Source organism: Kitasatospora sp. NPDC048407, assembly GCF_043200475.1.
Lineage (GTDB): Bacteria > Actinomycetota > Actinomycetes > Streptomycetales > Streptomycetaceae > Kitasatospora.
This window is the reverse complement of the sequence record NZ_JBICXW010000030.1, coordinates 1-57,671: the sequence shown is the minus strand read 5'-3', so window position 1 is coordinate 57,671 and position 57,671 is coordinate 1. Positions and strand designations below refer to the sequence as shown.

44 protein-coding genes (1 of these 44 running past the window's edge) are annotated in these 57,671 nt (G+C 72.1%); 32 read left to right on the top strand and 12 right to left on the bottom strand.

Annotation, left to right across the window (positions count from 1 at the left end; genetic code table 11):
* On the top strand, positions 1-261 hold the 3' portion of the coding sequence (locus ACGFWJ_RS33345; RefSeq protein WP_387649746.1) for a DUF2218 domain-containing protein. 72 nt of this gene lie to the left of the window's left edge; 261 of the gene's 333 nt are visible here — the last part of the coding sequence; its start codon lies beyond the left edge, outside the window; the stop codon is at positions 259-261.
* 14 nt (positions 262-275) lie between these two features.
* On the opposite strand, the gene ACGFWJ_RS33340 is transcribed toward ACGFWJ_RS33345, so the two are convergent.
* The 3 genes from ACGFWJ_RS33340 to gabT form a co-directional block, all read right to left on the bottom strand.
* Positions 276-1,355, bottom strand: coding sequence for a glycoside hydrolase family 18 protein (locus tag ACGFWJ_RS33340; protein ID WP_392956157.1), 1,080 nt, complete (start codon positions 1,353-1,355; stop codon positions 276-278).
* Positions 1,356-1,476: 121 nt separating this feature from the next.
* Positions 1,477-2,106, bottom strand: a complete 630-nt coding sequence (locus tag ACGFWJ_RS33335) for a phosphatase PAP2 family protein (RefSeq protein ID WP_392956154.1) — start codon at positions 2,104-2,106, stop codon at positions 1,477-1,479.
* A 527-nt stretch (positions 2,107-2,633) separates the two neighbouring features.
* Positions 2,634-3,974 (bottom strand): 4-aminobutyrate--2-oxoglutarate transaminase, encoded by a 1,341-nt coding sequence (gabT, locus tag ACGFWJ_RS33330; protein ID WP_387649738.1) that lies wholly within the window; start codon positions 3,972-3,974, stop codon positions 2,634-2,636.
* Positions 3,975-4,196: 222 nt separating this feature from the next.
* On the opposite strand from gabT, the gene ACGFWJ_RS33325 reads away from it, so the two are divergent.
* The 8 genes from ACGFWJ_RS33325 to ACGFWJ_RS33290 all read left to right on the top strand — a co-directional run bounded on the left by ACGFWJ_RS33325 (position 4,197) and on the right by ACGFWJ_RS33290 (position 14,943).
* A complete protein-coding gene (locus tag ACGFWJ_RS33325; RefSeq protein ID WP_392956151.1) occupies positions 4,197-6,212 on the top strand; it encodes an ATP-binding protein in 2,016 nt (671 codons plus the stop codon).
* A gap of 161 nt (positions 6,213-6,373) precedes the next feature.
* Positions 6,374-7,939, top strand: a complete 1,566-nt coding sequence (locus ACGFWJ_RS33320; protein WP_387649732.1) for a PucR family transcriptional regulator — start codon at positions 6,374-6,376, stop codon at positions 7,937-7,939.
* Positions 7,940-8,078: 139 nt separating this feature from the next.
* Positions 8,079-9,521, top strand: a complete 1,443-nt coding sequence (locus ACGFWJ_RS33315) for an aldehyde dehydrogenase family protein (RefSeq protein WP_392956148.1) — start codon at positions 8,079-8,081, stop codon at positions 9,519-9,521.
* Between the two features lie 123 nt (positions 9,522-9,644).
* A complete protein-coding gene (locus ACGFWJ_RS33310) occupies positions 9,645-10,055 on the top strand; it encodes a hypothetical protein (RefSeq protein ID WP_387649726.1) in 411 nt (136 codons plus the stop codon).
* A gap of 30 nt (positions 10,056-10,085) precedes the next feature.
* Complete coding sequence (dxr, locus tag ACGFWJ_RS33305) at positions 10,086-11,315, top strand: 1-deoxy-D-xylulose-5-phosphate reductoisomerase (RefSeq protein ID WP_387649723.1); 1,230 nt, start codon at positions 10,086-10,088, stop codon at positions 11,313-11,315.
* Positions 11,316-11,340: 25 nt separating this feature from the next.
* A complete protein-coding gene (locus tag ACGFWJ_RS33300; RefSeq protein WP_392956145.1) occupies positions 11,341-12,648 on the top strand; it encodes a M50 family metallopeptidase in 1,308 nt (435 codons plus the stop codon).
* Positions 12,649-12,824: 176 nt separating this feature from the next.
* The gene (ispG, locus tag ACGFWJ_RS33295) at positions 12,825-13,985 is read left to right on the top strand and encodes a flavodoxin-dependent (E)-4-hydroxy-3-methylbut-2-enyl-diphosphate synthase (protein WP_387868431.1); all 1,161 of its coding nucleotides are present in this window, start codon (positions 12,825-12,827) and stop codon (positions 13,983-13,985) included.
* A gap of 82 nt (positions 13,986-14,067) precedes the next feature.
* Complete coding sequence (locus tag ACGFWJ_RS33290) at positions 14,068-14,943, top strand: GNAT family N-acetyltransferase (RefSeq protein ID WP_387649778.1); 876 nt, start codon at positions 14,068-14,070, stop codon at positions 14,941-14,943.
* 7 nt (positions 14,944-14,950) lie between these two features.
* Here the strand turns inward: ACGFWJ_RS33290 and ACGFWJ_RS33285 are convergent, their stop codons facing one another.
* From ACGFWJ_RS33285 to ACGFWJ_RS33275, 3 genes are read right to left on the bottom strand one after another with little or no spacing between them, the layout of a single operon-like run.
* On the bottom strand, positions 14,951-15,502 hold the full coding sequence (locus ACGFWJ_RS33285) for a GNAT family N-acetyltransferase (RefSeq protein ID WP_387649715.1): 552 nt from the start codon (positions 15,500-15,502) through the stop codon (positions 14,951-14,953).
* A gap of 49 nt (positions 15,503-15,551) precedes the next feature.
* Positions 15,552-16,466: an aminoglycoside phosphotransferase family protein gene (locus ACGFWJ_RS33280; protein ID WP_392956141.1), complete on the bottom strand. Its 915-nt coding sequence runs from the start codon at positions 16,464-16,466 to the stop codon at positions 15,552-15,554.
* A 32-nt stretch (positions 16,467-16,498) separates the two neighbouring features.
* Entirely contained in the window at positions 16,499-17,437 is a 939-nt protein-coding gene (locus tag ACGFWJ_RS33275; protein WP_392956139.1) for a ferritin-like domain-containing protein, read from the bottom strand.
* Between the two features lie 226 nt (positions 17,438-17,663).
* Between ACGFWJ_RS33275 and rimP the strand changes: the two genes are divergently transcribed.
* The 8 genes from rimP (at position 17,664) to truB (ending at position 26,014) form a co-directional block, all read left to right on the top strand.
* A complete protein-coding gene (gene rimP, locus ACGFWJ_RS33270; RefSeq protein ID WP_387649708.1) occupies positions 17,664-18,206 on the top strand; it encodes a ribosome maturation factor RimP in 543 nt (180 codons plus the stop codon).
* Positions 18,207-18,208: 2 nt separating this feature from the next.
* Complete coding sequence (gene nusA, locus ACGFWJ_RS33265) at positions 18,209-19,210, top strand: transcription termination factor NusA (protein WP_387649705.1); 1,002 nt, start codon at positions 18,209-18,211, stop codon at positions 19,208-19,210.
* A gap of 69 nt (positions 19,211-19,279) precedes the next feature.
* Positions 19,280-19,582 (top strand): YlxR family protein, encoded by a 303-nt coding sequence (locus ACGFWJ_RS33260; RefSeq protein WP_387649775.1) that lies wholly within the window; start codon positions 19,280-19,282, stop codon positions 19,580-19,582.
* A 189-nt stretch (positions 19,583-19,771) separates the two neighbouring features.
* Complete coding sequence (infB, locus tag ACGFWJ_RS33255) at positions 19,772-22,876, top strand: translation initiation factor IF-2 (RefSeq protein ID WP_387649702.1); 3,105 nt, start codon at positions 19,772-19,774, stop codon at positions 22,874-22,876.
* 124 nt (positions 22,877-23,000) lie between these two features.
* The gene (locus ACGFWJ_RS33250; RefSeq protein ID WP_073818821.1) at positions 23,001-23,297 is read left to right on the top strand and encodes a DUF503 domain-containing protein; all 297 of its coding nucleotides are present in this window, start codon (positions 23,001-23,003) and stop codon (positions 23,295-23,297) included.
* A 145-nt stretch (positions 23,298-23,442) separates the two neighbouring features.
* A complete protein-coding gene (rbfA, locus tag ACGFWJ_RS33245) occupies positions 23,443-23,880 on the top strand; it encodes a 30S ribosome-binding factor RbfA (RefSeq protein ID WP_387649698.1) in 438 nt (145 codons plus the stop codon).
* Positions 23,877-25,007 (top strand): bifunctional oligoribonuclease/PAP phosphatase NrnA, encoded by a 1,131-nt coding sequence (locus ACGFWJ_RS33240; protein WP_392956136.1) that lies wholly within the window; start codon positions 23,877-23,879, stop codon positions 25,005-25,007. Before rbfA ends, ACGFWJ_RS33240 begins: the two co-directional genes overlap by 4 nt.
* Positions 25,008-25,108: 101 nt before the next feature.
* Positions 25,109-26,014 carry a tRNA pseudouridine(55) synthase TruB gene (truB, locus tag ACGFWJ_RS33235; protein ID WP_387868441.1) on the top strand — a complete coding sequence of 302 codons (906 nt, stop codon included), beginning with the start codon at positions 25,109-25,111 and terminating at the stop codon, positions 26,012-26,014.
* Between the two features lie 57 nt (positions 26,015-26,071).
* Here the strand turns inward: truB and ACGFWJ_RS33230 are convergent, their stop codons facing one another.
* Positions 26,072-26,581, bottom strand: a complete 510-nt coding sequence (locus ACGFWJ_RS33230) for a GNAT family N-acetyltransferase (protein ID WP_387649690.1) — start codon at positions 26,579-26,581, stop codon at positions 26,072-26,074.
* A gap of 242 nt (positions 26,582-26,823) precedes the next feature.
* Here ACGFWJ_RS33230 and ACGFWJ_RS33225 point away from each other — a divergent pair, with 242 nt between their 5' ends.
* Together ACGFWJ_RS33225 and ACGFWJ_RS33220 are read left to right on the top strand one after the other, a co-directional pair.
* Positions 26,824-30,246 carry a serine protease gene (locus ACGFWJ_RS33225; protein ID WP_392956132.1) on the top strand — a complete coding sequence of 1,141 codons (3,423 nt, stop codon included), beginning with the start codon at positions 26,824-26,826 and terminating at the stop codon, positions 30,244-30,246.
* Between the two features lie 63 nt (positions 30,247-30,309).
* Positions 30,310-31,254, top strand: coding sequence for a bifunctional riboflavin kinase/FAD synthetase (locus ACGFWJ_RS33220; protein WP_387649684.1), 945 nt, complete (start codon positions 30,310-30,312; stop codon positions 31,252-31,254).
* 55 nt (positions 31,255-31,309) lie between these two features.
* On the opposite strand, the gene ACGFWJ_RS33215 is transcribed toward ACGFWJ_RS33220, so the two are convergent.
* The 3 genes from ACGFWJ_RS33215 to eccE all read right to left on the bottom strand — a co-directional run bounded on the left by ACGFWJ_RS33215 (position 31,310) and on the right by eccE (position 35,688).
* On the bottom strand, positions 31,310-33,334 hold the full coding sequence (locus ACGFWJ_RS33215) for an AAA family ATPase (RefSeq protein WP_392956129.1): 2,025 nt from the start codon (positions 33,332-33,334) through the stop codon (positions 31,310-31,312).
* A 210-nt stretch (positions 33,335-33,544) separates the two neighbouring features.
* On the bottom strand, positions 33,545-34,303 hold the full coding sequence (locus ACGFWJ_RS33210; protein ID WP_387649679.1) for a hypothetical protein: 759 nt from the start codon (positions 34,301-34,303) through the stop codon (positions 33,545-33,547).
* The gene (gene eccE, locus ACGFWJ_RS33205; RefSeq protein WP_387649676.1) at positions 34,303-35,688 is read right to left on the bottom strand and encodes a type VII secretion protein EccE; all 1,386 of its coding nucleotides are present in this window, start codon (positions 35,686-35,688) and stop codon (positions 34,303-34,305) included. Before eccE ends, ACGFWJ_RS33210 begins: the two co-directional genes overlap by 1 nt.
* 253 nt (positions 35,689-35,941) lie before the next feature.
* Between eccE and ACGFWJ_RS33200 the strand changes: the two genes are divergently transcribed.
* The 4 genes from ACGFWJ_RS33200 (at position 35,942) to mycP (ending at position 39,798) form a co-directional block, all read left to right on the top strand.
* Positions 35,942-37,519 carry a type VII secretion protein EccB gene (locus ACGFWJ_RS33200; RefSeq protein WP_392956126.1) on the top strand — a complete coding sequence of 526 codons (1,578 nt, stop codon included), beginning with the start codon at positions 35,942-35,944 and terminating at the stop codon, positions 37,517-37,519.
* A gap of 181 nt (positions 37,520-37,700) precedes the next feature.
* Positions 37,701-38,000, top strand: coding sequence for a WXG100 family type VII secretion target (locus ACGFWJ_RS33195; RefSeq protein ID WP_387649670.1), 300 nt, complete (start codon positions 37,701-37,703; stop codon positions 37,998-38,000).
* A gap of 71 nt (positions 38,001-38,071) precedes the next feature.
* Positions 38,072-38,356: a WXG100 family type VII secretion target gene (locus ACGFWJ_RS33190; protein ID WP_392956123.1), complete on the top strand. Its 285-nt coding sequence runs from the start codon at positions 38,072-38,074 to the stop codon at positions 38,354-38,356.
* Positions 38,357-38,487: 131 nt separating this feature from the next.
* Positions 38,488-39,798 (top strand): type VII secretion-associated serine protease mycosin, encoded by a 1,311-nt coding sequence (mycP, locus tag ACGFWJ_RS33185; protein WP_392956120.1) that lies wholly within the window; start codon positions 38,488-38,490, stop codon positions 39,796-39,798.
* 96 nt (positions 39,799-39,894) lie between these two features.
* Here mycP and ACGFWJ_RS33180 read toward each other — a convergent pair whose 3' ends face one another.
* Together ACGFWJ_RS33180 and eccCa are read right to left on the bottom strand one after the other, a co-directional pair.
* On the bottom strand, positions 39,895-41,304 hold the full coding sequence (locus ACGFWJ_RS33180; RefSeq protein WP_392956118.1) for an APC family permease: 1,410 nt from the start codon (positions 41,302-41,304) through the stop codon (positions 39,895-39,897).
* Positions 41,305-41,774: 470 nt separating this feature from the next.
* Positions 41,775-45,734 (bottom strand): type VII secretion protein EccCa, encoded by a 3,960-nt coding sequence (eccCa, locus tag ACGFWJ_RS33175; protein ID WP_392956116.1) that lies wholly within the window; start codon positions 45,732-45,734, stop codon positions 41,775-41,777.
* A gap of 512 nt (positions 45,735-46,246) precedes the next feature.
* On the opposite strand from eccCa, the gene eccD reads away from it, so the two are divergent.
* The 9 genes from eccD (at position 46,247) to ACGFWJ_RS33130 (ending at position 57,321) form a co-directional block, all read left to right on the top strand.
* Positions 46,247-47,713, top strand: a complete 1,467-nt coding sequence (eccD, locus tag ACGFWJ_RS33170; RefSeq protein WP_387649657.1) for a type VII secretion integral membrane protein EccD — start codon at positions 46,247-46,249, stop codon at positions 47,711-47,713.
* An 88-nt stretch (positions 47,714-47,801) separates the two neighbouring features.
* The gene (rpsO, locus tag ACGFWJ_RS33165) at positions 47,802-48,092 is read left to right on the top strand and encodes a 30S ribosomal protein S15 (RefSeq protein ID WP_387649654.1); all 291 of its coding nucleotides are present in this window, start codon (positions 47,802-47,804) and stop codon (positions 48,090-48,092) included.
* A 374-nt stretch (positions 48,093-48,466) separates the two neighbouring features.
* On the top strand, positions 48,467-50,674 hold the full coding sequence (locus tag ACGFWJ_RS33160; RefSeq protein ID WP_387649651.1) for a polyribonucleotide nucleotidyltransferase: 2,208 nt from the start codon (positions 48,467-48,469) through the stop codon (positions 50,672-50,674).
* A gap of 139 nt (positions 50,675-50,813) precedes the next feature.
* Positions 50,814-52,169, top strand: a complete 1,356-nt coding sequence (locus ACGFWJ_RS33155) for a M16 family metallopeptidase (RefSeq protein ID WP_392956112.1) — start codon at positions 50,814-50,816, stop codon at positions 52,167-52,169.
* 46 nt (positions 52,170-52,215) lie between these two features.
* Positions 52,216-52,962, top strand: coding sequence for a 4-hydroxy-tetrahydrodipicolinate reductase (dapB, locus tag ACGFWJ_RS33150; protein WP_387649646.1), 747 nt, complete (start codon positions 52,216-52,218; stop codon positions 52,960-52,962).
* Between the two features lies 1 nt (position 52,963).
* Positions 52,964-53,425 (top strand): hypothetical protein, encoded by a 462-nt coding sequence (locus ACGFWJ_RS33145; RefSeq protein WP_392956109.1) that lies wholly within the window; start codon positions 52,964-52,966, stop codon positions 53,423-53,425.
* A 34-nt stretch (positions 53,426-53,459) separates the two neighbouring features.
* Positions 53,460-54,245, top strand: coding sequence for an FAD-dependent thymidylate synthase (gene thyX / locus ACGFWJ_RS33140; RefSeq protein WP_035866708.1), 786 nt, complete (start codon positions 53,460-53,462; stop codon positions 54,243-54,245).
* Positions 54,246-54,563: 318 nt separating this feature from the next.
* On the top strand, positions 54,564-55,463 hold the full coding sequence (gene dapA, locus ACGFWJ_RS33135; protein ID WP_392956106.1) for a 4-hydroxy-tetrahydrodipicolinate synthase: 900 nt from the start codon (positions 54,564-54,566) through the stop codon (positions 55,461-55,463).
* Positions 55,464-55,635: 172 nt separating this feature from the next.
* Positions 55,636-57,321 (top strand): ribonuclease J, encoded by a 1,686-nt coding sequence (locus ACGFWJ_RS33130; RefSeq protein WP_392956103.1) that lies wholly within the window; start codon positions 55,636-55,638, stop codon positions 57,319-57,321.
* Positions 57,322-57,671: the final 350 nt, after the last annotated feature.

Genomic DNA, 57,671 nt, shown 5'->3' with positions numbered 1-57,671 from the left:
GGCCGCAAGGTCCCCGCCGAGTGGTCCGAGGAGACCGGCCGCGGCTCGCTGGTCTTCGGCGCCGGGCAGGCCGAACTCACCGCCGAGGACGGCGCGCTGCTGCTCGCCGTCGAGGGCGCCGAGGAGAACCTGCCCCAGCTGGAGGACGTGGTCGGCCGCCACCTGGTCCGCTTCGGCACCCGTGACGAGCTGGTGGTCGCCTGGCAGCGGGAGGGCGGCGAGGCCGGCACCGTCCAGCGCCTGACCGGCGAGGAGGGCTGACCGGCTGCCCGCTCTCAGCTCTGCCGCAGCGGCGGCATCGGCACCGGCACGGCGAACGCCGTCGCGCCCGCCCCGACGCCGCCCTCGCAACTGTTCGGCGGCGCCGTGGTCACGCCCCGGGTGGACGGCTTCTCGGCCGCCCAGAACATGAAGCCCAGCAGGCCCGTGCTGGTGCCCGCCCCGTTCGGGGTGGCGTTCTGCACCCAGCTGCCGGTGGCCTTCTGCGCCGAGTTGGCGAAGTCGGTGCACTCCGGACGGATCTGCGAGCCCTCCGCGATGTACAGGCTGCCGGTGAACTTGGCCGGCGCCAGCGGCGGGATCGGCGGGCTGTACGTCGGCTTGCCGTCCAGGTGCTCCTGCCAGTTGGCGGTCGCGGTGGACGCCGAGGGCTGCTTGTTCGGCACCATCGCGTTGGCGTAGTCCAGCACCGGACTGCCCGTGGTCAGCCAGTGAGCGGTGGCGTACTGGTCGATGCCGCTCAGCCAGCGGTCGCCGGCCGCGACGTCGATGGTCAGCCGGGCGGTCGGATCGGCGCCCGAGGCGTCGTACGGGTGGGCGGACCGGTAGGCGTCCACGAAGGCCTGCAGGCCCGTCAGGTTCGGGTTGCTGCTGTTCTCGTAGTCGATCTCGATGCCCACGCCGAGCCTGCCCGCCAGCGCCGCCGCCTTCTGGCCGAGCAGTGTGCCGTTCTGGGCCAGCGCGGAGTCCCAGTCGCCGGTGTAGGTGATGCCGCCGATGGAGAGCATCACCCGGATCCCGCGGGCCGTGAAGTAGTCCACCACCTGCTGGTTCATGCCCACCGGCACGCCCGCGGCGTCCCCCGCGTCGGTGGTGCCGTTCAGCAGCCGCAGCGGATTGACGAAGCTCAGCACCACCACGTTCACCGAGGGCCGGCCGTCGCCGCGGTCGATCAGCCAGTGGTTGGCGGTGTCGAACTCCGCCATGTCCCGGACTTTCGCCCAGGTGCAGGCGTCGTTGCTGCAGTGCCAGGCGCCGTAGACCTGCATCGGGGCGGCCGCCGCCGTCGCGCTCTGCGCCGGCAGCGCCGTCACCGCGAGGGCCAGCAGCGAGGCCGCCACCGAGAAACGCGTCATGGGCATGACTGGGGAACGCACATTCGCCTCCCGGCGATCGCGTGCTGATGGGTGGGGAACAGGGTGCGCGCGAGCCGGAAGGGCGTCAATGGTCCGGACCGAACTGCGAACCGGCGTGGTGTCAGGCGTCGGTCTCCGGCAGCAGGCGCGGCAGCATCCGGTGCAGGGCGAGCAGCAGCAGGCCCGAGAGGCACCAGCTGGCGACCACGTCCAGCAGCCAGTGGAAGTCGCTCCACACCAGCCCCGCACCCACCCCCAGGCAGACCGCGGCGGTGACCCACCCGACCTGCCGGGCCCGCCACTCCGGCAGCACCCGGGCCAGCAGCAGCGCCGCCGTCCCGTACGCGATCGCCGAGGTCGCGGTATGCCCCGACGGATACCAGCCCCACTGGCCCGGAGCGAGCGCCACACCGAACGGGCCGGGCCGGGCGAACCAGGCCTTGGCCGGCACCACCAGCAGCGGGATCAGCACCGCCGCCACGGCGGCCACCGGCACCGGCGTCCACCAGCGCGGCCGACCGCCGCGCCGGGCCAGCCAGGCCGCCAGGCCCGCACAGCCCAGCAGCACCGGGACGGCCGGCACCCCGCCGCCCAGGTCGGCCAGTGCCACGCCCAGGTGGTTCAGCAGCGCGGAGTGCAGCGAACGGCGAAGGTGCCGCACCGCGTCGCGCACCGCCGGATCGATCCCCAGCAGCGGGCCGTCCACCGCCACCTGCCAGGAGACCACCGCCAGCAGCACGGCGAGTGTCATGGGCAGGACAGCAAAAATAGGCCGCCCCGGAGCAGGGGGGAGAGCTCCGGGGCGGCCAAGGCGATCGCCGCGCCGTGCGGCCCGGGGGGTGTGGGCGGGACGGCCGGTCGATCGGTCCATTTCGCCCGCCTCGACGGCGGACGGGGGTGTGGGCAGTGGTTGAGGTTCGCTGTCCATCTGTGATGACAGTACGTCAAAGCCGGGGCGCACCAACGGCCGAAGGGGTTTCGTGCACAGCATCTTCACCACCGGCGGGGCAACCTCCACCCGAGGGTCGAACAGTCGAACGCGCGCCGCGGAACGGCAGCAAGCGCGGCGTCGAACAAGGGGATGCGCGGAGCGGAACGGCGGGGACGCGCGGGGCCGGGCGGCCCGGACGTACGGGGCTGGGCGGCCCGGACGCACGGGGCTGGGCGGCCCGGGTGTGCGGGGCCGGCCGTGTGGGGCCGGACAGCAGAACGCGCGAGGGCCGGACGGGATCCGCTTCCGTCCGGCCCTCGCGCCGCTCAGGGGGTACTACCTGGGGTTCAGACGCCCGCGAAGGCCGACTCCAGGATGTCCAGACCCTCGTTCAGCAGGTGCTCCGGCATCACCAGCGGCGGCAGGAAGCGCAGCACGTTGCCGTAGGTGCCGGCGGTCAGCACGACCAGGCCCTCGGCGTGGCAGGCCTTCGCGATGGCCGCGGTGGCCTCCGCGTTCGGCTCCTTGCCGCCCGGCTTCACCAGCTCGACAGCGATCATCGCGCCGCGGCCGCGGACCTCACCGATGATGTCGAACTTCTCCTGCATCGCCCGCAGGCGGCCCAGCATGATCTCGCCGATCCGCTGCGCCTTGCCGTTGAGGTCCTGCTCCTTCATGGTCTCGATGGCGCCCAGCGCGGCCGCACAGGCCACCGGGTTGCCACCGTAGGTGCCACCCAGACCACCGGTCTGCGCGGCGTCCATCATCTCGGCGCGGCCGGTCAGCGCCGACAGCGGCAGACCACCGGCGATGCCCTTGGCGGTGGTGATCAGGTCCGGGACGATGCCCTCGTCCTCACACGCGAACCACTGGCCGGTGCGGCAGAAGCCGGTCTGGATCTCGTCCGCGACGAACACGATGCCGTTCGCCTTCGCGAACTCCACGATCGCCGGCAGGAAGCCCTTGGCCGGCTCGATGAAGCCGCCCTCGCCCTGGATCGGCTCGATGATGATCGCGGCGACGTTCTCGGCGCCGATCTGCTTGTTGATCTGGTCGATGACCTGCTTGGCAGCCTCGGTCGCGGCGTTCTCCGCACCCGTCAGCCAGCGGTACGGGTAGGCCACCGGCACGCGGTAGACCTCGGGGGCGAACGGACCGAAGCCCTGCTTGTACGGCATGTTCTTCGCCGTCAGCGCCAGGGTCAGGTTGGTGCGGCCGTGGTAACCGTGGTCGAACACCACGACAGCCTGGCGCTTGGTGTAGGCGCGGGCGATCTTCACGGCGTTCTCGACGGCCTCGGAGCCCGAGTTGAACAGCGCGGTCTTCTTCGCGTGGTCGCCCGGGGTCAGCTCGTTCAGCTGCTCCGCCACGGCCACGTAACCCTCGTACGGGGTCACCATGAAGCAGGTGTGGGTGAACGCGGCCAGCTGCTCGGTGGTCTTCGCCACCACAGCCTCGGCGCTGTTGCCCACGTTGGTGACGGCGATGCCCGAACCGAAGTCGATCAGGCTGTTGCCGTCCACGTCCTCCAGCACGCCACCACCGGCACGCGACACGTAAACCGGCAGCGTGGTGCCCACACCAGCGGCCACCGCGCCGAGCTTGCGCGACTGCAGCTCCTGCGACTTCGGGCCGGGGATCGCGGTGACCAGGCGGCGCTCCTGCGGGAGCGGCGTTGCAGCGCTCATCTGTGTTCTCCAAGTTCTCAAGGCGCGGTAATCGCAGGCTACGGCGGGCCTTGTTTGTCGGGCATGCGCCACTCGGTACTGCTGCGCTTTACGAATTGTCCTAGGCGGCCAGTGGCCGAAGATCGGCTCTCGCCCTCACTCCTCCACTACATTGGCCCCGGGTGTGTCGGTGGGACGGCGGAGCGGGTATGGCACCGCCGGCAACGTAGGAGGGGCCCCGAAGTGGAACAGAACGACGCGCGAACCCAGCACACCCACCCCCACCTCCCACCACCCCGCGCCCCCTTCCACCTCCCCACCTGGGCCACCGCCCCCCGCCCCCAGGCCCCGCCCGGCATCTACCGGCAGCATCACACGCCGTACGACCCCAGGACCGCCGCCGAGAACGAGACCCCGGTGGGGCCGCTGCTGCTGCGGGCAGTGCTGAACCTCGCCGTCGGGGTGTTCGTCTACCTCGAGGGCGTCTCCCTGATCCAGGGACTGCTGACCACCATCGGCCTCACCAACACCAGCTCCTTCGTCATCTCCCTGTTGGTCGCCGCCGCCGTGAACGTGGCGGTGATCATTCTGGTGCTGATGGTCTTCGGCCGGATGGGGCGCTGGGCCGAGGTGTGGCGGCGCTGGGTCGCCCCGGTCCTCTCCCGCACCGTCACCGAAGTCCCGCCCGAGCCCGAGGCGGCGCCCGTGGTGGACGTGTGGGCCGAGTTGCGGCCGGCCGGGGAAGTGGTGCGGCGGCTGGAGCACGAGCCGGTGGGGGACGTGGACTACGTGCGGTTGCACCAGGCGTGGCGGAGTGTCGGGACCGACCCGGCCGGCCGGCAGGAGTTCGCGGCGCAGGTGGGCAGCCGGGGTGCGGCCGCCTGCGCGCACCCGTCCGAGCAGCGGGATCTGCCCGGCGGGCGGGCCGCGCGGCACGATCTGTTGGTGCGGCAGGTGCGGCTGGGTACCGCGCAGGACGTGCCGAAGAACCCGGCGACGCACCGCAACGCGGGCTTCGCGCTGGATCCGGCGCTGCTCGGTACCTCGTTGCTCGCGGTCGGTCCGGCGGGTACGGGCAAGACGGCGGCCCTGGCCCGGCCGGTCGCGGAGGCGTTGTGCCTGCAGGCGTTGGCGGGGGCGGCCTGTGCGGTGGTGGTCGGGGCGGCGGATGCGGACCTCGGCCCGGACGACTGGTACGACGTGGTGATCGCCCCGGGCGACCCGTCCGCCCCGTACGGCCTGGACCTGTACGGTGCCGCGCCGAATCCGGACGAGGCGGCGGCGCGGCTGGCCGACGCGCTGCTGCCGGACGAGCTGGCTTCCCGTGCGGAGAGTGCCCGCACGTCGATGCAGCAGGTCGTCGGGCCGTTCCGGGCGGCGTACGGCCGGTACCCCGGGGTGCGGGAGCTGCGTGGGCTGCTGGCCGGTGACCGGGACGGCTGGGCGGAGCTGGCGGAGCAGTTGCAGAAGTCGGGCCGGCGGGCGGAGTTCGAGGCGGACCTGCAGCAGCGGGAGCGGATGCACGGCCGGGTGGACGACCCGGGCGCGCTGCTCGCCGACCGGTTGGCGCTGCTGGACCGCCCCGCGCTGGCTGCCGGTTTCTCCGGCGGTCCGGGCGCCAAGCCGGCGTTCGCGATGCGTGCTCTGGAGCACCCGTTGCGGGTGCGGGTGAAGCTGCCGGAGCGCAGTCACCCCGAGGCCGCCCGGATGCTGTCGCGGCTGCTGCTCGGCCAGTTCACCCAGGCCGCCGCCGACCGGGGCGACCGCGAGCTGTTCGCGGGGCTGGTGCTGGACGACGCCACCGCCGCCGTGGACGCGCAGACGATCCGCGGCATTCAGCGGCTGCGCGGCGCGAACGCCGGTGTGGTGCTGCTGCTGCGCACGCTGTCGGACCTGCCGGAGGCGCTGCGGGCGCCGCTGTTCGGCGCGGTCGGCAACCGGATGGCCTTCCCGGGCATCGCGCCCTGGGACGGCCGGCTGTTCTCCGAGGCCTGGGGTACCCACCTGGTCCGGGAGACGGCCGTCACCCATACGCCGGACACGTCCGGCGGCACGATGCGCCGGGCCGGCCGGCTGGTGCGCAAGGCGCTGTCGGGGACGACTGCGCAGACCGAGTCGGTCACCACCCGGGACGTCGAGCGGCACCGCTGGTCGCCGTCCGACCTGGCGCACGCGCTGCCGTCCGGGCATGCGGTGATCTCGCTGACCTCGGTGACGGGGGAGCAGGTGCCGCCGCTGCTGGTCGACCTCCGGCACTGACGATCTCCAGGGGGCGGTCGCGGGGTGGTCAGCATTGGGTTACGGAAGGTACGGACCGGCGGATTTCGGCACTCCGGCTTGTCCGGAGCGTCCATAATGGGGGGAGAACCCTCACTCGCCCGGTCGCAACGGCGCGACCAGGTCGAACCACCGAAGGTGCCATGCCCCCCACACTCGCCTCCGTCGTCCGTACGAGCACGCTCCACCTGACGGTCCTGGCCGGCGCGGACCACCTGGAACGCCCGGTCCGCTGGGTGCACACCAGCGAGCTGGACGACCCCACCCCGTTCCTCGAGGGCGGCGAGCTGCTCCTCACCACCGGCATCAAGCTCGGCAAGAGCTCCGCCGGGCTGCAGGCCTACGTGCACCGGCTGGCGGATGCCGGCGTGGTGGGGCTCGGGCTGGGGGTCGGCCTGTCGCACACCGAGGTGCCGCAGGCGCTGGTGGACGCGGCCGCGCAGCGCGGGCTGCCGCTGCTGCGGGTGCCCGAGGCGACGCCGTTCATCGCGATCTCCAAGGCGGTGTCCGCGGCGCTGGCCGCCGAGCAGTACGAGGCCGTCACCACCAGTTTCGAGGCGCAGGAGGAGCTGACCCGGGCCGCGCTCGGCAAGGACGGCACCACCGCGATCGTCCGCCGGCTGGCGGCCCGGCTGGGTGGCTGGGCCGCACTGTACGACGGCTCCGGCGCGCTGTCCGCGGTCGCCCCGGACTGGGCGGCCCGCCGGGCCGGCCGGCTGGCCGCCGAGGTGGACCGGTTGCGCCGCCGCCCCGCGCCGTCCAGCGCCGCGCTGCAGGGCCGGGCCGGGACCATCGACACCGCCGACGAGGACTACGTGGTGGTCCAGTCGCTGGGTGCGGACCGCCGCCCGCGCGGCTTCCTCGCGGTCGGTACCGAGGACCGCATCACCCCGACCGAGCGGTACGTGCTGAACGCCGCCGTCGCGCTGCTCACCCTGACCCTGGAGCGCTCCCGGGAGCTGCGGCAGGCCGAGGAGAAGATGGGCGCGGCGCTGCTGCGGATGGTGCTGGCCGGTGAGGTCGGCACCGCCCGGCAGGTCGCTTCGGGGCTGTTCGGCGGCCTGCCCGAGGGCACCGTCCGGGTGCTGGTGGCAGCCGCCGGGCCCGGCCCGGAGGCCGCGGAGGCGCTCGGCGAGCTCGCCGACCGCGCCGAGCAGGCCGGCGGCAAGGTCGGCGAGAAGCTGCTGGTGGCCCGCGAGGACGGCGCCCACGGGCCGCGGCTGATGGTGCTCGCGCTGGACAACGGCTCGGTCCACCGGGCCTGCCTGGGTGCCGTCGAGGAGCACGAGGGCCTGGCGCTCGGCGTCTCCGCCCCGGCCGCGCTGGAGGACGCCGGCACCGCGCACGCCCAGGCCGAGCGCGCCCTGGCGGTCGCCCAGCGCGGCGGCCGCCGCACCGTCGACCACGAGGAGGTCGGCGCCGGCTCGCTGCTCCCGCTGCTCGGCGAGGAGGCCGTCACCGCGTTCGCCGAGGGCCTGCTGCGCCCGCTGCGCGAGCACGACCGCACCGCCCGGGGCGACCTGGTCGCCTCGCTGCGGGCCTGGCTGTCCCGGCACGGCCAGTGGGACGCTGCGGCCGCCGACCTCGGCGTGCACCGGCACACGCTGCGTTACCGGATGCGCCGGGTCGAGGAGCTGCTGGGCCGCTCGCTGGACGACACGGACGTCCGGATGGAGCTGTGGCTGGCGCTGCGGGCGGGCGAGGACTGAGTCCCGCCCCGGACGGGCCTGTCCTGTCCGTCGAAATCGAACGGGTGCTTTCCACCCGTCCGTCCAATCGGAAAGCCGTCTCCCCCCGCCTACCGTGAATGGGAAAGCGAAGTATTCGAGGGAAGGGGCCGGTGCGACCGTGACCACCACGTACGAGTTCTGGTTGGCCGGGCAGCGCGCGAGCGGCGAGACGGACCTGGAGGTCCGTCACCCGCACGACAACAGCCTGGTGGCTAAGGTCAGTGTGCCGACCGACGCGCAGGTGGAGGAGGCCGTCGCGGCCGCCGCCGCCGCCGTTCCGGTGTTCGCCGCGACCCCCGCGCACGTCCGCGCGGCCGCGCTGGACCACGTCGCCAAGCGGCTGACGGAGCGCACCGAGGAGATCGCCCAGCTGATCACCGCCGAGAACGGCAAGCCGATCAAGTGGGCGCGCGGCGAGATGGGCCGTGCCGTGTCGGTGTTCCGCTGGGCCGCCGAGGAGGCCCGCCGCACCAACGGCGAGACCATGCGTCTGGACACCGACCCGGGCGGCACCGGCCGCTACGCGCTGGTGCGCCGCTTCCCGCGCGGTGTGGTGCTGGGCATCGCGCCGTTCAACTTCCCGCTGAACCTGGTGGCCCACAAGCTGGCCCCGGCGATCGCGGTCGGCGCGCCGATCATCCTGAAGCCGGCCCCGGCGACCCCGCTGTCCGCCATGGTGCTGGGCGAGATCCTGGCCGAGACGGACCTGCCGGTGGGCTCCTGGAGCATCCTGCCGGTCGAGAACGCCAAGATGCCCGAGCTGGTGCAGGACAAGCGCCTGCCGGTGATCTCGTTCACCGGTTCGGAAAAGGTCGGCTACCAGATCATGGACTCGGTGCCGCGCAAGCACGTCACCCTGGAGCTCGGCGGCAACGCCGCGGCCGTGGTGCTGTCGGACTGGAACTCCGAGGCGGACCTGGACTGGGCCGCGAGCCGGATCGCGCTGTTCGCGAACTACCAGGGCGGCCAGTCCTGCATCTCGGTGCAGCGGGTGATCGCCGACGCGACCGTCTACGACCGCCTGGTCGAGAAGATCGTCGCCAAGGTGCAGGCCCAGGTCACCGGTGACCCGCACGACGATGCCACCGACGTCGGCCCGCTGGTCGACGAGAACGCCGCCAAGCGCGTCGAGTCCTGGGTCGAGGACGCCGTCACCAAGGGCGCCAAGCTGCTCACCGGCGGCAAGCGGGACGGCGCGGCCGTCGAGCCGACCGTGCTCGCCGAGATGCCGGCGGACGCCATCCTGGCGAAGGCCGAGGTGTTCGGCCCGGTGCTGTCGGTGCAGAAGGCTTCCTCCACCGAGGAGGCCTTCGCGATGGTCAACGACTCCAACTACGGCCTGCAGGCCGGCATCTTCACGCACGACGTGCAGACCGCCTTCCGCGCCCACCGCGAGCTGGAGGTCGGCGGCGTGGTCATCGGCGACGCGCCGTCCTACCGTGCCGACCAGATGCCGTACGGCGGCGTGAAGGACTCCGGCGTGGGCCGCGAGGGCGTCCGCTACGCGATGGACGACTACACCTTCGAGAAGGTCATGGTGCTGACCGGCCTCGACCTCTGATCGAGCCCGACCCGACCTGGCGCCCCGTCACCGCAGCTGCGGCGGCGGGGCGTCGGCCTGCCTTGACACCCCCACGGGCCGGGCGTAGTCCGAGAGGGAGGCAGGAAGGAAGGAGGTCCCGCCATGCTGGGCGACCTCATTGGTGAGGAACAGGGCCGGATCACCGTTCGACGGGTGCTGCCGGGGGAGCACGGGCTGCCGCCGACGGTGGAGTCCTCGTTCGTGGCGAGCGGCACCCTGCTGGGCGTCCCGGTCCAGGACATGGGCACCTACACGGCGCGGATGCGCGCCGACGGCACCCTGGTGGGCGGCGGCCAGGGCGTGCTGATGGGCCCGGGCGGCGCGCACGCGAGCTGGCACGGCCAGGGCGTGGGCACGTTCACCGAGAGCGGCGGCAACAGCTTCCGCGGCTCGATCGTCTACGAGACCGATTCGCCGGAGTTCGCCGCCGCGCTGCGCGGCGCCGTAGGCGTGTTCGAGTGGGAGAACACGGCGGACGGCGAGGCGGTCGGGAAGTTCTGGGCATGGCGGTGACCACCGCGTAGCACAGGCCACAATGGGGGCATGAATTCGCTCGCCCATCCGCAGCTGCGCTTCACCCCGACCGTCGCCGACCCGGACGGGCCGCGGGAGTTGGTCATTCTCGGCTCGACCGGCTCGATCGGCACGCAGGCCATCGACGTGGTGCTCCGCAACCCCGGCCGGTTCAAGGTGGTCGCGCTGTCCGCGGCCGGCGGCCGGGTGGAGCTGCTCGCCGAGCAGGCCGTCGCGCTGGGCGTGCACACCGTCGCGGTGGCCGACCCGGCCGCCGAGCGGCCGCTGCGCGAGGCCCTGGCGGCCAAGGGGCAGGGCGCCCCGCTGCCGCGGGTGCTGGCGGGCCCGGACGCGGCGACCGAGCTGGCCGCGATGGAGTGCCACTCGGTGCTGAACGGCATCACCGGCTCGATCGGCCTGGCGCCGACGCTGGCCGCGCTGCGGGCCGGCCGGGTGCTGGTGCTGGCGAACAAGGAGTCGCTGATCGTCGGCGGCCCGCTGGTGAAGGCGGTGGCGCAGCCCGGCCAGATCGTGCCGGTGGACTCCGAGCACGCCGCGCTGTTCCAGGCGCTGGCCGGCGGCACCCGCGCGGAGGTCCGCAAGCTGGTGGTGACCGCCAGCGGCGGCCCGTTCCGCAACCGCACCCGTGAGCAGCTGGCCGGCGTGACGCCGTCCGACGCGCTGGCGCACCCGACCTGGGCGATGGGCCCGGTGGTGACGATCAACTCGGCGACCCTGGTGAACAAGGGCCTCGAGGTGATCGAGGCGCACCTGCTGTACGACATTCCGTTCGACCGGATCGAGGTGGTGGTCCACCCGCAGTCGGTCGTTCATTCGATGGTGGAATTCACCGACGGCTCGACGCTGGCCCAGGCCAGCCCGCCGGACATGCGGATGCCGATCGCGCTGGGCCTCGGCTGGCCCGAGCGGGTGCCGGACGCCGCCCCCGGCTGCGACTGGACCAAGGCCGCGACCTGGGAGTTCTTCCCGCTGGACAATCAGGCCTTCCCGGCCGTCGAGCTGGCCCGCGAGGTGGGTACGCTCGGCGGGACCGCCCCGGCGGTCTTCAACGCCGCCAATGAGGAATGTGTGGACGCTTTCCTGAAGGGCGCGCTGCCCTTCACCGGAATCGTGGACACTGTGGCGAAGGTGGTCGCCGAACACGGCACCCCCCAGTCGGGAACTTCGCTCACGGTGGAGGACGTACTCCACGCGGAGAGCTGGGCCCGTGCCCGGGCCCGCGAACTGGCGGCCGGCTAAGCGGTAGGACGACGGAGGCGACGCGGTGGACAAGCTGATGTGGGTGCTGGGCGTCCTGATCTTCGTGGTCGGGTTGTTGTTCTCGATCGCCTGGCACGAGCTCGGCCACCTCTCCACCGCGAAGCTGTTCGGCATCCGGGTGCCGCAGTACATGGTCGGCTTCGGCAAGACCATCTGGTCGACCAAGCGGGGCGAGACCGAGTACGGCCTGAAGGCGATCCCGTTCGGCGGCTACATCCGGATGATCGGCATGTTCCCGCCCGGCGCGGACGGCCGGATAACGAAGCGTTCCAGCTCGCCCTGGCGGTCGATGATCGAGGACGCCCGGTCCGCCTCGTACGAGGAGATCCAGGACGGCGACGAGACCCGGCTGTTCTACACCCGCAAGCCGTGGAAGCGCGTCATCGTGATGTTCGCCGGCCCGGGCATGAACCTGATCCTGTCGATCGGCCTGTTCCTGACGCTCTTCATGGGGATCGGCGTCCAGCAGTCGGTGCCGACCGTGAAGTCGGTCAGCGAGTGCGTGGTGCCGGTGAGCGCGAAGACCGACGAGTGCAAGCCGGAGGACCCGAAGTCCCCCGCCAACCTGGCCGGCCTGCGGGCCGGTGACACCGTGCTGACCTTCGGCGGGGTGCCGATCCACGACTACCCGCAGCTGTCCGGCCTGATCCGGGACTCGGCGGGCAAGCAGGTCGCCATCGAGGTCCGGCACCGGGACGGCAGCCCCGGCACGCTGAACGCCGACATCACCACCAACACGCTGCAGGCCCTGGACAAGGACAACAACCCGATCAAGGGGCAGACCGTCACCGCCGGCTTCCTCGGCATCACCCCCGCCGTCGGCGTGCACCACATGTCGCTCGGCGAGAGCGTCGACCAGATGGACTCGATGGCCCGGCACAGTGTCGAGTCGCTGGCCCAGCTGCCCGGCAAGATCCCCGGCCTGTGGCACGCCGTGGTCGACGGCACCCCGCGCGACACCGACTCGCCGATCGGCATGGTCGGCGCCGCCCGGCTCGGTGGCGACGTGTTCGCGATGGACCTGCCCGCCACCCAGCAGCTGGCGTTCTTCGTCCAGCTGCTGGCCGGCATCAACCTGATGCTGTTCCTGTTCAACATGCTGCCGCTGCTCCCGCTGGACGGCGGCCACATCGCCGGCGCCCTGTGGGAGTCGCTGCGCCGCGGCCTCGCCCGGGTGCTGCGCCGCCCCGACCCCGGACCGTTCGACGTGGCCCGGCTGATGCCGCTGGCCTACGTGGTCGCCGGGGTGTTCATCTGCTTCACGGCCCTGGTGATGGCCGCCGACATCATCAACCCGGTGCGCCTGAACTAGTGCCGCGTCAGGCGACCTTCGCCCCGACGGGCAAAGGCTGCCTGACGCGGCACTGGCACGCGCCACCACGGCCGAGTGTGCTTCGCCACCCGGCCGTGCCGTACCGTTGGACGCCGGGCGCGCCGGTTGCAGTGCGCGTCGGCTCATCGAATTTCTGCAGAGGAAACACTGCGCACATGACCGCGATCTCGCTCGGTATCCCCTCCCTGCCGCTCAAGCCGCTGGCCAAGCGCCGGTACTCGCGGCAGATCATGGTCGGCAACGTTCCGGTGGGCGGCGACGCGCCGGTCTCGGTGCAGTCGATGACCACCACGCTGACCTCCGACGTCAACGCGACGCTCCAGCAGATCGCCCAGCTGACCGCCTCGGGCTGCCAGATCGTCCGGGTCGCGGTCCCCTCGCAGGACGACGCCGACGCGCTGCCGATCATCGCCAAGAAGTCGCAGATCCCGGTGATCGCCGACATCCACTTCCAGCCCAAGTACGTGTTCGCCGCGATCGACGCCGGCTGCGCCGCGGTGCGCGTCAACCCGGGCAACATCAAGGCGTTCGACGACAAGGTCGGCGAGATCGCCAAGGCCGCCAAGGACGCCGGCGTGCCGATCCGGATCGGCGTCAACGCCGGTTCGCTGGACAAGCGCCTGCTGGAGAAGTACGGCCGGGCGACTCCCGAGGCGCTGGTGGAGTCCGCGCTGTGGGAGTGCTCGCTGTTCGAGGAGCACGACTTCCGCGACATCAAGATCTCGGTCAAGCACAACGACCCGGTCGTGATGATCAACGCCTACCGGCAGCTCGCCGCGGCCTGCGACTACCCGCTGCACCTGGGCGTCACCGAGGCCGGCCCGGCCTTCCAGGGCACCATCAAGTCCGCGGTGGCGTTCGGCGCGCTGCTCGCCGAGGGCATCGGCGACACCATCCGGGTCTCGCTGTCCGCCCCGCCGGCCGAGGAGATCAAGGTCGGCAACCAGATCCTGGAGTCGCTGGGCCTGCGCGAGCGCGGCCTGGAGATCGTCTCCTGCCCGTCCTGCGGCCGCGCCCAGGTGGACGTCTACAAGCTCGCCGAGGAGGTCACCGCCGGCCTGGAGGGCATGGAGGTGCCGCTGCGGGTGGCCGTCATGGGCTGCGTCGTCAACGGCCCCGGCGAGGCCCGCGAGGCCGACCTGGGCGTCGCCTCCGGCAACGGCAAGGGCCAGATCTTCGTCAAGGGCGAGGTGATCAAGACCGTGCCCGAGTCGAAGATCGTCGAGACCCTGATCGAAGAGGCCATGAAGCTGGCCGAGCAGATGCAGGCGGAGGGTGTCGAATCCGGCGCCCCCGTCGTCGTGGCCGGCGAGTGACGGCCTGAAGTCCCCGGCGGGGCCGCCGACTTGGCGGTCCCGCCCCCTGCGAGAGGTGCCTCCCGTGCTCGACCGAGGTGTGATGCTGCCCGGCCCGTTCCAGGTCGCCCGGGCGCTGGCCGCAACCCGCGTACTGGAGACGCCCGACCTCGACGCGGCGCTGGAGATCCTGCACCGCGACCCGGTCGCCAACGCCTTCGTCGCCACCCGGGTGGAGGCCGTCGGCCTCGACCCGTGGCGGCTCGGCGGCGAGATGTGGGGCTGGCACGACGCCGACGGACGGCTCGACGCGCTCTGCTACGCCGGCGCCAACCTGGTCCCGGTCAACGCAGGCCCGGAGGCCGTCCGCGCGTTCGCCGAGCGGGCCCGCCGACAGGGCCGCCGCTGCTCCTCGATCGTCGGCCCGGGGGACGCCGTCGCCGCCCTGTGGGCCCTGCTGGAACGCTCCTGGGGCCCGGCCCGTGACGTGCGCGGCCACCAGCCGCTGATGGCCACCTCCACGCCCGTCACCGAGGTCGAACCCGACCCGCTGGTGCGCCGGGTGCACCGCGGCGAGATCGAGGCACTGATCCCCGCCTGCGTCGCGATGTTCACCGAGGAGGTGGGGATCTCCCCGCTGGCCGGCGACGGAGGCCTGCTCTACCAGGCCCGGGTCGCCGAACTGGTCTCCTCCGGACGGTCGTTCGCCCGCTTCGGCGAGGACGGCCAGGTCGTCTTCAAGGCCGAGATCGGCGCCGTCACGGCCGGCGCCTGCCAGATCCAGGGCGTCTGGGTGGCCCCCGAGCACCGCGGCAAGGGGCTGTCCGAGACCGGCATGGCCGCGGTCGTCAACACCGCCCTCGCCGAGGTCGCCCCCGTGGTGTCGCTGTACGTCAACGACTTCAACCTGCGGGCCCGCGCCGCCTACCGCCGGGTCGGGTTCCGCGAGGTCGGCGCGTTCATGAGCGTGCTGTTCTGACGGCGCGTCACGGGCGCGAGGGGTCGCGCAGCGGCAGGTGCGCGCCCATCACCGCGTACGGCCTGGCCGTGTTCGGGAAGCGCACCGCCGGCGCCAAGTCCCGGTAGCCGAGCGAACGGTAGAGCCGGCGCGCCGGAGTCTCCGCGTCGATCGCCGACAGGATCGAACGGTCCAGGCCGGAGCGCTCGCACAGCGTGCGGATCAGCCGGGTGCCCACCCCCAGGCCCTGGCACTCCGGCAGCACATGCAGCTCGGTCACCGCGAACACCCCGTCCAGCCAGTCCGCGAGGCCGCGCGCCGCCAAGTACGGCTCGATCACCGTCGACCACCAGTGGGTGCGCTGGTTGGGCATCCCGTAGCCGAAACCGACCAGCCGGCCCTGCGCCATCGCCCCCAGCGCGATCACCCCGGGCTGCAGTGCGTGCCGGCCGACGATCGGCAGCCGCACCGCCACCTCCTGCGGACCCAGCCCGAACGCGACCGCCTGGACCTCCAGCACGGCAGGCGCCCACGCCGCCAGGTCGATGGCCTCGATCGTCACCCCGGTGAGCTGCTCCATGAAGCGGGACGTTACTACCTGCCGTCGCGGGCGGCGGACCGCCCCGTCCTCACAGCCAGGCCGCGAACTCCAGATGGAGCTCCGCACCTGCCACGTCGCCCCGGGCCAGCGCCGCCAGCGCGATGTCCACGGCCCGCAGCAGCGCCCAGGCCCGCACCCGGTCGGCGGGCAGCTCCACCGCCTCCGACAGCTGTGCCAGGCGCCGCCGGGCCGCACCGCGCGGGCCCGGCGCGGCCGCCAGGGTCTCCAGCCGGTCCAGCACCAGCCGGGCCAGGTCGTACGCCCGGTCGCCCACCACCGGCCGCGGTCCGACGGCCAGCCATGGCGAGCGGTCGGCGGCCAGCACCCGCCCGTGGTGGAAGTCCCCGTGCAGCAGCCACCCGCCGCCGTCCGCGGCCAGCGCCACCGCCTCCAGCGCCTCGTCCACCAGCGGAGCCGCGTCCGCCGCACCCGGCAGGGCGCGCCGCTCGGCGATCCGTCGCTCCACAAGGCCGGCGTGCGAGGCGAGGGTGGTGAAGGAGTGCCCGGCGGGCGGCTCCACCCACAGGCGGCGTAGCAGGCTGGTGGCCTCCAGGGTGGCCTTCGTCTCCGCGAGCGAGCGCAGCGGGATCTCGCCGTGCAGCCGCTCCAGCAGCAGCGTCCGCTCCGCCTCGGCCAGCAGCAGTACCGCCCCGCGCCCGGCCCAGACCCGCAGCGCCGCCGCCTCGGCCGCCGCGTCGGCGCCCGGCCGCAGCGCCTTCACCGCCACCGGCGTCCGGTCCTCGGCGCGGTACGCGTACCCGACCACGCTGCTCCGCCCGCCGGGCTCGGCCATGCGTTCCAGCACCAGCCCCCAGTCGGCCAGCCGCCCCGCGAACCGGGACGGCAGTGCGGCCAGCCACTGCGCCTCGCCCGGATCACCCCCGGCCCGGACCGACTCGGCCAGACGCTCGGGGACGGTGAACTGCGCAGGTTGTGCGGACATACCGTCCATCATCGCGCAGCAGCCGGGGGCTGCTAACTCGCGGCGGGAGCGGGGTCGGTGGGGGCGAGGCCCGGGAGGGCGGGGAGGTCGGCGCCCCAGTGGGCGGCTCGCAGGGCGGACTCGCGCAGGGCGGCGGCGGCCTGGGGGCGGAGGGCGGTGGTGGCGCACAGGTCGGCGTAGGCGGCGGTGAGCTGGGTCTCCAGGTGGGCCGCGAGTTGGGCGGCGGTGGCCGCGTCCTTGACCTGGAACGGGAGCCGGTAGCCGGGTGCGGCGGCGGTGGGGGAGACGCCGCCGGTGCCGAGCAGCCGCTGCCAGGCGTCCCGGCGGGCCTGGTGGGCGGCGTAGGCGGCACGGCCGTCCTCGCGCTGCGGGCCGACCGGCAGGAAGGCGCCCACCACGCCGTACCCGTACACGGCGGCGTGTTCGGCGGCGAGCGCGGACTGGAGGGCGTCCGCGTCCGCCGTGGGGAGGGGGACCGGTGCGGGTGACGGGGACGCGCCGTCGTCGGTGAGCGGGCCGGTGTCGCCGAGGGCGGCGGCGTGCGCGGCGCCGGAGGCGGCCACCGAGGCGAGGGCCTTGGCCAGCGCGGGGGAGGCGGCGGTCAGGTCGGCCAGCCGCAGGCCCGCGGTGCGGCGTTCGGCCGCGGCCAGGTCGGCGACGCTGCGGGCCGTGCCGGCACCCGCGGTGGGGGAGGAGGCGGGCAGTGACCGGGCGAGGGCCTCGCGGTGCTGGAGCACGTCGTCGCGCAGGTCGCCGAGCCGGTCGGCGTCGGCGGGGCTCGCCGCGAGCACGGCGGTGTAGTCGGCGAGCAGGGCGTCGGTGGCGGCGACCTGGCGCAGCCGCACCGGCCGGTCGGCGTCCTCGGCGGCCTTGCCCGGGGTGTGGTCGTGCTCATCGGTGCAGCCGCAGAGGAGGTGGAGCCCGCCGAGCGCCCCGAGCGCGAGGAAGGACCGCCGTGTGGGCGCGGGCATCGGCACTCCAGCGTGGGTCGTGGGGCCTTGACGACCCGTCGGGAGGGATCATCCCCGAGCCTGGCACTTCCGGCGAGGACTTCGACCGTAATGGGTGGCTGTGACGTTGCTCGCAGGGTGGCGGCCACGGCCCGGGTCGGAATCGGCGGTTCGGGGGTTGACCGGATAGGCTTCGCGGTGAGTTAGCACCTCCGACAACAGCAGACGCGGCCGAGGAGTCACCCGGATGAGCACCACCCCCACTGACCGGCTGCGCACATTGCTGGAGCCGCTGGCCGCCGAGTCAGGGCTGGACCTCGAAGAGGTCAAGGTGACCCAGGCCGGCAGCCGCCGCCAGGTGCAGATCGACGTGGACGCCGACGGCGGCGTCGACCTGGACGCGATCGCCGAGTTCTCCCGCCTGGTCGGCCAGGCGCTGGACGAGTCGGACCTGATGGGTGACGCCCCGTACCTGCTGGAGGTCGGCTCGCCGGGCGCGGAGCGTCCGCTGAACGAGCCGCGGCACTGGCGCCGGGCGACCGGCCGGCTGGCGGCGATCAAGCTGGTGGACGGCGCGGAGCTGACCGCGCGGGTGCTGGAGAGCGACGAGGACGGCGCACTGGTCGAGGTGCAGCCGGTGAAGGGGCGCGGCCGCCCCAAGGAGCGCCGACTGGAGTTCGCGGAGATCGCGCGGGCCCGGGTGCAGGTCGAGTTCAACCGCAAGGACGAGGAACTGCTCGACGCCGCCGCTGACATCGCGGACACGGACGAAGAGGAAGAGGAGGCGTAATCGTGGACATCGACATGAGTGCCCTGCGCGGGCTGGTCACCGAGAAGGGCGTGCCGTTCGACCTGCTGGTCGAGTCGATCGAGTCGGCCCTCCTCATTGCGTACCACCGCACCGAGGGCTCCCGCCGCCGGGCGCGGGTGGAGCTGAACCGCAAGACCGGCCACGTGACGGTGTGGGCCCTGGAGGACGCCGCCGAGCTGGACGAGGGCGTGGAGCCCAAGGAGTTCGACGACACCCCGAGCGGGTTCGGCCGGATCGCCGCGTCCACCGCCAAGCAGGTCATCCTGCAGCGGCTGCGGGACGCCGCGGACGACAAGACCTTCGGTGAGTACGCCGGCAAGGAGGGCGACATCGTCACCGGTGTCGTCCAGCAGGGCAACGACCCGAAGAACATCCTGGTCGACATCGGCAAGCTCGAGGCCATCCTGCCGCCGCAGGAGCAGGTCCCGGGCGAGGACTACCGGCACGGCACCCGGCTGAAGTGCTACGTGGTGGGCGTGCGGCGCGGTGTGCGCGGCCCGTCGGTCACGCTGTCGCGGACCCACCCGAACCTGGTGAAGCGGCTGTTCGCGCTGGAGGTCCCGGAGATCGCGGACGGCTCGGTGGAGATCGCGGCGATCGCCCGCGAGGCCGGTCACCGCACCAAGATCGCGGTGTGGTCGCGCCGTCAGGGCCTGAACGCCAAGGGTGCCTGCATCGGCCCGAACGGCATGCGGGTGCGCGGCGTGATGGCCGAGCTGCACGGCGAGAAGATCGACATCGTCGACTGGTCGGAGGACCCGGCCGAGATGGTCGCCGCCGCCCTGTCGCCCGCCCGGGTGACCAAGGTGGAGATCGTCGACCTGGCCCAGCGTTCCGCCCGGGTGATCGTGCCCGACTACCAGCTGTCGCTGGCGATCGGCAAGGAGGGGCAGAACGCCCGCCTGGCCGCCCGCCTCACCGGCTGGCGGATCGACATCCGTCCGGACACCGAGGTCCCCGCCGGGGAATCTTCGGACCGGTAACAACGTTGTTCGAAGCCTCCGGAGATCTACTCGGCGGCGGCGAGTCCCTTCGGAGGGGTAGACTTGAACGTGTCTGGCCGGACGCATGTCCGCGCATGCCCTGAACGCACCTGCGTGGGCTGCCGCAAGCGGGCGGCCAAGCACGAGCTGCTGCGTGTCGTGGCGGGCGAGGGCGAATGCGTCCCCGACCCCCGCGGCACACTGCCGGGCCGGGGCGCGTATCTGCACCCCGAACCGAACTGCCTCGACCTCGCGGTCCGCCGCCGGGCGTTCCCGAGGGCCCTCAGGGTCCAGGGCACGCTCGAACCCGGCGCCCTGCGGGAGTACGTCGGGGCAGGAGCAAGTCCGGCCGACGGTCAGTCGGCCCGCTGACGGGCCTCGCGCCCGGCAACACGCACCAGCGCACGGCAGTGGGTACATCGCCGTGCGCCCAGTCAGGTACCTCGCGAGATGGAAGTAGGTCGAGATTGCGATGAGCACTCGATGAGTACGCGATGAGTACGCCCATGAAGTAGCGACAGTCCGGCGGACGAATACCCCGGACGTATAGACAGGAGCGAAGTGGCTAAGGTCCGGGTATACGAGCTCGCCAAGGAGCTTGGTTTGGAGAGCAAGGCCGTCATGGCCAAGCTGACCGAGCTGGGTGAGTTCGTGCGTTCGGCGTCCTCGACGATCGAGGCGCCGGTCGTGCGTAAGCTGACTGACGCTTTGGGAGCGACCCCGCCGTCCGGCGGCGCGTCCTCCGCGAAGCCTGGCCCGCGGAAGCCCGCGGCGCCCCAGCCGTCCGGCGGTGCCGGTGCGGCTGCACCCAAGCCGGGTGCCCCCACCCCCGGCCCGCGTCCGACCGTGACGCCGGGCCCCCGTCCTACCCCCGCGCCCGCCGCGGGCTCGGCTGCGCCGAAGCCCGCCGGGGCGCCGACCCCGGGTCCGCGCCCGGCTGCCCGTCCGGCTTCGCCGGCCGCGCCCGCCGCGCCCGCCCCGGCGGCCGAGTTCTCCTCCCCGGCTCCGGCCGGTGAGGCTCCGGCGCGTCCGGCCGCCCCGCGGCCGGCCCCGGCCAACCCCGCGGCCCGTCCGGGCCCGCGTCCGGCCGGCCCGCGTCCGGGCAACAACCCCTTCACCTCCGGTGGCGCGTCGGGCATGGCCCGTCCGTCCGCTCCCCGTCCGGGCGGTCCGGCCGGCGAGCGCGGCGAGCGTGGCCAGCGTCCGGGTGCCCCGGGTGCCGGTGCTCCGCGTCCGGGTGCCCCGGCCGGTGAGCGCGGTCCCCGTCCCGGCGACCGTGGTCCCCGTCCCGGCGGTCCGGGTGCGGGTGCTCCGCGTCCGGGTGCCCCGGCCGGCGAGCGCGGTCCCCGTCCCGCTGGTGCCCCGCGTCCGGGTGCTCCGGGTGCCGGCGCTCCGCGTCCCGACGGCATGCCGCGTCCGGCCGGTCCGCGCCCCGGTGCGCCGAGCCCGTCCGGTATGCCCCGTCCGAACCCCGGCATGATGCCGCAGCGTCCGGGCCCGCGTCCGGGTCCGGGTGCCGGTGCGCGTCCGGGTGGTCCCGGTGCGCGTCCGGGTGCCCCGGGTGGCGCCCGTCCGGGCTTCCAGGGCCGTCCGGCCGGTCCGGGCTCGCGTCCGGCCGGTGGCGGCTTCGGCGGTCCCCGTCCCGGCGGTGCCGGTGGCGGCGGCGGCTTCGGTGGCGGCGGTGCCCGTCCCGGTGGCTTCGGCGGTCGTCCCGGTGGCCCGGGTGCCCGTGGTGGCACGCAGGGTGCGTTCGGTCGCGGCCCCGGTGGCCGTCCGGCGCGTGGCCGGAAGTCGAAGCGCGCGAAGCGTCAGGAATACGAGGCCATGCAGGCCCCGTCCGTCGGCGGTGTGATGCTGCCGCGCGGCAACGGTTCGACCGTTCGCCTGTCGCGCGGTGCGTCGCTGACGGACTTCGCGGAGAAGATCAACGCCAACCCGGCCGCGCTCGTCTCCGTCATGTTCAACCTCGGTGAGATGGTCACCGCCACCCAGTCGGTCTCCGACGCCACGCTGCAGCTGCTGGCGGACGAGATGGGCTTCGTGCTGGAGATCGTCAGCCGGGACGACGAGGACCGTGAGCTGCTGGAGTCGTTCGACATCGACTTCGGTGTCGACGAGGGCGACGAGGAGCAGCTGGCTCCGCGTCCGCCGGTCGTGACCGTCATGGGTCACGTCGACCACGGTAAGACCCGCCTGCTGGACGCGATCCGCAAGACCAACGTGGTCGCGGGCGAGGCCGGTGGCATCACCCAGCACATCGGTGCGTACCAGGTGGTCACCGAGGTGAACGGCGAGCAGCGCCCGATCACCTTCCTCGACACCCCGGGTCACGAGGCGTTCTCCGCCATGCGTGCCCGTGGTGCCAAGTCCACCGACATCGCGATCCTGGTGGTCGCGGCCAACGACGGTGTCATGCCGCAGACGGTCGAGGCGCTCAACCACGCCAAGGCCGCCGGTGTGCCGATCGTGGTCGCGGTCAACAAGATCGACGTCGAGGGTGCCGACCCGACCAAGGTCCGCGGTCAGCTGACCGAGTTCGGTCTGGTGGCCGAGGAGTACGGCGGCGACACCATGTTCGTCGACATCTCCGCCCGCCAGGGCCTCAACATCGAGGAACTGCTGGAGGCCGTGGTCCTGACCGCGGACGCCTCGCTCGACCTGCGCGCCAACCCGGAGCAGGACGCCCAGGGCATCGCGATCGAAGCCCACCTGGACAAGGGCCGCGGCGCCATGGCGACGCTGCTCGTCCAGCGCGGCACCCTGCGGGTCGGCGACTCGATCGTCGTCGGCGACTCCTACGGCCGCGTCCGCGCGATGCTGGACGAGAACGGCAACAGCCTCTCCGAGGCCGGCCCGTCCCGTCCGGTGCTGCTGCTCGGTCTGACCTCGGTGCCCCGCGCCGGCGACAGCTTCATCGTCGTCGACGAGGACCGCACCGCCCGTCAGATCGCCGAGAAGCGCGCCGCCCGCGACCGCAACGCCTCGATGGCCCAGCGCCGCGTCCGCGTGTCGCTGGAGGGCTTCGAGGCCGCGCTGGCCGCCGGCAACATCGAGAAGCTCAACCTCATCATCAAGGGTGACGTCTCCGGTTCGGTCGAGGCCCTGGAAGACGCCCTCGTCAAGCTGGACGTGGGCGAAGAGGTCGAGCTGCGGGTCCTGCACCGCGGTGTGGGTGCCATCACCGAGTCCGACGTGGACCTGGCGATGGGCTCGGACGCCATCATCATCGGCTTCAACGTGCGCGCCGAGGGGCGTGCCCGTACCGCGGCCGAGCGCGAAGGCGTCGACATCCGGTACTACTCGGTCATCTACCAGGCGATCGAGGAGATCGAGGCCGCGCTCAAGGGCCTGCTCAAGCCCGAGTACGAGGAGGTGCGCCTCGGCTCCGCGGAGATCCGCGAGGTGTTCCGTTCCTCCAAGTTCGGCAACATCGCCGGTGTCATCGTTCGCGAGGGCATCATCCGCCGCAACACCAAGGCTCGCCTGCTGCGCGACGGCAAGGTCGTGGCGGAGAACCTCAACATCGAGGGTCTGCGCCGCTTCAAGGACGACGCGACCGAGGTCCGCGAGGGCTTCGAGGCCGGTGTCACGCTGGGCTCGTTCAACGACATCAAGATCGACGATGTCATCGAGACCTACGAGATGCGCGAGAAGCCGCGCGCGTAACGGCTGCTGACCGGGGTCGGTCGACGGGGTGCAGTTATCCCGTCGACCGGCCCCGGCCGCGCTGTTAGGGTCCTGGCTGTCGGGAATCCTTCGAGGCCCCCAGGCCGGCCAGGCCTGTCACTACATGTATGTAGGTACTCTCACCTTCGACCTGCTCCTCGGCGACGTGCACTCGCTGAAGGAGAAACGGTCGATCGTGCGGCCCATCGTGGCCGAACTGCAGCGCAAGTACAGCGTGTGCGCCGCAGAGGTCGGGAACCAGGATCTGCACCGCAGGGCCGAGATCGGCGTTGCGGTGGTGTCCGGCGACGCCGGGTACGTCAACGAGATCCTGGACAGCTGTGAGCGGCTCGTCGCCGGCCGCCCCGAGGTGATGCTGCTCTCCGCGAGGAGGCGGCACCACCACGACGACGACGAATGACCTGCGGGCGTCACCACCGTCACACCCGCATCGGAACCGGAGCGCCCACAAGGCTGGGCGCGGGCGGGTACGTTGGGGAGAGGGCCCCACCGGGTCTAGGTCGTGACCCGGGTACCGCGCCTATTGCACGAGGAGGCAAGGCAACGTGACCGACACCGCAAGGGCGCGCAAGCTCGCCGACCGCATTCAGGTGGTCGTGGCGGAGACCCTGCAACGCCGGATCAAGGACCCGCGACTCGGGTACGTCACCATCACGGACGCCCGGGTGACGGGAGACCTCCGCGAGGCCACCGTCTTCTACACCGTCTACGGTGACGAGACCGAGCGGGAGTCCAGCGCGGCCGCGCTGGAGAGCGCCAAGGGCATCCTGCGCTCCGAGGTCGGCAAGCAGACCGGGGTGCGGTTCACGCCGACCCTGACCTTCGTCGCCGACGCCCTGCCGGACAACGCCCGGAACATCGACGACCTGCTGGACAAGGCCCGGCTCTCCGACGCCGCCGTCCGCAGCGCCGCAGCCGGGGCCACCTTCGCCGGCGAGGCCGACCCGTACAAGGCGGCCCGCGACGACGACGAGGACGAGTGACCACGGCCGGGAACCCGGCCGAGTCCGGCGCCGCGGGGGCGGTCTCCACCGTTGAGGTGGAGTCCGCCCCCGCGGTGCTTCCGGGCCCTCGCAACGGGTCGTCGCCCGAACCCGGCGCCGGGCAGTCGGACGGGCCGTTCGCACACGAGTGGGCGCGGACCCTCGAACTGATCGCGGACGCCGACGAGATCGACCTGATCTGCCACATCTGCCCCGACGGCGACGCGCTGGGCTCCGCGCTGGCCGCCGCACTGGCCCTGCGCGGCCTCGGCAAGCGGGTACGGGTGTCGTTCGGCGACGACCCGCAGATCATCCCCGAGTCGCTGTCCTTCCTGCCCGGGCAGGAACTGATCGTCCCGGCCGCCGCGATCCCCGACGCGCCCGCGCTGGTGCTGGCCTTCGACGCCGCCTCCGAGGACCGGCTCGGCCTGCTGCGCGACAAGGCGTTCGCCGCCGCCGACCTGGTGGTCTTCGACCACCACGCCTCCAACCCGGGCTTCGGCGACGTCCGGCTGATCGACCCGTCCGCGCCCGCCACCGCCGTGCTGGCGGACGAACTGCTGCGCCGGCTGCGCGTCCCGCTGGACCAGCCGATCGCGACCTGCCTGTACACCGGCATCGCCACCGACACCGGCTCGTTCAAGTACCGGGCCACCACGCCCGCCACCCACGAGATGGCCGGGCGGATGCTCGCCACCGGGATCCGGCACGACCTGATCTCCCGTCAACTCTGGGACACCACCTCCTTCGGCTTCCTGAAGGTGCTCGCCGGGGCGCTCGAGCGCGCCGTGTTCGAGCCCGAACAGGCCGGCGGGCACGGACTGGTGTGGACCTGGGTGCCGTACCAGGACCTGGCGCTGTTCGGCGTCACCGTCGAGGAGATCGAGGGCCTGATCGACGTGCTGCGCAAGCCCGCCGAGGCGGACGTCGCGCTGGTGCTCAAGCAGGACCCGGACGGCACGCTGCGCGGCTCCTGCCGCTCCCGGGGCGCGGTCGACGTGGCCGCGGCGTGCGCCCGGCTGGACGGCGGCGGGCACGTCTTCGCGGCCGGGTTCTCCGCCCGGGCGGGGGTGCCGGAGACCGTGGAGCGGTTCCGGGTGGCGTTGGCGGAAGAGAGCGCGCGCTAGGCTCGTCCGGTTCGGTGGACGGGCTTTCGACCGGCCGCGACGGCGGCCGCGAAGGCGGTTGCGCAGGAATGCGCGCCAGATTTTGAAACGATGATGAAGCGATGAAGCGTAAAGGGACGGGCCCCGACGGGCTGGTCATCGTCGACAAGCCGGAGGGCATCACCTCGCACGGCGTGGTCGCCAAGCTCCGCTGGCTGGCCGGCACCCGCAAGGTCGGGCACGCCGGCACCCTCGACCCGATGGCCACCGGCGTCCTGGTGATCGGCGTCGAGCGGGCCACCCGGCTGCTCGGGCACCTGATGCTCACCGCCAAGACCTACGACGCCACGATCCGGCTCGGGCAGACCACCGTCACCGACGACCGGGAGGGCGAGGTCACCGGCTCCGCCCCGGCGGACCAGGTGGCGCGGGAGGCGATCGACGCCGAGATCGCCAAGCTCACCGGCGAGATCATGCAGGTGCCGTCCAAGGTCAGCGCCATCAAGATCGACGGCAAGCGCTCGTACGCGCGGGTCCGCGAGGGCGAGGACTTCGAGCTCGCCGCCCGGCCGACCACCGTGCACTCCTTCACGGTGCACGAGGTGCGCCCCGCGGTCGCCGAGGACGGCACGCCGGTGCTCGACCTCGACGTGACGGTCGAGTGCTCCTCCGGCACCTACATCCGCGCGCTGGCCCGCGACCTGGGCGCCGCGCTCGGCGTCGGCGGGCACCTGACCATGCTGCGCCGCACCAAGGTCGGCCCGTACTCCGTCGAATCCGCGCACACGCTGGAGCAGTTGGAGGAGAAGCTCGAGGTCCTGCCGATCGCCGACGCGGCCGCCGCCGCGTTCCCGCGCTGGGACATCGACGCCGAGCAGGCCAAGCTGCTCTCCAACGGCATGCGGCTGCCCGCGCCCGGTCTCGGCGTGGACGGCCCGATCGCGGTCTTCGACCCGGACGGCCGCTTCCTGGCGCTGGTCGAGGAGCACGCCGGCAAGGCCAAGCCGGTCGCGGTGTTCGTCGGCTGACGCCAATTGCCTTGGGCGGCCCCGGTGGAGAGCACTCCGCCGGGGCCGTTCGGCGTCTCAGCGCAGCGCCAGGTGCCAGTCGTTGCTGTGCAGGAAGCGCCCCGAGCGCTGGGGGTACTCGAAGGCGCACGGGCCGGCGTCGGTGAAGCCGAGGCGGGCGCACAGGGCGTTCGAGGGGGCGTTGTCGGTGGCGGGGAAGGCGTGCAGGGTGCCGGGGGTGGTGAGGTCCGCCGCCGTCACCTCGCGCAGCGCGGCCAGCATCAGGCGGCCGGCGGCGAGGGCGATGCCGCGGCCCTGGAACCCGGGCAGGACGTTCCAGCCGGTCTCGTAGATCTCCGCGCCCTGCCAGCCGCGCCGGTGGTAGGCGATCGAACCGGCGGGTTCGCCGTCGGCCAGGACCGCGAACATGACGCCGCCCAGGGTGGGGAGTTCGAGGTAGCGGCGGTGGCGGTGCAGCAGCTGTGCGCCGGTCTCCGGGCCGCCCACGTGCCGGCGCATCTCCGGGGTGTTGATGCGCTCCAGCAGGGCGAAATGGGAGTCGGTCCAGGGGGCGAGGCGGACATCCATGCCGGGATGGTGACAGACGCGGAGCGGCCCGGCCCACGGGTTTTCGGCGGGCGGGAACGGGGCGTTTCGGCGGGCGGGAACGGGGCGGCCGGGGCGTTGTGCGGCGTGTCGCCGGGGGCGCGCGAGGTGAACGGGTGTGGTGAGCGGGGCGCGCGGGGTGCTGTGGGGCTGGTGGGGGGCAAGCTGACCGGCGGTCGCCGGAGCGGCCGATGTGCTGGCACGGCGGCAGGAGGACTGGCGGGATGGGCGAGGGCGCGAGCGCCGGTTTCGTGGGCGACCCGGCGCACGGGCTGCTGCGGATCCGGGACGTGCAGGGCCGGCTGTGCGGCCTCGGGTTCGTCGCCGACCGGCAGGGCACGGTGGTGACCGCGCACGAGGCGGTGGCAGGCCTGCCCCGGCTGGTGCTGCACACCCCGGGCGGGCAGTCCCGGGTGCTCGGGCCGGAAAGCGTCGACCTGCTGCCGGAGCACGGACTGGCCCTGCTGCGGACCACGGCCGTCGGCGGAGTGCCCGGCCGCGCCCTGCCGATCGGGCGGGGAGACGTCGGCGGCCCCGTCGTGGTGCCGCACCAGCGCCGGGAGGACGGCGTGCCCGCGCTGGCCCGCGGCACCCTGCTCGGCCGGGAGAACGGCCGCTGCGGGGACGGCGCGCAGACCCGGACGGTACCGGGCGTGCTGCTGCTCGACCTCGCGGTGGCACCGGTGGCCGGCGCGCCCGTGCTCGACCCCGGCACCGGCGCCGTGCTGGGCGTCGTCGCGCCCCGGGTGCGCACCGCCGCCGGGGCCGGGGTGGCCGCCGTCCCGCTGTCCGTCGAGGGCCCGCCCGGCGGCGGCCCGCTCGGGCTGCTGCTGGCCCGCAACGCCTCCGGCGTGCCCGCGTTCGGCCGCGCCCTCAACCTGGCCGGCGGACTGCGCCTGACGGCCGCCCAGCTGGACGCCGCCACCGCCGGGCCCGGCCGGATCACCGAACTCGCCGCCGACCGGGTCGACCGGCCCGACGGCCTGAGCGGCGAGGAACCGCAGGACACCCTGACCGTGCTGCTTGGCGGCGCCGGCAGCGGCCGCACCACCGAACTCGCCGCGCTCGCCGTCCGCCGGGCCGGCGCTGCCGAACCCCTGCCCACGCTGTGGCTGCGCGGCGCCGACCTGGCCCCAGGCGACCGCACCCTCGGCGACACCCTGCACCGCCGACTCGCTGCGGCCGCACGGCAGTTGGGCGTCCCCGAGGTCGGCCCGGCGGAACTCGCCGAACGGTGCGCCGGCGGCGGCCGCCCGCTGCTGGTGGTGCTGGACGGGCCCGAGGAGGCGCCGCGGGCGCTCACCGTGCCCTGGCTGGCCGCCGGTCTGGAGTGGCTGCGCACCCACCACGCCCGGGCCCTGGTCGCCTGCCGGCCCGATGCCTGGGAGCAGCTCGGCCCCTGGCGGGCCGCCGCCCGGGCACTCTGGCTGGGCCCGCTCACCGACGACGCGGCAGCCCGGGCCGGGCGGCGCTACGGCCTGCCCGAGACCTTCCTCGGCCCCGCCGACCGCGGCCACCCGCTGGCACTGCGGCTGGCCGGCGACCTGCGCGGCGCGGGCGCGCTCGGGCCGGTCGCCACCCGCACCGAACTCTTCGACGGCTGGCTCGACCTGGCCTGCCTGACCGTCGCCCGCCGGGTCGCGCTCACCCCCGGCGGGCAGCGCCGCCACCGGCGCGGCGGCCCCGTCCCGCCCGGCGAGGACGCCCGCCAGGTGCGGCGGCTGGCCGCCGTCGCCGCCGGCCGGCTGCACGAGGCCGCCCGGCTGATGCTCGGCGCGGGCGACGGGGCACTGCCCGCCGAGGAGTTCGAGCGGCTGTTCCCGGCCGTGGGCGGCTGGGCGCGGGCCGTTCACGAGGAGCGCCTGCTGGTCCCGGCGGGCGCCGGGCGCCGGGCCGGCCACGAGGAGTGGGGGGAGTGGCTGCAGAGCCTGCACCTGGACCTGGACGCGGCGCTGCGGCTGCTGCTGGCGGAGGGCTCGGCGGGTGAAGTCGCCTTCAGCACAGACGAGTTGACGGACCGGAAGATCCTGCCACCCGCGGCGACCGCCGGAGTGACAGGCCGTCAGGGCGCCGTCGGCCGGGCCCGGGTCGGGGTGGTGGTGGGGGCGCTGCGCCGGGTGGGCGCGGCGCGCGGCGCGGGGGCGCTGGACGGGTGGCTGCACCGGATCCGGCTGACGCTGGAGCGCGCCGAGCCCGGCGGCGACCCGGACTGGTGGGCGGGCCGGCTGCTGACCGACGGCATCGCCGCCAGCCCCGAGCCGGGCGCGCATCGGGAGCTGCTGGAACTGCTGGTCGAGCGGGCCGGATGGGACGAGCGCTTCGGCCCGGCGTTCTGGGCCGGCCTGCCGCTGCCCGCCGCCGACCGGGTCGCGCTGCTCGGGCGACTGGCCGCCGACCCGGACGGCGAGGCGCAGGCGGTGCGGGAGAGCGTCGCGGAGCTGCTCGCCGCCGAGCCGCACACCGTGCTGCCGCTGCTCTGCGGCTGGTACGAGCACGCCGGGCCCGGCGCCGCCGACCTCGCCGACGCGCTGCTGTTCGAGCACCGGGCGCTGGCCCTCGACGAGTTGACGGAGGCACTGGTCGCCGCCGCACACCCGCGCGCCGACGCGCTGCTCGGGCGGCTCGCCGAACGGGAGCCGTCCGCGCTGTGCCGGGCGGTCGACCGGTGGAGCCACGACCCGCGCCCCGAACGGCACGTCGCGGCCGCCGTGCACGCGCTGCGCACCGCCCCGCACGCGGGCGGCTCGGGCGCCCAGCTGCTGCGGCTGGCCGCCCGCGCCCTGCTGGCCCGGGAGGAGGAACCGGCGCTGCACGGCGCGGCCCTGGCGCTGCTGGTGCGCGACCCGCAGACCCGCGCCGAACACCTGCCGGCGGCGCTGGCCGCGTACCGGGCGGGCGACCCGTTCCTGACCGAGGAGGTGCTGGGCGAACTCGTCGAGGAGTACCCGGCCCAGGTGCTGTCCGCCGTCCGCGAGCGGCTGCGGCTGCCCGGGGCGCGGGACGGCGACGGGCTGCGGGCGCTCGACCGGGCGGCGGACCCGGCGGTGGTGCGCGCCGGGGTGCTGCTCGCCGCCGAACTGCTCCGCGAACAGCCCGAGCGGGCCGGGCAGATCGCCGACCACCTGGACCGGCTGCTGGACGCCGGACGGGATGCCCGCCCGCTGCTGCCGGCCCTGCTCGCCGCCGGCCCCCCGGAGCGGGCCCGCTTCGCGCCGGTGCTGGCCGCCCCCGGGAAGGGCCGTGCGGGCCTGCTGGACGCCCTGCTGGCCGCCGAGCGGCACCCTGCCGTCCTGGGCGCCGTCCTGGAGGCGCTGGCGGCCCGGCACGCCGCCCACCCGCCGTCGCGGGTGCGCGAGTTGCTGCACCGGATCGCCGACCGCTGGCCCGGGGCGGACGCCGTCCTGGTGCGCTGCGCGGGCCGCTGGGCCGGTTTCGCCCGGCTGCTGGCCGACTGGCCCGCGGACGCCGCGCCACCGCCCGCGGGGCCCCGGCTGACCAGGATGCGGACTCTCACCGCCGCCGGCCGGGACCCGCAGCACGCCGCCGCGGAGGCGGAACGGCAGGTGGACCGCCCCGGCGGCCGTCTGACCGGTCACACCGGGGGCCTTCCGGTACCTGGGCAGGGTCGGTCGCATGGCACGCTATAGGGGTTCGGTTTCGGTCTTTCGAGTGCACCGGGTGTGCACACCGTAGGAACAAGGAGCGGTCAGGTGCAGCGCTGGCACGGCCTGGAGGAGATCCCCGGGGACTGGGGGCGCAGCGTCGTCACCATCGGATCGTTCGACGGGGTCCACCGCGGACACCAGTTGATCATCAAGCGAGTGGTCGAGCTGGCCGGGGAGCTGGGGGCGAGGTCGGTCGTCGTCACCTTCGACCCGCACCCCAGCGAAGTGGTCCGCCCGGGCAGCCACCCGCCGCTGCTCGCCCCGCAGCCCCGGCGGGCCGAGCTGATCGAGCAGCTCGGTGTGGACGCCGTCCTGGTGCTGCCGTTCACCGCCGAGTTCTCCAAGGAGTCGCCGGAGTACTTCGTGCGCTCGGTGCTGGTCGACGCGCTGCGCGCGAAGGCCGTGGTCGAGGGCCCCAACTTCCGCTTCGGCCACCGCGCGGCGGGCAACGTGGAACTGCTCGCCGAGCTCGGCCGGGCCGACGACTTCGCGGTCGAGGTGCTCGACCTGCAGGTGCGCGGCGCCGCCGGCGACGGCGAACCGTTCTCGTCCAGCCTGTGCCGCCGCCTGGTCGCGGCCGGCGACATGGCGGGCGTCGCCGAGGTCCTCGGCCGCCCGCACCGGGTCGAGGGAGTGGTCGTCCGGGGCGCCCAGCGCGGCCGCGAACTCGGCTACCCCACCGCCAACGTCGACACCGTCCCCTACTCGGCGATCCCCACCGACGGCGTGTACGCGGGCTGGCTCACCGCCGACGGCGAGTGCATGCCCGCCGCCATCTCGGTCGGCACCAACCCGACCTTCGACGGCACCACCCGCACCGTCGAGGCGTACGCCATCGACCGGGTCGGCCTCGACCTGTACGGCAAGCACGTCGCCGTCGACTTCCTCGCCTGGCTGCGCGGCATGGAGAAGTTCGACTCCATCGACGCCCTGCTGGAGCGGATGGCCGAGGACGTCAAGCGCGCCCGGGAACTCACCGAGCGCCCCTGACCGGCCGCCACACGAAAGCCCCCCGCGATTCGCGGGGGGCTTTTTTGACGTGCGCTCAGCCGTGCTGCGGCGGGTACCCGTAGCCGGGCGGCGGGCCCTCCTGCGGTGGGTAGCCGTAACCGGGCACCGGCGGGCCCTGCGGCGGGTAACCGCCGGGCTGCTGCTGCGGGTACGGCTGCTGCGGCGGCTGCTGCTGCCACGGCTGCCCGGGCGCCGGGTAGCCGCCCTGCTGCGGCGCCTGCTGGTACTGCTGCGGGTACGGCTGCTGCTGCGGCGGGACGCCCTGCTGCTGGCCCTGCCAGCCGCCCTGCTGCTGCTGTTGCTGCTGCCAGCCGCCCTGCTGCTGCGCCCGGGCGATGTCCTCGCCGACCAGCGCGGCCAGCTCGAAGTAGGCGTCCCGGACCTTGGGCCGCATCATCGCCAGGTTGACTTCGGCGCCGGCCGCGAGGCTCTCGTCGAACGGCACCACCACGACACCGCGGCAGCGGGTCTGGAAGTGCGCCACGATGTCCTCGATCTTGATCATCTTGCTGGTCTCGCGCACCCCGGAGACCACCGTGATCGACCGCTGCACCAGGTCCGCGTAGCCGTGCGCGGACAGCCAGTCCAGCGTGGTGGAGGCGCTGGACGCACCGTCCACGCTGGGCGTGGCCACCACGATCAGCTGGTCCGCCAGGTCCAGCACACCGCGCATCGCCGAGTACAGCAGACCGGTGCCCGAGTCGGTCAGGATGATCGGGTAGTGCTGCCCGAGCACCTGGATGACCTGGCGGTAGTCCGAGTCGTCGAAGGTGGTGGAGACCGCCGGGTCCACGTCGTTGGCGACGATCTCCAGGCCCGAGTTCGGGTCCTGCGAGGTGAACTGACGGATGTCCATGTAGCTGCGCACGTGCGGGATCGCCGTCACCAGGTCGCGGATGGTCGCCCCGGTCTGCCGCTTGATGCGGCGGCCCAGGGTGCCCGCGTCCGGGTTCGCGTCGATCGCGATGACCTTGTCCTGCCGCTCACTGGCCAGCGTCGCGCCCAGCGAGGTGGTGGTCGTGGTCTTGCCGACACCGCCCTTGAGGCTGATCACCGCGATCCGGTAGCAGGTCATCACCGGGTGCCGGATCAGCTCCAGCTTCTGCTGCTTGCCGGCCTGCGCCGACTTGCCGCCGAACTGGAACCGCGACTGCTTCTGCACCTTCGGCTGACCGCGCAGCAGCCGGTCCGAGGAGAGCTCCACCGCCGCCGTGTACCCCAGCGCCGCACCGTGCGCCGCCTGCTGCGGACCGGGCTGCTGGAACTGCGCCGGCGCCTGCGGGGCGTTCGGACCCGAGTGCTGCTGGTACGCCGGGCCCGGCCCGGCCTGCTGCTGCTGTCCGGCCTGCGGCCAGCCGCCCGCCCGCGGATCCACCGGCGGCTGCCCGGCCCACTGCTGCTGACCCTGCTGCGGGTACGGCGGCTGCTGCTGGACGGGCTGCTGCTGGGCCTGCTGCGGGTAAGGCTGCTGCTGCGGCGGCTGGTTGGGCCACTGCTGCGGCGGCGGCTGCTGCTGCACCGGCGGCTGCCCGGCCCACTGCTGCTGACCCTGCTGCGGGTACGGCGGCTGCTGCTGGACGGGCTGCTGCGCGGCCTCCTGCACCGGCGCCGCGGCGGACGCGAGCTCCACCGGCGGCGCGACGGGCACACCCTGCCCGTCGGTGGCCGGCCCGGAGTGCTGCTCGGGGCCCGGCGCGGGCGGCTGCTGGTGCTGGACCGGCGGCTGCTGAACGGCCACCGGCTCGGCCGGCGGCACCTGCGCCTGCACGGGCTGCTGCTGGACGGGCTGCGGCTGGACGGGCTGCGGCTGCTCGGGCGCTACCGGAGGCTGCGGCGCGGGCTGCTGCTGGACCTCCGGCTGCACCGGCTGCTGGACCGGCTGCTGATGGACCGGCGGTTGTTGCTGCACCGGCTGCTGCTGGACAGGCGGCTGGGCCGGGCCGGGAGCGGCGCTCTGGGTGTACCAGGACGGAGCGGTGTAGTCCGGGGTATCGGGCCACTCATCGTCGTCCTCGGCCGCGTTGTCGCCGACATAGACGCCGTCCCGATCGCTGCTCACTGGGGCTCCCTCGTTCTCGCCGACATCGCTTCGGCGGTTGCCTTCGGGCAACAAGACTAGGCCGTGCGGACCGGTCCGCTGAAGGCGGAGGCCGACCTGACGGCAGATCGGAGCGGGTCGGCCGACCGGTCCGTCCCTCGGGAAACACCACCCCCGTCAGGCGCACCGGCCGGCCGGCCCGTGCGACACGGCCCTCCCGGCCGCACCGCTTCAGTCCATGCGGCGCGGGCCGCCCAGCACCTGGGTCTCGGCCTCGCCCGGATTGGTCATCACGTACTGACGGCGCATCCGGGTCGCCCACAGGGTGATGTGGTCGGGCATCGTCGGCAAGGTGTTCACATCGCCCGGCGACAGCGACAACAGACGACCCACCAGCTCCGATTCCTGCGGTGAGATCCGCTGCAGACCGACCAGGTCGGCGGCGTTCAGCACCCGGCTCGCGTTCGGGCCCAGGTACGGCAGCACCGTCAGCGTGGTCTGCCACGGCGACGCGGACAGCCGGCTGCGCGAGGGCCGCGCACCCAGGTCACGGACCACCAGGACGGGTGACGCCACCGACGCGCCCTGCGCGCCCAGACGACCCACCTGGTGGATCGTCACGCACGGCTGACCGCCACCCGCGGCCTGCGCCATCGGCGCCCACGCCTGCGGACGGCCGGTCTCCACCGCGACGCGGGCACCGGTGGCGGCGGCGCGCAGCGCGATCAGCTGCGCCGTCCACATGCCACCGACCAGCACCACGTCGTACTGCGTCGGCCGGAACAGGCCGATCACGGCGGGCCGTTGCTGCTGGTCCAGGCCGATCACCACGCCGTCGTCGCCGACCGGGAAGGCCAGCGCCGACAGGTCCTCGAGGGTCAGCACGTGCTTCTCCCGGCGGGGGCCGCGCAGGCCGTAGCCGGGACGGACCCGCACCCGGCTCTGCTCGGCGGGCTGCGGGGCCTGGCCGCCGTACGTCTGATAGGCCATCAGGAAGTTCCCCCCAGGGGCAGCGTGGCGAGCAGGCCCGGGCCGTGCTCCTGGTCGAGACGGGTCAGCGCGGTGCCGGCGTGCTGGGCGCGGGACTCCACCAGGCGGCCCACCTGGGCGACCTCGCTCTCGCTGCGCCCGGTCAGCCGGACGTGCCCGCTGAGCGCCACCGAGCCGCCCATCGCGCGGGTCGCGGTGATCGAGAAGGTGGAGGCGAACGCCGGGGTGCTGGTCAGCTGGTTGACCAGATCGGGGGCGGCGACCCGGCCGCCGCCGGCGCCCGGACGGGACAGCTCCGGCCACTTGGAGATCCAGTAGGTGGCGTGCCAGCGGTCGTCGATCCGGCAGAACTTGGCGGACTCCTGGGCCCGGCGCACGCCGACCCCGCCGCCGCCGGAGCCCTGACGGCCCGCCACCGCGACCGGGTTGGCGCACACCGAGATGGCCAGCGCCGCGATCAGCTCGCGCTCGTCCAGGACGGTCGCGGTGAAGCCGGCGCTGTTCAGCCGCCCGGCGAGCTGGTCGGTGACCCGCTGGAGCGCCTTGCGGGCGCCCTCCTCGCCGCCGCCGCGGGCCAGCACGGCGGTGGAGGCGTGCTCCGGGTCGAGCTTGATGGCGATCCACGTCAACCGCAGCGCAGGAGTGTTCACTCCTCCGGGCGCCTGCTGGTAGGCGCGCGCGGCCAGCGAGTGCTCCGGCAGATGCGGCGCGGGCGCCGGCTGGGTGTGCTGGATCAGCTGCACCGACTCCAGCGGAATGTCGTCGACCTGCAGGACCGAACAGATCAGGTCCAGCGGCAGCGAGGACTCGGGGGTCCGGCCCGGACGCAGCGGCTGGTCCTTCGACTGCACCAGCAGCACCGAGGTGAAGAACGTGCCGTCGCCGATCATGCCGGTCTCGCGGCGCAGCGGCCGCCCGTCACCGAGGTCGGTCTCGATCGCGTGGGTGCAGGTGCGCAGCGCCGGGTCCAGCTCCATCATCGGCGCCAGCGCCGGGTCGGTGCCGGGCGGCGGAACGTTGTACTTCGCTTCCTTGCGACGGGAGTTGAACGCCGAGCGGACCCCCACCGCCTCGCCCATGGTGCGGCCGCCGAGGCGCAGCAGCGCCACCACGACGAGAATCACCGCGGGCACCGCGAGAACCGCGGCCATCAGCTTGTTGATCGACCAGCCGACCGCCACCAGGGCGACGGCGACCTCGAGTTGGACGATTTGCTTGAGCTCCAGGCGGCGGGCGAGCAGCCCGGGCCTGGGCAGCAGCCGCAGGCCGACCGGGCCGGTGGGCGCCGCGGCCGGAGCGGTACGCGCCCGCCGGCCGCCCTGGGCGTCCGGCCTCCGGCCGTTCGTGCTGGAGCGTCGTCGTGCTGGAGCGGACTGGCTTGGCATCCCCCGAATTGCCCTCTCTGCTTCAGATGTGCCGTCAGATCCCCGTGCGGCTGCGGCCCTCAGGGCCGGGTCGCGGGCCGGGTCGACAGCCCGGATGGCGGACCGTCGGAGCCTACCCGTTACCGTACTCACCGTCTGCTGTCGCATCGTAGAGGGTTGACCGTTCCGGACGCCCGCCGGGTGGCAGACTCACGCACAGCACAAGCGCGTTGACACCCGCAGGTCGGGTCACACAGGGGAGACGGGGACGAGCATGGCATCACGCCGGGACGAGCTGAACGCCTATACCTTCGCCCGCAAGCGGATGGTCGGGGCCTTCCTGCAGCCGGGGGGCGGCGGCAACGACGAGGACGCACCGCGTCCGATCCGCGCGGTGCTGCCGAGCTTCGTGATCGGGGCCGTGATCGTCGCCGGCTTCGGCATGTGGGGCGTCATCAAGCCCAGCGCTCCGCCGAACTGGGACAACGGCAAGTACATCCTGCAGGGCAAGACCTCCACCACCCGGTACGTGATCCTGACCGACCAGAAGTCCGGCCAGCCGATGCTGCACCAGGTGCTGAACATGTCCTCGGCCCGCCTGGTGCTGGCCGAGAACGCCACCGTGCAGACGGTCGCCGACGAGGTGCTGGACAAGTACCCGCGGCGCGGTCCCGCCATCGGAATCCCGTACGCGCCGGACAAGTTGCCCAAGGTCGATGACGCGGGCATTTCGAAGCTGTGGTCGGTGTGCGACAAGCAGGGCAAGGAGAACCTGTCGTCCCAGGTGGCCCAGTCGATGTTCATCGCGGCCGGGGCGGACGCCAAGACCCTTCAGGGGGAGCGGAAGCTCAAGGACAACCAGTCACTGTTCGTCCAGGGACCGGACGAGCAGGGTGCTCCAGGGTCGAGGTTCCTGGTCGACAGCAACGGCTTGAAGCACGCGATCGGCCGGGAGGACACCAGCAAGACCGACAAGGACGCCATGGAGACGGCACTGTTCGGCCCGGACATGAAGCCCCAGCGCGTCACCAAGGAATGGCTGGCAACCCTGGACTACGGCGAGCCGGTGAAGTTCTTCCGCTTCGCCAACGTCATTGCCAAGCAGTCCCTGCCTTCCACCGTGGCCCTCTCGAAGGAATCGGAGAAGAAGGTCGGCCGGGTGCTGAAGTTCGAGGGCAACTACTACGCGGTCGGCCCGAACAACCTGTTCCAGATCAGCGAGTTCCAGGCGGACCTGATGCGCCTCGACCCGAACACGCAGGCTGCGGCGTACGGCGACGCGACGCCGACCATCGCGGAGCTCGGTGCCGGCGACTACAGCAAGCTTCAGGCGACGATCTCCCGGGCCATGCTCGACGACGCCAAGAACCTCCCCACTCGCAAGTCCCCGGCGGTCAACGTCGGCGCCAACGATCCCCGCACGGTGGTCTGCTCGACCTTCGACGGCTACGACGGCGACAAGATCAAGCGCTCGGTGTGGGCCAGCACCGCCTACCCGGCGGACGTCAGCTCGGACGCGGCCAGCGCGCACGTGACGCCCGGTCACGGTCTGCTGTACCGCTCGCTGGACGGCAACAGCAAGCCCACCGCCGACGGCGGCACCGGCACCGGCTACCTGATCACCGACTCCGGCCTGCGTTACACACTGCCCGTCAACAACGACGGTGGCAACGGCGCGGCCACCCCCAGCGCGAACCCGCAGGGCGGCGAGAAGAAGAGCACCAACGAGGCGCAGGCGCGGCTGGGCTTCAAGTCCGTCAACCCACAGTTCGTGCCGGAATTCTGGTCGAAGCTGGTGCCGGCCGGTCCGGTGCTCAACACCAACACTGCACTTCAGCCGCAGAACGCCTGACGAACCGTCAATGCCGGTGCGGGAGTTCAGTGTCATGGTCTGGTAACTACCTGCCACCCGGTGTTGGGCGGAGCGCACTTGGCCGTTACAGTGCTACAGAGCACCACGCCACGTGGTGCCCGTGCGGGCGTTCGCCACAGGGGCGCCCGGATGAAATCTGTCTCATGGGGGACGGTGGATCATGGCAGGTCAGTTCACGATGACCGCGGAGGAAATGACCTCCTTCGCGAACCGTATCGGCGAGGTCAACCAGCAGGTGCAGGGCGAGATCAGCCGCCTGAACAACCTGGTCTCCGAGATCTCTTCGGGCTGGAAGGGCCAGGCTGCGTCCGCGTACCAGCAGATGCAGCAGCGGACCAACGACGACGCCAACGCGCTCAACAAGGTGCTCGACGAGATCCGTCAGGCGATCGAGGCGACCACCAAGGCGTACTCGATGACCGAAGAAGAGCAGCGTGCTGCCGTCGGTGGCATCGGCTGACGCCGAGCCGGTAACCGCCACATCGCGCCCTCACGGGGGCGCGCCGTGCATCCATCGACAAGGAGACAACCATGTCCATTCTCGTCAATTTCCAGACTCTGCAGAACGCCAGCTCCGAGGTGCGTCAGACCGCTTCGCGCATCCAGTCGCAGCTTGACGACCTGAAGGCGGGCGTTCAGCGCATCGCCACCTCCTGGGAGGGTTCGGCCCAGGAGGGCTACCAGGCCCGCCAGGCTGAGTGGGACCGCAAGGCCGCCGACCTGCAGCAGGTGCTCGGCCAGATCTCCAGCGCGCTGGACAACGCGGCGCAGAGCTACCAGCAGACCGAGACCTCGAACCAGAACCTCTGGGTCTGAGTTTCCCTCTCGGGGACTCTGCGCGGTAAGCGCTCTTCTCAAGGGCGGGCGTCCCACTGGGCGCCCGCCCTTCGCGCGTTGCACGGGGCACGCGCCGAACACGGGTGGAAGCAATGAGGGGTGGACTTCAGGTGTCGTCAGGATCGTTGCGCCGGGCCGGCGCGGTGCTGCTGGTGCTCGGGGTGGTCGGCAGTACGGCCGCCGGACCCGCCTACGCCGAGCCCTCGCCCTCAGCCTCCGGGGAAGCCGGGTTCCGACAGCCGGTGGCGATCGCGGCGGCCGGTGACTGTGCCCAGAAGGACGTCGAAGCCGTGCCCTGGTCGCTCCAGCGGGTCTTCCTGGACGAGCTGTGGGGTGTCGACAAGGACGGCAAGGCCCATCACACCGGGGACGGCGTCAAGGTCGCCGTGATCGACACCGGCGTGGACGTCGGCAACCCGCAGTTGGGTGCCCCCGGCAAGGTGATCGACGGCGGGGACCTGCTCGGCGACGCGCAGGTGAGGGCCGGTCAGCAGAAGCCGGAGGGCAGCGCCCTGTCCGACAAGGTCGGGCACGGCACCAAGGTCGCGGGCATCATCGCAGCCAGTCCGAGGACCGGGGTCGGCTTCGTCGGCCTGGCGAAGGACGCGAAGATCATCTCGATCCGGCAGAACGATGCCGAGGGCCACGGCAGTGTGTCCACGCTGATCGACGCCATCAAGGCGGCGATGCGGCTGGACGCCGATGTCATCAACATCTCGCAGGACGTTCGGGTCGAGGTGGACCCGAACAAGCCCGCCGACGTACCGGCGTTCGCCGAGGACGGTCAGTTGGAGGCGGTGCTGAAGCAGGCCGAAAGCAGCGGGATCGTGGTGGTCGCGTCCTCCGGCAACGACGGCGCCGAAGGCCCCACCTACCCGGCCAAGTACGACACCGTGCTGGCCGTGGGCGCGTCCGACCGCAACAACGAGCGGGCCACGTTCTCGCAGTACGGCGACTTCGTCAAGGTGGTCGCGCCGGGCGTCGACATGCTCTCCACCGTCCCCGGGGGCGGCCAGTGCACCGACAACGGCACCAGCTTCTCCGCGCCCTACGTGTCCGGCCTGGCCGCGATCCTCAAGGGGCAGCACAAGGACTGGACCCCCAAGCAGATCCGCACCGTGATCGAGCAGACCGCCCAGCGCACCGAGCACGGCCACAACAAGTGGATCGGCTGGGGCGTGGTCGACCCGGTCAAGGCGGTCTCGTACACCGACACGCCGAGCTCGTCCCCGACCCCGGACGTCCCGACCAAGCTGGACACCGTTCCGCTGGTCGCGCAGCCGGCGGGCCTGGAGGAGACGCAGGCGGACCGGGACCGGCGGACCGGCACCTTCGTGCTCGGGGCCGGTGGCCTGCTGGTGGCGGGTCTGGCCGGCGGTGCGATCGTCGCCCGTGACATGGGCCGGCGCCGCCGCCACTGACCGTTCGGACCGGTGTGCGGGCCGGCCCCGGAAAGGGGTCGGCCCCGCCGGTCGGGGGGAACCGGCGGGGCCGAAGAGGGAGCGGGGTGCAGGGGGTCAGGCCCGCTCGTCCTCGGGGAGGGTGATCACCCAGCGGGTCTCCGAACGGGGCCGCAGGTAGAACGCCCAGTAGAGGCTGGCGGCGGCGGTGATGCCCAGGGTCCACCACAGGCCGGGGCCGCGGAGCTCGAAGAGCGTGTAGCCGAGGGCGCCGATCACCACGATCGGCAGCGCGGGCCACAGCGGCTGGCGCCAGGCCGGAGCGTGCTTGTGCTCACCGCGGCGGGAGAACAGCGAGCCGACGGCGACCAGCAGGTACAGCGCGGCGACGGCGACACCGGTGATCTCGATCAGCAGGGACTGCTCCACGAAGCAGAGCACCGCGCCGGGGATGCCGACCGCCAGGGTGGAGACCCACGGGGCGCTGAACTTGTTGAGGGTGCCGAAGGCGTTGTTCACCGGCGCGGGCCAGGCCTTGTCGCGGCCGGAGGCGAACAGCACCCGGGAGTTCTGGATGACCATCACGATGCCCGCGTTGATGATCGCCAGCGCGATGCAGAGGCTGATGAAGGTGCCGACGGCGCTGTTGCTCCAGCCGATCACCAGCTCCGAGATGTTTCCGCTGGTCAGCGCGGCCATGTCCGGCGCACCCATGGTGATGGCGGCGACCGGGATGACGATGATGGCGACCGACAGGCCCAGCGTCCACATCACGGTGCGGGCGACGTTCTTGCGCGGGTTCTCCAGCTCCTCGGAGAGGTAGATCGCGGTGGAGAAGCCCTGGGTGACGAAGAGCGCGGTGCCCATCATGGCCAGGATCCCCGCGAAGCCCACGCCGGAGGTGGCGCCCGCCGCGTCGACCATGGTGCCGTGCAGCATGGTGTCCGCGCCGCGCTCGGTGTGGGTGAAGCCGAGGAAGGACACCACGCCGCAGGCGATGACCTCGAGGACCAGGAAGATGCCGGTGATCCAGGCGTTGGCGCGCAGGTCGAGCAGGCCGGCGATGGTGGCCGCGATCATCACCACGGCGCCGGCGATCTTCGGGTCGATGTGGATGATCGGGTTGAGGTACTCGGCGGTGCCCATCGCGATGATGGACGGCACGATCATCACCACGATCAGCGACTGGATGAACACCAGCCAGCCCGCGAACTTGCCCGCCAGGGTGCCGACCATGGCGTACTCGCCGCCCGCGGAGGGCACCAGGGTGCCGAGCTCGGAGTAACAGAACGCCACCGCGATACAGATGATCGAGCCGATGGCGATGGCCATCATGGTGTAGGTGCCGAGGCCTTGGAACAGCTCTGGAACGAGCACGAAGAGTGATGATGCCGGGGTCACGCAGGAGAGCGTGAGCAGCGTGCCACCCACGACGCCGAGCGATCGGGCGAGCTTCTTCGGTGCGTCCGCGCCGGCGGCGGCACCCGGAGCGGGGGCTGCTGCCTGCGGGGGGAGCGTGTCGGTCATGGGGGCATCCGATCGGCTGTGCGGTGGTGAGGGGAAGGGAGCGGTATCGCCTCCGAAACACGTTCTCGCGGGTGTGGTTCTCTATCGCTCCCGATGCGCCAGGTTGCCTGGATGAATTGGCATCGTCAACGCGCGATGAGCTGCGGAATCCGTTGTCATAAGCCGGTTTTTCCTACGGAACACAGCCGAGTGGCCGACTGGGTGCTTGATTCCCGCCAGGCAACTCTGGTGAACTGCGCTTGAATCGAAGGTGAAGTGATCTGCGCAACTCCGATTCAAAGGCATGGCGCCGACACGGCTGGGGGCCCGAAAACCCAGGCCGACCGGTCACACGGGTACGGGAACCGAAGGAAGAGCCTAAAAATCAGAACATAACGTTATGGCACCGTCCGGCCCCTGGGATGCCAAAGGGCCGGATCCCTTCCGGAACCCGGCCCTGTTGGTCACACTGCGTGATTCTCGCCCGAGGGCTACTGCAGGGTCGGCAGCCAACCGGTCTGCACCGTCTGACCCGCCTGCATGCGGCGGGAGACGAACACACCACGGCCCTGCGGCTGCGGCTGCGGCTTGACGGTGCCCAGCAGCGCGCCCTCGCCCTTGTCACCGGAGAGGATCAGGCCCTGGCCGCCCAGCTCGCGCATGCGCTGCATCACCGGCTCGAACAGCGAGCGGCCGGCGCCACCCGCGTTGCGGGCGACGATCAGACGCAGACCGATGTCGCGCGCGAACGGCAGGAACTCCGCCAGCGGCGCCATCGGGTTGCCCGACTGGGTGGCGACCAGCTCGTAGTCGTCCACGATCACGAACATGTCCTTGCCCTGGTACCAGCTGCGGTTGCGCAGCTGCTCCGGGGTGACGTCCGGACCGGGCAGACGACGCGAGCAGGCGCCGCGCAGCATCTCCACGATCGCCGACATGGCGGGCGCGGCAGCCGCGTACTCCACCAGGTACTCCGGCGGAACCACGCCCAGCAGCGAGCGGCGGAAGTCGCCGATCACGATGCCGGCCTGGTCCGGGGTGTACCGCTCGGTGATCTGCTTGATCAGCATGCGCAGCATCGCCGACTTGCCGGACTCGCTCTCGCCGAAGATGACGAACATCGGGTCGGTCTCGAAGTTGACGAACACCGGCGCCAGCTCGACCTCGTCGACACCGAACGCGACACCCAGCTCGGGGTGCTCGAAGCCCTTGGGCAGCGAGTTGCCGTCGAGCACGGCCGGCAGCATGCGCACCTGCGGGGCGCGCGGGCCGGTCCAGGCCGCGTTGATCTGGCTGACCATGTCGGCGACGCCGTCCACCAGGTCCTCGGTGGTGCCGGCGCCGTCGATGCGCGGCAGACCGGACAGGAAGTGCAGCTGCTCGTGGGTCAGACCACGACCCGGGATCGCCGGCACGTTCACCGCGACCTTGCGGTTGATCTCGGACTCCATGGAGTCACCGAGCTTCAGCTCGACGCGGTTCTGCAGCTGGTCCTTCAGCGCAGGGCGGACCTCGGCGTAGCGGGCCGCGGTGATCACCACGTGGACGCCGTAACCGAGACCTCGCTGCGCGATGTCGCCGATGACCGGCTCCAGGACCTCGAACTCCTGCTTGAAGATCAGCCAGCCGTCGATGAACAGGAACACGTCGCCGAAGCTCTCGTCCGGCAGCTGCCCGTTGGCACGGCGGGTGCGGTAGGTGGCGATGGTGTCGATGCCCTGGGCGCGGAACAGCTCCTCACGGCGGTTGAGCACCCCGTGCACCTCGCTGATCATGCGGCGGACCTTCTCGACGTCCAGTCGGCCCGCCACGCCGCCGACGTGCGGCAGGTCGGCCAGCGAGCCGAAGCCGCCACCGCCGAAGTCGAGCAGGTAGAACTGCGTCTCGACCGGGGTGTGGGTGACCGAGAAGCCCGTCACGATGGTGCGCACCATGGTGGACTTGCCGGACTGCGGACCGCCGACGATCATGCCGTGGCCGGCCGCGCCCGAGTAGTTCAGGTACATCACGTCGCGGCGCTGGTCGCGCGGCTTGTCGACGATGCCGACCGGGACGATCAGGTTGCCCTGGGTGATGGACGCCGGGGTCAGACCGCGTTCCGGGCTGACCTGCAGCGGCTCCAGCAGGCTGTCCACCGACGGCGGCGCCTCCAGCGGGGGCAGCCACACCTGGTGGGCCGGCGGGCCCTGGCCGATCATGCGCTGGACGAACACGTCGAGCATGGTGTCCAGCAGCGCGTCGTCCTTCTCCTCCTCGTCCGACGGGTCGGGAAGGATCTCCTCCACCTCGGGCTCGATGATCTCGACCTCGGCGGCGGTGAACAGCACCGGCTGGGCGGTGACCACCCGGCCGCCGACCGCGCGCTGCTGGCCCGGCGGACGGTACTTGCCGGACACGTACGCGGCCCGGAAGCGCTCCATCACGTCGGAGCCGAACTTGAGGTAGCCCACGCCGGGGATCGGCGGCAGGTGGTAGGCGTCCGGGACACCGATCGCGGCCCGCGACTCGGCGGCCGAGAAGGTGCGCAGACCCAGTCGGTAGGACAGGAAGGTGTCCAGACCGCGGAGCTTGCCCTCCTCCAGTCGCTGCGAGGCCAGCAGCATGTGCATACCGAGCGAACGGCCGATACGGCCGATCTGGATGAACAGGTCGATGAAGTCCGGCTTCGCGGTGAGCAGTTCGGAGAACTCATCGATGATCATCAGCAGCGAGGGCAGCGGGTCGAGCGGCGCACCCGCGGTGCGGGCCCGCTCGTACTCGTTGATGTTCGCGTAGTTGCCCGCCGCGCGCAGCAGCTCCTGGCGGCGGTTCATCTCGCCCTCGATCGCGTCGCGCATGCGGTCGATCAGGGTGGCTTCGCCCTCGAGGTTGGTGATCACGGCCGCGGTGTGCGGCATCTCCGCCATACCGGCGAAGGTCGCACCACCCTTGAAGTCCGCGAGGACCAGGTTCAGCACCTCGGACGAGTGGGTGACCGCCAGCGCCAGCACGATGGTGCGGAGCACCTCGGACTTGCCGGAACCGGTCGCGCCGACGCACATGCCGTGCGGGCCCATGCCCTCCAGCGAGGCTTCCTTGATGTCCAGCCAGACGTACTCGCCGTTGCTGCCGACGCCCAGCGGGACGCGCAGCTTCTCGCGGATCGGCTTGGGACGCCAGTGCCGGGCCGGGTCGAAGGAACCCGGGTCGCCGGTGTGCATCATCTCGGTGAAGTCCATCGAGACCAGCGACGGGTCGCTGTCGTCGCCGCCCGCGGACGCCCGGAACGGCGCCAACTGCCGCGACAGCGCCTCGGCCTGCCACCCCGACAGGGTGTCCGGCTTGCCCGGGTAACTGGCACCGGAGGCGGCCTCCAGCAGCAGCTCGTGCTTGCCGACGGTGATCACCAGGTGGCCGTTCGGCTCGTCCAGGTCACCCGGGACGACCTCGATCACGGTGACGCCCTGGACGCCCTCCGGACCGGCGATCACCGAGTCGACCGGCACCGAGGCGCCGTCCATGATGACCACCAGGTGCGGCTGGTCCGAACTCGGCGTGCTGTCACGGGAGAAGCCCTTGCGGCCGGCCAGCTCGTTGGCCAGCAGCTCCTCCAGCTCGCCCAGCCCGGAGGCGATCAGACGCCGCGAACCGGCGCCGTCGCTGTCCTTGCGGTGCTGGGTGTGCGGCAGCCACTTCGCCCACTCCCACTCCTCCACCGCGCCGGGCGCGGCGGCCACCCCGATCATCAGGTCCTCGGGGGAGTGCAGGGTCGCCAACTGGGCCACCATCGACCGGACGTTGCCGTACACCGAGTCCGGGTCGCCGCACACCGTGATGTGGTAGAAGGCGCGCAGCGAGACCGCCAGCGGCAGGTCCTGCAGCGTGCCGTGGGTCTTGATGAAGGTGCCCATCGCCTCCGCGGCGAGCGGCTCCAACTCGTCCATCGGCGCGGTCTGCGGCGCCACCAGCGGCGTCGACAGCTGCAACGGGCCCAGGCCCACCCGGATCTGTGCGAAGTCCGGATCCGTCGGCCGGCGCTCCCACAGCCGGCGGCCCTCGGCCACGATCGACCACAGCTGGTCGGGCTCCGGGTGGGTGAACAGCAGCGCCCCGCGCTGCCGTTCGGCCGTGCGACGCACCTCGCGGCGCTTCTGCTGCAGGTACTTCAGGTAGTCGCGGCGCTCGTCCGAGGTGGCCGCGCTACCGCCCTTGCGCGCCTTGACGATCTGCGCCACCGCCATCGCGGCGGTCGACGCGACCATCAGGACACCCATCATCTTCATCGGGCCCTGTGCGCCCGGAGAGAAGAAGAACGCCGCCGAACCGCCCATGCCGAGCAGCGGCAGCAGCGACATCATCCAGTCCTCGCCACCGCCCCGCGGCAACTCCGGCGGCGGAACCAGCTCGACCGGCTCCTCCGACACCGGAGGCGGGAACGCCCGCGGCGGACGCTTGACCGTCACCGTACTCACGCCATCACCCCGCCCCCAGCGACAGCCGCAGCGCGCGACTCCCCGTCGTCAACGGTGCGCCCTCCCCGGGCACAGAGTCGGGGGCACCCCCATCGCTCGCTCACAATCCGCCCTCACGCATCTGGATACGTACGGTGAGGGCGCCCCGTGTGATGACGCCGCCCCCGCTCCGCCGAACCGCAGGCGTGCGGGGCTGTCGCGTCTTCGATCGCCGCCCCCGTACGCCGTGCGCAGGGGCCGATCCTACTGCGCTGGGCAAGCCGTTCGTCCACGGGGTCGGCCACCGACAGGGTTCCGACCGGGCGTCAACACACAACCCCCGGCACGCCTGCGCACCGCCTCCACCCGCACGCGCCGCCCGCGCCCCGTCCACGCCCCCGACGCAGTGCGTCCTTGCGCCGAGGGGGTAAGGTGACGCCGCGCCAACTCTCGTTCGGGCCGTGACAGTTCCGGAACCGGTCGACGAGTGGTCAGCAGACTTGCCGACACAGCCAACGAGGGGGAGAGGGCCGGTGAGCACAAACGCTACGACCGGTTTCTGCCGGGTCACCGTGGTGGCACCGGACAGCCGGATCGACGTCGCCCTGCCGGAGGACGTCCCGCTCGCCGACATCTACCCGGAAGTGCTGCGGCTCTCCGGGCAGACCCAGGTGGACGGAACACCGACCGGGTTCCATTTGGTGCGGCGGGACGGCACCGTGCTCGACAGCGGACTTCCGCTGGCGGCCCAACAGGTCCGCGACGGTGACCTGTTGAGCCTTCGCCCGTTCTCCGAGTCGCTGCCGCCGGCCGTCTACGACGACGTTGCCGACGCCATCGCCTCGGCGGTCGAGGCCGACCGCAGGTTCTGGAGCCCCGACCTGATGCGGGCCTTCGGCCTGATCTCCGGCACGGTGCTGCTCACCCTGCTGGCGTTCGCGCTGTGGTTCTCCGACCTGCGGCACAACATGTTCGGCCTGCCGGGCATCCTGGCCGGCGTCACCGCCGTCGTGCTGGTGACCTACGCCGCCGTCCGCGCCCGGGTCTACGACGACCACATCGCCGCGCTCGCGCTCGGCCTCGGCGCGCTGCCGCACGCCATGCTGGCCGGCTCCGGCATCATCGACGTCCCGGGCGCCGGCGACGGCCCCGGCCGGCTCCAGTTCCTGGTCGGCTGCGTCACCGTGCTGGTGGTCTCCGTCCTGCTGGTCGGCCTGCTGCCGGAGAAGGACTCGGTGTTCGTCGCCGCCGCCTTCGTCGCCGCCGCCGGCACCCTGGCCACCTTCGCCGCGGTGCTGATGTCCGGCACCGCGATCACCGACATCGCCGCCGTCACCGGCGTCGCCGCGGTCGCCGCGGTCGGCTTCCTGCCCGCGCTGTCCGCCCGGTTCGCCCGCCTGCCCGTCGGCTTCAGCGCCCCCGGCCAGGCCCGCACCCGCGGCACCGCCTACGGCGAGGAGACCGCCAGCGCCGAGACCGTCCAGTACGAGCGGATCGCCGCCCAGGCCCGCCGCGGCCACGAGGTGCTGGTCGGCCTGGTCGGCGGCGCCGCCACCACCATCGTCGGCGCCTGCACCGTGCTCGGTTTCAGCGACCGCAGCTGGGCCGAACTGCTGGCCCTGGCCATCGGCGTCACGACCATGCTGCGCGCCCGGCTGTTCCGCTACACCGCCCAGGTGTTCGCGCTCACCATCGCCGGCCTGGCCGGCCTGTCGCTGCTGATCCTCGGCCTGGCCCTGCACACCCCGATGCACCTGGCGGCGGCCGCGGCCCTCGGTGGCAGCGACACCGGCGAACTGCGCACCGTGTGGCTGTCCGCGTCCATCGCGGCCGGCGCCGCGATCATGATCGCGATCGCGCTGATCGTCCCGCGTTCCGGTGTGTCCCCGTTCTGGGGCCGCATCCTGGACATGGTCGACAGCCTGATGCTGATCGCCCTGGTGCCGCTGGCGCTGGCCGTGCTCAACATCTACAACGTGGTGCGCGGCGCGACCGGCTGAGCCGCGCTGGTATCGTTGATCCGTCCGAGTTCTGTCAGGCCCTGTGCTTTCGACCAGGGCCACTCGGCACACACCTAAGGAGATGCCCGTGGCCCTCGCCGCTGACGTCAAGAAGCAGATCATCGCCGAGTTCGGCCAGAAGGAGGGCGACACCGGCTCTCCCGAGGTTCAGGTGGCCATGCTCTCCCGCCGCATCTCGGACCTGACCGGGCACCTCAAGTTCCACAAGCACGACCACCACTCGCGTCGTGGCCTGCTGATCCTGGTCGGCCAGCGTCGCCGCCTGCTGCAGTACCTGGCCAAGAAGGACATCGAGCGCTTCCGTACCCTGGTGGACCGCCTCGGCATCCGCCGCGGTGCCGCCGGCGGCGCCCGCTGACACCGCTCGTAGGGGCGGCTCCCCTCACCGGGGAGCCGCCCTTCGGCGCTTTCCGCGCCACCTCGCGACCGCACCCCGCGAACAGCTCGCCTTAAAGCCGCGCTCGATAGGGTGTGAATTTGTAAGGTAAAGGGCATGCCCGCCCTTGCGGGCCGACAAGGCTTCAAACGGAAGCCGCCCGCACCGCAGGAGCGTCCACACGCAGACGCCGCCGCACGCCGAAAGGCGCCGGTCCTCGGTAGTGGCCGCCGGAACCCCCGACACGCGGGGACGGACCCGGTGGCTTCGATCGAAGACCGGCCCAACTGCCCGGGCCACGGCAGGCAAGCGCAGCGGCGCTCCTGGGGAGACGTACAAAAGAGGAGATCTTCCAGGTGGAAGAGAACGTTTTCTACGCCGAGGCCGTCATCGACAACGGCAGCTTCGGTACCCGCACCATCCGCTTCGAGACCGGCCGCCTGGCCCGTCAGGCCGCCGGCTCCGCCGTGGCCTACCTGGACGACGACACCATGGTGCTGTCGGCCACCAGCGCCTCGAAGCAGCCCAAGGAGCACTTCGACTTCTTCCCGCTGACGGTGGACGTCGAGGAGCGGATGTACGCCGCCGGCCGCATCCCCGGCTCGTTCTTCCGCCGTGAGGGCCGGCCGTCGGAGGACGCGATCCTCACCTGCCGCCTGATCGACCGCCCGCTGCGCCCGTCCTTCGTCAAGGGCCTGCGCAACGAGGTCCAGGTCGTCGTCACCGTCATGGCGCTGAACCCCGACCACCTGTACGACGTGGTGGCCATCAACGCGGCCTCCGCCTCCACCCAGCTGGCCGGCCTGCCGTTCTCCGGCCCGATCGGCGGCGTCCGCGTCGCGCTGATCAACGGCCAGTGGGTGGCCTTCCCGACCCACTCCGAGCTGGAGTCGGCCGTCTTCGACATGGTCGTCGCCGGTCGCGTCCTGCCGGACGGCGACGTCGCGATCATGATGGTCGAGGCCGAGGCCACCGACAAGACCATCAAGCTGGTCGAGGGCGGCGCCGACGCCCCCACCGAGGAGATCGTCGCCGCCGGCCTGGAGGCCGCGAAGCCGTTCATCAAGGTGCTGTGCGCCGCGCAGGCCCAGCTGGCCAAGCAGGCCGCCAAGCCGACCGGCGAGTTCCCGCGCTTCCTGGAGTACCAGGACGACGTGCTGGCCGCGCTGACCGCCGCCGTCAAGGACGAGCTGTCCAAGGCGCTGACCATCGCGGGCAAGCAGGAGCGCCAGAACGAGCTGGACCGCATCAAGGCCGTCGCCGCCGACAAGCTGCTCCCGGAGTTCGAGGGCCGCGAGAAGGAGATCAGCGGCGCCTACAACGCGCTCACCAAGAAGATCGTCCGCGAGCGCGTCATCAAGGACAAGGTCCGCATCGACGGCCGCGGCGTCACCGACATCCGCACCCTGGCCGCCGAGGTCGAGGCCATCCCGCGGGTGCACGGCTCGGCCCTGTTCGAGCGCGGCGAGACCCAGATCCTGGGCGTCACCACGCTGAACATGCTGCGCATGGAGCAGCAGCTCGACACGCTCTCCCCGGAGACCCGTCGCCGCTACATGCACAACTACAACTTCCCGCCGTACTCGGTGGGCGAGACCGGCCGCGTCGGTTCGCCGAAGCGCCGCGAGATCGGCCACGGCGCCCTCGCCGAGCGCGCGATCCTCCCGGTCCTGCCGACCCGCGAGGAGTTCCCCTACGCGATCCGCCAGGTCTCCGAGGCGCTGGGCTCCAACGGCTCCACCTCGATGGGCTCGGTCTGCGCGTCCACCATGTCGCTGCTGAACGCCGGTGTGCCGCTGAAGGCCGCCGTCGCCGGTATCGCCATGGGCCTGATCTCGCAGGAGATCGACGGTGAGACCCACTACGTGACGCTCACCGACATCCTCGGTGCCGAGGACGCGTACGGCGACATGGACTTCAAGGTCGCCGGTACCCGCAACTTCATCACCGCCCTGCAGCTGGACACCAAGCTCGACGGCATCCCGGCCTCCGTGCTGGCCGCCGCGCTGAAGCAGGCCCGGGACGCCCGCCTGCACATCCTCGACGTGATGAACGAGGCCATCGACTCGCCCGACGAGATGTCCCCGAACGCGCCGCGGATCATCACCATCAAGATCCCGGTGGACAAGATCGGTGAGGTCATCGGCCCCAAGGGCAAGATGATCAACCAGATCCAGGAGGACACCGGCGCCGAGATCACCATCGAGGACGACGGCACCATCTACATCGGTGCCGCCGACGGCCCGGCCGCCGAGGCCGCCCGCTCGACGATCAACCAGATCGCCAACCCGACCATGCCGGAGGTCGGCGAGCGCTACCTGGGCACCGTGGTGAAGACCACCACGTTCGGCGCCTTCGTCTCGCTCATGCCGGGCAAGGACGGTCTGCTGCACATCTCGCAGATCCGCAAGCTGGCCGGTGGCAAGCGCGTCGAGAACGTCGAGGACGTGCTCGGCGTCGGCGCCAAGGTGCAGGTCGAGATCGCCGAGATCGACCCGCGCGGCAAGCTGTCGCTGATCCCCGTCATCGAGGGCGAGGAGAGCGGCGAGGCCGCCTCCGAGTGACACCCCGGTAACACCCTGCGGCCCGCACGCCCCATCCGGCGCGTGCGGGCCGCGCCCTGTTCGTGAAGTACCTGCAGTTCATGCAGTTCGTGCAGTTCGTGAAGCTCTCCTCGTGAAGCAGTAGCTGGAAGGAACACCCGTGGCCCAGGCCTCGGCGGCGAAGCAGCGCCCCGGCACCACCCGGACCCTGCTCAAGGGCACCGAAGGCGGCGCGGGCACTGTCCGCCGCACCGTGCTCCCCGGCGGCCTGCGGGTCGTCACCGAGACCCTCCCGACGGTGCGCAGCGCCACCTTCGGCATCTGGGTCGGCGTCGGCTCCCGGGACGAGACCCCGGTGCTGAACGGCGCCACGCACTACCTGGAGCACCTGCTCTTCAAGGGCACCGCCCGGCGCGACGCGCTGGAGATCTCCGCCGCGCTGGACGCGGTCGGCGGCGAGATGAACGCGTTCACCGCCAAGGAGAACACCTGCTACTACGCGCGGGTGCTCGACACCGACCTGCCGCTGGCCATCGACGTGGTGTGCGACATGCTCACCGGCTCGCTGATCCGGCCCGAGGACGTGGAGTCCGAGCGCGGCGTCATCCTGGAAGAGATGGCGATGGCGGAGGACGACCCGGGCGACGTGGTGCACGACCTGTTCGCCAAGGTGATCTTCGGGACCGGTCCGCTCGGCCGCCCGATCCTCGGCACCCAGGAGACCGTGTCCGGGCTGAGCCGCGACCAGATCGCGGGCTTCTACCACCGCCGCTACAAGCCGGAGAACCTGGTGGTCGCGGCGGCCGGCAACCTCGACCACGCCAAGGTGGTCAAGTTGGTGGAGAAGGCGTTCGCGCAGGTGCTGGCCAAGTCCAAGGGCCACCCCGCGGAGGTCCGGCGCGGCGTCAAGCCGGTCCGCACCTCCGGCAAGGCCGCCGTCCTCAACCGCCCCACCGAGCAGGCCCACCTGGTGCTCGGCGTCCCCGGCATCCCGCGGCACGACGAGCGCCGCTGGGCGCTGGGCGTGCTCAACGCCGCCCTCGGCGGCGGCATGAGCTCCCGGCTGTTCCAGGAGGTCCGGGAGAAGCGCGGCCTGGCGTACTCCGTGTACTCCTACTCGTCCTCGTACGCCGACACCGGCCTGTTCGGTATCTACGCCGGCTGCCAGCCCAAGCGGGTTGAGGAAGTGCTGAAGATCTGCCGCGAGGAACTCGCCCGGGTGGTCGAGGACGGCATCACCGAGGAGGAACTGCACCGCGCGATCGGCCAGCTCTCCGGCTCCACCGTGCTCGGCATGGAGGACACCGGCTCGCTGATGAACCGCATCGGCAAGGCCGAAATCTCCTACGGCCACCACCTGTCGGTGGACGAGATGCTGCGCAAGATGGCCGAGGTCACCCTGGACGACGTGCACGCCGTCGCCCGTGATGTGCTGGGGGCGCACCGGCCCTCGCTCGCGCTGATCGGCCCGATCAACGACCGGCGGGCCGCCAAGCTGGCCGACCTGCTCGCCTGATTCGCCTGCTCGCCCGCTTGCCCGCTCGCCCGGAAGGACAACTGACATGACGCTGCGCGTCGCCGTGATCGGCGCCAAGGGCCGGATCGGCTCGGAGGCCGTCAAGGCCGTGGAGGCCGCCGAAGGCATGGAGCTGGTGGCCGCCCTCGGCCGTGGCTCGAAGCTCACCGAACTCGGCGACGCCGGGGTCGACGTCGCGGTCGAACTCACCCACCCCGACTCGGTGATGGGCAACCTCGACTACTGCCTGCGCAACGGCATCCACGTGGTCACCGGCACCACCGGCTGGACCGAGGAGCGCCTGGAGACCGTCCGCGGCCTGCTCGCCGACGCCCCGGAGCTCGGCCTGCTGATCGCCCCAAACTTCTCCATCGGCGCGATCCTCGGCATGAAGTTCTCCCAGCTGGCGGCCAAGTACTTCGAGTCCGTCGAGGTGGTCGAGCTCCACCACGACCGCAAGGCCGACGCCCCGTCCGGCACCGCCACCCGCACCGCGCAGCTGATCGCCGCCGCCCGCGCCGAGGCCGGCCTGCCCCCGCAGCAGGACCCGACCACGCACAGCCTGCCCGGCGCCCGCGGCGCCGACGTGGACGGCGTCCCGGTGCACGCGGTGCGGCTGCGCGGCCTGCTCGCCCACCAGCAGGTGATGTTCGGCGACACCGGCGAGACGCTGACCATCCGGCACGACTCCATGCACCACAGCAGCTTCATGCCCGGCATCCTGCTCGGCGTGCGGAAGATCGCCGACCACCCGGGCCTGACCTTCGGCCTGGAACACTTCCTGGACCTGTGACATGACCTCTCGTACCGGCTTCTTCATCCTCTCCGGCGTCCTGCTGCTGGTCAGCGTGGTCTGCGTGGGGGAGGGCGTCCAGCTCGTCGCCACCGGCAAGCCGCTCGGCATCGGCATCGGCCTGTGCGCCTTCGTCATCCCGGTGATCGGGGTCTGGTTCCTCCGCCAGACCGTCCGCTTCGGCCGGGCCAGCGAGCGGCTCGCCCGTGAGCTGGAGGCCGAGGGCGGCCTGCCCGTGGACGAGCTCAAGCGCACCGGCGGCGGCCGGATCGACCGGGTCTCCGCCGACGCCGTGTTCGCCCGCCGCAAGCGCGAGGCCGAGGCCGACCCCACCGACTGGCGGAACTTCTTCCGGCTCGCCGTCGCCTACGCCGACGCCGGTGACGTACCGCGCGCCCGCAAGGCCATGCAGCACGCCATCAAGCTGCACGACCGGCACTCCACGGCCACCGCCGTAAACTGACCTGTACCGCCCCCGAACAGCCAGGACATCACCCATGCGCGCAGTCGAACCCCAGGTCCACCTGATCGCCCGCCCCGAGCTCGACTACGACGAGGTCGCGGCCTACCTGCAGGACGTCGGCGGCGAGAGCTGGCTGGAGCGGGTCGACCGCGGCGACCTGGACGACGCCCAGAACCTCGCCGAGTTCGCCGGCCGGATCTGCTACCGCTCGTGGAAGCCGGGCCTCAACCCGAACGTCACCAAGGTCCGCACCGACCAGGACGTCTACCTGAAGAACATCCTGGCCAGCGCCCACGGCTCGGTGCTGGAGCACGTCTCCTTCACCTTCGTGCTGCACAACGTCAGCCGGGTGGTCACCCACGAGCTGGTCCGCCACCGGGCCGGCGTCGCGGTCTCCCAGGAGTCGCTGCGCTTCGTCCGCCTCGACGACATCCCGTTCTGGTTCCCCGAGTGGGCGCAGCAGGACGAGGAGCTGATGGGCCGCGCCACCGGCCTGATGCAGCAGATCGAGGAGTTCCAGCACTGGATGGCCGACCACTTCGGGCTGGACGAGGAGGGCGTCAAGTTCCACGAGAAGAAGGAGAAGACCTCCTTCATGCGCCGCTTCGCCCCCGAGGGCCTGGCCACCGGCCTGGTCTGGACGGCGAACGTGCGCACCCTGCGCCACGTCATCGAGAACCGCACCGCGCCGGGCGCCGAGGAGGAGATCCGGCTGCTGTTCGGCAAGATCGGCGAGCTGATGGTCAAGGAGGCGCCCTCGCTGTTCGGCGACTACACCGTAGAGGACGGCGCCTGGGTCCCCGGCTGGCGCAAGGTCTGACGTCCGACCCCGTGGCCGGGGTCTGACGGACCGTCGGACCCCGGCCCGGCCGTGCTCACCCGTGCGGCCTGCCGCAGGCGGCCCGCGAACCGGCCGCTGACCTGCGTGGACGGGCAGATGGACGGACTTGTCCCAGATGCCCGGATTGCGGCGTTCTCGGCCGCTCCATACGCTCGGGGCACGGATTCCGGTGCTGCGTGAACCCCCGAGCGCGCAGCACCGGAATCCCATGTCGGGCCCGGCCCGCGACCCCCAGGACTGTCCAAACCCTGGACCTGCGTGGCTGTCGACCACCGCCCTACGAGTAGCTTTGGACCCATGGCTCCGACCTCCACACCGCAGACGCCCTTCGGCCGGGTCCTGACCGCGATGGTCACCCCCTTCACCGCCGACGGCGAGCTCGACCTCGACGGCGCCCAGCGCCTCGCCGCCCACCTGGTGGACTCCGGGAACGACGGCCTGGTGCTCAACGGCACCACCGGCGAGTCGCCCACCACCACCGACGCGGAGAAGGCCCAGCTGGTCCGGGCCGTGGTCGAGGCGGTCGGAGACCGCGCCCACGTCATCACCGGCGTCGGCACCAACAACACCCACCACAGCGTCGAACTCGCCCGCCAGGCGCAGGCCGCCGGCGCCCACGGCCTGCTCGCGGTCACCCCGTACTACAGCAAGCCGCCGCAGGAGGGCCTGTACCGGCACACCGTCGCGATCGCCGACGCCACCGAGCTGCCGGTGATGCTGTACGACATCCCCGGCCGCGCCGCCGTCGCGCTCGAACACGACACCCTGGTCCGCCTCGGCGAGCACCCGCGGATCGTCGCCAACAAGGACGCCAAGGGCGACGTCGCGGCGGCCGCCCGCGCCATCGCCGACACTGGCCTCGCCTGGTACTCCGGCGACGACAACCTGACCCTGCCGCTGCTTTCGGTCGGAGCCGTCGGCGTGGTCAGCGTGGTCGGCCACGTCGTCGCCGCCGAGATGCGCGCCATGATCGAGGCGTTCGTCGCCGGCGACCACGCCAAGGCGCTCGCCGTCCACCAGTCGCTGCTGCCGGTCTATACCGGTATCTTCCGCACCCAGGGAGTGATTCTCTCCAAGGCGGCGTTGAACCTGCAGGGACACCCGGCCGGCCCGCTCCGGCTGCCCCTGGTCTCCGCCACGGACGCGGAGATCGCCCGGTTGAAGGAGGATCTCGCCGCCGGCGGGGTACACCTGTAACCAACAACAGACGTGCGCGTCCCCGGCTCGCCGGACCCCACCAGGTCCGCCGCTGGACCGGGACCGAAGGCGCGCGGCAAATCGGCAGTCAGGTAACCACGATGGACGCACGCCATATGCCGCCGGGGGAAGAACCCTCCGGGCATATGGCGTGCGTCGTGAGGAGAGTCTTTTGAGCCACCCGCACCCCGAACTCGGCGCTCCCCCCGCACTCAAGGAGGGCGCCCTCCGCATCACCCCGCTGGGCGGTCTCGGCGAGATCGGCCGCAACATGACGGTCCTCGAGTACGGCGACCGCATCCTGATCATCGACTGCGGCGTGCTCTTCCCCGAGGACGAGCAGCCCGGCGTCGACCTGATCCTCCCCGACTTCAGCTACATCCGGGACCGCCTCGACAAGATCGACGGCATCGTCCTGACCCACGGCCACGAGGACCACATCGGCGCCGTCCCCTTCCTCCTCCGGGAGAACCCGGACATCCCGCTGATCGGCTCCAAGCTCACCCTCGCCCTGATCGAGGCCAAGCTCGCCGAGCACCGCATCCGCCCCTACGTCCTGGAGGTCGCCGAGGGCGACCGCGAGCGGATCGGCCCCTTCGACTGCCAGTTCATCGCGGTCAACCACTCCATCCCCGACGCCCTGGCCGTCGCCGTCCGCACCCCCGCGGGCATGGTCGTCGCCACCGGTGACTTCAAGATGGACCAGCTCCCGCTGGACGGCCGCCTCACCGACCTGCCGACCTTCGCCAAGCTGGCCGAAGAGGGCATGGACCTCCTGCTGGTGGACTCCACCAACGCCGAGGTCCCCGGCTTCATCCCGCACGAGCGCGACATCTCCGCCGCGCTGCGCAACGTCTTCGCCAACGCGGAGAAGCGCATCATCGTCGCCTCCTTCGCCAGCCACGTGCACCGCATCCAGCAGGTCCTGGACGCCGCGCACGAGTACAAGCGCAAGGTCGCCTTCGTCGGCCGCTCGATGGTCCGCAACATGGGCATCGCGCGCGACCTCGGCTACCTGAAGGTCCCCGGCAACCTGATCGTCGACGTCAAGACCCTCGACGACCTCCCCGACAAGGAGGTGGTGCTGATCTGCACCGGCTCCCAGGGCGAGCCGATGGCCGCGCTGTCCCGGATGGCCAACCGCGACCACCAGATCCGCATCGTCGAGGGCGACACCGTCGTCCTCGCCTCCTCGCTGATCCCCGGCAACGAGAACGCCGTCTACCGGGTCATCAACGGCCTCACCCGCTGGGGCGCCAAGGTCGTCCACAAGGGCAACGCCAAGGTGCACGTCTCCGGCCACGCCTCGGCCGGCGAGCTCCTGTACTTCTTCAACATCTGCAAGCCGAAGAACCTGATGCCGGTCCACGGCGAATGGCGCCACCTGCGCGCCGCCGCCGACCTCGGCATCGCCACCGGCGTCCCGCGCAACCGCGTGGTCATCGCCGAGGACGGCGTCTGCGTCGACCTGGAGAAGGGCGTCGCCCGGATCGCCGGCAAGGTCCAGGCCGGCTACGTCTACGTGGACGGCTCCTCGGTCGGCGACATCACCGAGGCCTCGCTCAAGGACCGCCGGATCCTCGGCGAAGAGGGCTTCATCTCCGTCTTCGTGGTGGTCGACTCCACCAACGGCAAGATGGTCAGCGGCCCGACCTTCCAGGCCCGCGGCTCCGGCATCGACGACGCGGCATTCGCGTCCATCGCCGGCAAGCTGGAGGAAGCCCTCAACCGCTCCGCCGGGGAAGGCGTCCTGGAGGTCCGCCAGGTTCAGCAGCTGGTCCGCCGGACCGTCGGCAAGTGGGTCGCTGACAACTACCGGCGCCGCCCGATGATCCTCCCGGTCGTCGTCGAGGTCTGACCGACCTGATTTGACCTGGGGCAGCCCGGTGCGTAATGTTCTCCGGGTTGCCCCACGGTCGTGCGGCTTCGCTCCGAATTCGAATTCGTTCGAATGGGGCGGGGAAAACAGGCCGAGAAACTCTGATAGAGTTCGGGAGCGCCGAAAGGCCAAAGCGAATCGGAATGAATGAAACTCCGGAAAACGGAGCGGAAAACATCTGATAAGCTGGAAACACGAAAGAACGAAGCGCCCGGAGGGTCGGTCGGAAGGCCGCCTGAAGGAAGTGTCCGTTCCTTGAGAACTCAACAGCGTGCCAAAAGTCAACGCCAGATATGTTGACATCCCCGGCCAGCCGGTATCGGTTGGTT

Coding starts and splice junctions, on each gene's coding strand:
- ACGFWJ_RS33340 (WP_392956157.1), bottom strand. CDS start 1,355: ATGACGCGTTTCTCGGTGGCGGCCTCGCTGCTGGCCCTCGCGGTGACG.
- ACGFWJ_RS33335 (WP_392956154.1), bottom strand. CDS start 2,106: ATGACACTCGCCGTGCTGCTGGCGGTGGTCTCCTGGCAGGTGGCGGTG.
- gabT (WP_387649738.1), bottom strand. CDS start 3,974: ATGAGCGCTGCAACGCCGCTCCCGCAGGAGCGCCGCCTGGTCACCGCG.
- ACGFWJ_RS33320 (WP_387649732.1), top strand. CDS start 6,374: ATGCCCCCCACACTCGCCTCCGTCGTCCGTACGAGCACGCTCCACCTG.
- ACGFWJ_RS33310 (WP_387649726.1), top strand. CDS start 9,645: ATGCTGGGCGACCTCATTGGTGAGGAACAGGGCCGGATCACCGTTCGA.
- dxr (WP_387649723.1), top strand. CDS start 10,086: ATGAATTCGCTCGCCCATCCGCAGCTGCGCTTCACCCCGACCGTCGCC.
- ispG (WP_387868431.1), top strand. CDS start 12,825: ATGACCGCGATCTCGCTCGGTATCCCCTCCCTGCCGCTCAAGCCGCTG.
- ACGFWJ_RS33290 (WP_387649778.1), top strand. CDS start 14,068: ATGCTGCCCGGCCCGTTCCAGGTCGCCCGGGCGCTGGCCGCAACCCGC.
- ACGFWJ_RS33285 (WP_387649715.1), bottom strand. CDS start 15,502: ATGGAGCAGCTCACCGGGGTGACGATCGAGGCCATCGACCTGGCGGCG.
- ACGFWJ_RS33280 (WP_392956141.1), bottom strand. CDS start 16,466: ATGTCCGCACAACCTGCGCAGTTCACCGTCCCCGAGCGTCTGGCCGAG.
- ACGFWJ_RS33275 (WP_392956139.1), bottom strand. CDS start 17,437: ATGCCCGCGCCCACACGGCGGTCCTTCCTCGCGCTCGGGGCGCTCGGC.
- rimP (WP_387649708.1), top strand. CDS start 17,664: ATGAGCACCACCCCCACTGACCGGCTGCGCACATTGCTGGAGCCGCTG.
- ACGFWJ_RS33250 (WP_073818821.1), top strand. CDS start 23,001: ATGTATGTAGGTACTCTCACCTTCGACCTGCTCCTCGGCGACGTGCAC.
- truB (WP_387868441.1), top strand. CDS start 25,109: ATGAAGCGTAAAGGGACGGGCCCCGACGGGCTGGTCATCGTCGACAAG.
- ACGFWJ_RS33230 (WP_387649690.1), bottom strand. CDS start 26,581: ATGGATGTCCGCCTCGCCCCCTGGACCGACTCCCATTTCGCCCTGCTG.
- ACGFWJ_RS33225 (WP_392956132.1), top strand. CDS start 26,824: ATGGGCGAGGGCGCGAGCGCCGGTTTCGTGGGCGACCCGGCGCACGGG.
- ACGFWJ_RS33210 (WP_387649679.1), bottom strand. CDS start 34,303: ATGGCCTATCAGACGTACGGCGGCCAGGCCCCGCAGCCCGCCGAGCAG.
- eccE (WP_387649676.1), bottom strand. CDS start 35,688: ATGCCAAGCCAGTCCGCTCCAGCACGACGACGCTCCAGCACGAACGGC.
- ACGFWJ_RS33200 (WP_392956126.1), top strand. CDS start 35,942: ATGGCATCACGCCGGGACGAGCTGAACGCCTATACCTTCGCCCGCAAG.
- ACGFWJ_RS33195 (WP_387649670.1), top strand. CDS start 37,701: ATGGCAGGTCAGTTCACGATGACCGCGGAGGAAATGACCTCCTTCGCG.
- ACGFWJ_RS33190 (WP_392956123.1), top strand. CDS start 38,072: ATGTCCATTCTCGTCAATTTCCAGACTCTGCAGAACGCCAGCTCCGAG.
- ACGFWJ_RS33180 (WP_392956118.1), bottom strand. CDS start 41,304: ATGACCGACACGCTCCCCCCGCAGGCAGCAGCCCCCGCTCCGGGTGCC.
- dapB (WP_387649646.1), top strand. CDS start 52,216: ATGACGCTGCGCGTCGCCGTGATCGGCGCCAAGGGCCGGATCGGCTCG.
- ACGFWJ_RS33145 (WP_392956109.1), top strand. CDS start 52,964: ATGACCTCTCGTACCGGCTTCTTCATCCTCTCCGGCGTCCTGCTGCTG.
- thyX (WP_035866708.1), top strand. CDS start 53,460: ATGCGCGCAGTCGAACCCCAGGTCCACCTGATCGCCCGCCCCGAGCTC.
- dapA (WP_392956106.1), top strand. CDS start 54,564: ATGGCTCCGACCTCCACACCGCAGACGCCCTTCGGCCGGGTCCTGACC.